Origin of the sequence: Thauera sp. 63 (assembly GCF_000310165.2) — a bacterium.
GTDB lineage: Bacteria > Pseudomonadota > Gammaproteobacteria > Burkholderiales > Rhodocyclaceae > Thauera > Thauera humireducens.
Genome location: NZ_AMXC01000023.1, coordinates 1 through 50071 on the forward strand (window position 1 = coordinate 1; position 50071 = coordinate 50071).

General features: G+C 67.8%; 44 protein-coding genes and 3 pseudogenes. 28 read left to right on the forward strand and 19 right to left on the reverse strand.

Features of this window, described 5'->3' with window-relative positions; translation table 11 throughout:
* The 3 genes and pseudogenes from C664_RS15500 to hypD form a co-directional block, all read left to right on the forward strand.
* On the forward strand, positions 1-711 hold a 711-nt coding region (locus C664_RS15500; protein WP_004263575.1), incomplete at its 5' end, for a Kae1-like domain-containing protein.
* 2 nt (positions 712-713) lie between these two features.
* A complete protein-coding gene (locus C664_RS15505) occupies positions 714-974 on the forward strand; it encodes a HypC/HybG/HupF family hydrogenase formation chaperone (protein WP_004263578.1) in 261 nt (86 codons plus the stop codon).
* An 8-nt stretch (positions 975-982) separates the two neighbouring features.
* Positions 983-1849: pseudogene (gene hypD / locus C664_RS15510) on the forward strand (hydrogenase formation protein HypD); the annotation flags it as partial.
* Between the two features lie 105 nt (positions 1850-1954).
* Here hypD and C664_RS15515 read toward each other — a convergent pair.
* Complete coding sequence (locus C664_RS15515; RefSeq protein ID WP_004251208.1) at positions 1955-3277, reverse strand: IS1182 family transposase; 1323 nt, start codon at positions 3275-3277, stop codon at positions 1955-1957.
* Positions 3278-3351: 74 nt separating this feature from the next.
* Here C664_RS15515 and C664_RS20395 point away from each other — a divergent pair.
* From C664_RS20395 to C664_RS15545, 6 genes and pseudogenes are all read left to right on the forward strand, one after another.
* Positions 3352-3714, forward strand: a pseudogene (locus C664_RS20395) (hydrogenase formation protein HypD); the annotation flags it as partial.
* Positions 3711-4772 carry a hydrogenase expression/formation protein HypE gene (gene hypE, locus C664_RS15525; RefSeq protein ID WP_004263586.1) on the forward strand — a complete coding sequence of 354 codons (1062 nt, stop codon included), beginning with the start codon at positions 3711-3713 and terminating at the stop codon, positions 4770-4772. The pseudogene C664_RS20395 and the gene hypE, both read left to right, overlap by 4 nt.
* Before the next feature lie 205 nt (positions 4773-4977).
* Positions 4978-5676, forward strand: a complete 699-nt coding sequence (locus tag C664_RS15530; RefSeq protein WP_004263590.1) for a YXWGXW repeat-containing protein — start codon at positions 4978-4980, stop codon at positions 5674-5676.
* A gap of 136 nt (positions 5677-5812) precedes the next feature.
* Positions 5813-6616, forward strand: coding sequence for an amino acid ABC transporter substrate-binding protein (locus C664_RS15535; RefSeq protein ID WP_004263594.1), 804 nt, complete (start codon positions 5813-5815; stop codon positions 6614-6616).
* Between the two features lie 179 nt (positions 6617-6795).
* Positions 6796-7446, forward strand: coding sequence for an amino acid ABC transporter permease (locus C664_RS15540; RefSeq protein WP_004263598.1), 651 nt, complete (start codon positions 6796-6798; stop codon positions 7444-7446).
* 34 nt (positions 7447-7480) lie between these two features.
* Positions 7481-8233: an amino acid ABC transporter ATP-binding protein gene (locus C664_RS15545; protein WP_004263600.1), complete on the forward strand. Its 753-nt coding sequence runs from the start codon at positions 7481-7483 to the stop codon at positions 8231-8233.
* A 31-nt stretch (positions 8234-8264) separates the two neighbouring features.
* Here the strand turns inward: C664_RS15545 and C664_RS15550 are convergent, their stop codons facing one another.
* Positions 8265-9140, reverse strand: coding sequence for a LysR family transcriptional regulator (locus tag C664_RS15550; RefSeq protein ID WP_004263603.1), 876 nt, complete (start codon positions 9138-9140; stop codon positions 8265-8267).
* Between the two features lie 113 nt (positions 9141-9253).
* Here C664_RS15550 and C664_RS15555 point away from each other — a divergent pair, with 113 nt between their 5' ends.
* The gene (locus tag C664_RS15555) at positions 9254-9856 is read left to right on the forward strand and encodes a cysteine hydrolase family protein (protein ID WP_004263607.1); all 603 of its coding nucleotides are present in this window, start codon (positions 9254-9256) and stop codon (positions 9854-9856) included.
* A 108-nt stretch (positions 9857-9964) separates the two neighbouring features.
* On the opposite strand, the gene C664_RS15560 is transcribed toward C664_RS15555, so the two are convergent.
* On the reverse strand, positions 9965-11272 hold the full coding sequence (locus C664_RS15560; protein WP_004263610.1) for a DEAD/DEAH box helicase: 1308 nt from the start codon (positions 11270-11272) through the stop codon (positions 9965-9967).
* A 503-nt stretch (positions 11273-11775) separates the two neighbouring features.
* Complete coding sequence (locus C664_RS15565; protein WP_269745301.1) at positions 11776-12096, reverse strand: HU family DNA-binding protein; 321 nt, start codon at positions 12094-12096, stop codon at positions 11776-11778.
* A gap of 187 nt (positions 12097-12283) precedes the next feature.
* On the opposite strand from C664_RS15565, the gene C664_RS15570 reads away from it, so the two are divergent.
* Positions 12284-13447: a hypothetical protein gene (locus tag C664_RS15570; protein WP_004263616.1), complete on the forward strand. Its 1164-nt coding sequence runs from the start codon at positions 12284-12286 to the stop codon at positions 13445-13447.
* Between the two features lie 15 nt (positions 13448-13462).
* Here the strand turns inward: C664_RS15570 and C664_RS15575 are convergent, their stop codons facing one another.
* Complete coding sequence (locus C664_RS15575) at positions 13463-13960, reverse strand: flavin reductase family protein (protein ID WP_004263636.1); 498 nt, start codon at positions 13958-13960, stop codon at positions 13463-13465.
* Between the two features lie 130 nt (positions 13961-14090).
* Here C664_RS15575 and mutY point away from each other — a divergent pair, with 130 nt between their 5' ends.
* On the forward strand, positions 14091-15158 hold the full coding sequence (mutY, locus tag C664_RS15580; protein WP_004263640.1) for an A/G-specific adenine glycosylase: 1068 nt from the start codon (positions 14091-14093) through the stop codon (positions 15156-15158).
* A gap of 7 nt (positions 15159-15165) precedes the next feature.
* Here mutY and C664_RS15585 read toward each other — a convergent pair whose 3' ends face one another.
* The 11 genes from C664_RS15585 to C664_RS15635 form a co-directional block, all read right to left on the reverse strand.
* On the reverse strand, positions 15166-15777 hold the full coding sequence (locus tag C664_RS15585) for an LON peptidase substrate-binding domain-containing protein (RefSeq protein ID WP_004263644.1): 612 nt from the start codon (positions 15775-15777) through the stop codon (positions 15166-15168).
* Entirely contained in the window at positions 15774-16412 is a 639-nt protein-coding gene (locus tag C664_RS15590; RefSeq protein ID WP_004263646.1) for a flavin prenyltransferase UbiX, read from the reverse strand. The genes C664_RS15585 and C664_RS15590 overlap by 4 nt, the downstream gene beginning before the upstream one ends.
* A gap of 35 nt (positions 16413-16447) precedes the next feature.
* Entirely contained in the window at positions 16448-17614 is a 1167-nt protein-coding gene (locus C664_RS15595; RefSeq protein ID WP_004263655.1) for an ABC transporter substrate-binding protein, read from the reverse strand.
* A 101-nt stretch (positions 17615-17715) separates the two neighbouring features.
* Positions 17716-18678: a branched-chain amino acid ABC transporter permease gene (locus tag C664_RS15600; protein WP_004263659.1), complete on the reverse strand. Its 963-nt coding sequence runs from the start codon at positions 18676-18678 to the stop codon at positions 17716-17718.
* Positions 18675-19550, reverse strand: a complete 876-nt coding sequence (locus C664_RS15605) for a branched-chain amino acid ABC transporter permease (RefSeq protein ID WP_038012084.1) — start codon at positions 19548-19550, stop codon at positions 18675-18677. Before C664_RS15605 ends, C664_RS15600 begins: the two co-directional genes overlap by 4 nt.
* A 101-nt stretch (positions 19551-19651) precedes the next feature.
* Positions 19652-20626 carry an NAD(P)H-dependent flavin oxidoreductase gene (locus C664_RS15610; protein ID WP_004263666.1) on the reverse strand — a complete coding sequence of 325 codons (975 nt, stop codon included), beginning with the start codon at positions 20624-20626 and terminating at the stop codon, positions 19652-19654.
* 141 nt (positions 20627-20767) lie between these two features.
* Positions 20768-22933, reverse strand: a complete 2166-nt coding sequence (locus tag C664_RS15615; RefSeq protein ID WP_004263670.1) for a phage holin family protein — start codon at positions 22931-22933, stop codon at positions 20768-20770.
* Positions 22934-23053: 120 nt separating this feature from the next.
* The gene (locus tag C664_RS15620; protein ID WP_004263675.1) at positions 23054-23695 is read right to left on the reverse strand and encodes an MBL fold metallo-hydrolase; all 642 of its coding nucleotides are present in this window, start codon (positions 23693-23695) and stop codon (positions 23054-23056) included.
* Between the two features lie 149 nt (positions 23696-23844).
* A complete protein-coding gene (gene gdhA, locus C664_RS15625) occupies positions 23845-25188 on the reverse strand; it encodes an NADP-specific glutamate dehydrogenase (RefSeq protein ID WP_004263677.1) in 1344 nt (447 codons plus the stop codon).
* Positions 25189-25391: 203 nt separating this feature from the next.
* On the reverse strand, positions 25392-26603 hold the full coding sequence (locus C664_RS15630) for an ISL3 family transposase (protein ID WP_443080555.1): 1212 nt from the start codon (positions 26601-26603) through the stop codon (positions 25392-25394).
* 149 nt (positions 26604-26752) lie between these two features.
* The gene (locus tag C664_RS15635) at positions 26753-27232 is read right to left on the reverse strand and encodes an OmpA family protein (protein WP_004263680.1); all 480 of its coding nucleotides are present in this window, start codon (positions 27230-27232) and stop codon (positions 26753-26755) included.
* Positions 27233-27423: 191 nt separating this feature from the next.
* Here C664_RS15635 and lysM point away from each other — a divergent pair, with 191 nt between their 5' ends.
* The 3 genes from lysM (at position 27424) to C664_RS15650 (ending at position 29819) form a co-directional block, all read left to right on the forward strand.
* On the forward strand, positions 27424-27906 hold the full coding sequence (gene lysM, locus C664_RS15640; RefSeq protein WP_004263681.1) for a peptidoglycan-binding protein LysM: 483 nt from the start codon (positions 27424-27426) through the stop codon (positions 27904-27906).
* A gap of 94 nt (positions 27907-28000) precedes the next feature.
* Positions 28001-28432 carry an acyl-CoA thioesterase gene (locus tag C664_RS15645; protein WP_004263682.1) on the forward strand — a complete coding sequence of 144 codons (432 nt, stop codon included), beginning with the start codon at positions 28001-28003 and terminating at the stop codon, positions 28430-28432.
* Positions 28433-28469: 37 nt separating this feature from the next.
* A complete protein-coding gene (locus tag C664_RS15650) occupies positions 28470-29819 on the forward strand; it encodes a TIGR03862 family flavoprotein (RefSeq protein ID WP_004263684.1) in 1350 nt (449 codons plus the stop codon).
* A 79-nt stretch (positions 29820-29898) separates the two neighbouring features.
* Here the strand turns inward: C664_RS15650 and C664_RS15655 are convergent, their stop codons facing one another.
* Positions 29899-30924, reverse strand: a complete 1026-nt coding sequence (locus tag C664_RS15655) for a TRAP transporter substrate-binding protein (RefSeq protein ID WP_004263687.1) — start codon at positions 30922-30924, stop codon at positions 29899-29901.
* A 33-nt stretch (positions 30925-30957) separates the two neighbouring features.
* Positions 30958-32262 carry a gallate dioxygenase gene (locus C664_RS15660; RefSeq protein WP_004263690.1) on the reverse strand — a complete coding sequence of 435 codons (1305 nt, stop codon included), beginning with the start codon at positions 32260-32262 and terminating at the stop codon, positions 30958-30960.
* 145 nt (positions 32263-32407) lie between these two features.
* On the opposite strand from C664_RS15660, the gene C664_RS15665 reads away from it, so the two are divergent.
* From C664_RS15665 to C664_RS15685, 5 genes are all read left to right on the forward strand, one after another.
* Positions 32408-33325, forward strand: coding sequence for a LysR family transcriptional regulator (locus C664_RS15665; RefSeq protein WP_004263692.1), 918 nt, complete (start codon positions 32408-32410; stop codon positions 33323-33325).
* Positions 33326-33403: 78 nt separating this feature from the next.
* Positions 33404-34816, forward strand: a complete 1413-nt coding sequence (gene trhP, locus C664_RS15670; RefSeq protein ID WP_004263694.1) for a prephenate-dependent tRNA uridine(34) hydroxylase TrhP — start codon at positions 33404-33406, stop codon at positions 34814-34816.
* Positions 34817-34874: 58 nt separating this feature from the next.
* Positions 34875-35543, forward strand: a complete 669-nt coding sequence (locus C664_RS15675; protein ID WP_004263695.1) for a DsbA family oxidoreductase — start codon at positions 34875-34877, stop codon at positions 35541-35543.
* Positions 35544-35618: 75 nt separating this feature from the next.
* Positions 35619-36416 carry an EcsC family protein gene (locus C664_RS15680; RefSeq protein ID WP_004263696.1) on the forward strand — a complete coding sequence of 266 codons (798 nt, stop codon included), beginning with the start codon at positions 35619-35621 and terminating at the stop codon, positions 36414-36416.
* A gap of 74 nt (positions 36417-36490) precedes the next feature.
* Positions 36491-37813 carry an IS1182 family transposase gene (locus tag C664_RS15685; protein WP_004251208.1) on the forward strand — a complete coding sequence of 441 codons (1323 nt, stop codon included), beginning with the start codon at positions 36491-36493 and terminating at the stop codon, positions 37811-37813.
* Positions 37814-37968: 155 nt separating this feature from the next.
* Here C664_RS15685 and C664_RS15690 read toward each other — a convergent pair whose 3' ends face one another.
* Positions 37969-40500: an EAL domain-containing protein gene (locus C664_RS15690; protein ID WP_004263697.1), complete on the reverse strand. Its 2532-nt coding sequence runs from the start codon at positions 40498-40500 to the stop codon at positions 37969-37971.
* A gap of 240 nt (positions 40501-40740) precedes the next feature.
* Here C664_RS15690 and C664_RS15695 point away from each other — a divergent pair, with 240 nt between their 5' ends.
* From C664_RS15695 to C664_RS15735, 8 genes and pseudogenes are all read left to right on the forward strand, one after another.
* On the forward strand, positions 40741-40944 hold the full coding sequence (locus tag C664_RS15695) for a heavy-metal-associated domain-containing protein (RefSeq protein ID WP_004263698.1): 204 nt from the start codon (positions 40741-40743) through the stop codon (positions 40942-40944).
* A 54-nt stretch (positions 40945-40998) separates the two neighbouring features.
* Positions 40999-42450, forward strand: coding sequence for a 3'-5' exonuclease family protein (locus C664_RS15700; RefSeq protein WP_004263699.1), 1452 nt, complete (start codon positions 40999-41001; stop codon positions 42448-42450).
* Between the two features lie 129 nt (positions 42451-42579).
* Positions 42580-45237 carry a bifunctional diguanylate cyclase/phosphodiesterase gene (locus C664_RS15705; RefSeq protein WP_004263701.1) on the forward strand — a complete coding sequence of 886 codons (2658 nt, stop codon included), beginning with the start codon at positions 42580-42582 and terminating at the stop codon, positions 45235-45237.
* 402 nt (positions 45238-45639) lie between these two features.
* Positions 45640-45969 carry an IS66 family insertion sequence element accessory protein TnpB gene (gene tnpB / locus C664_RS15715; protein ID WP_004263705.1) on the forward strand — a complete coding sequence of 110 codons (330 nt, stop codon included), beginning with the start codon at positions 45640-45642 and terminating at the stop codon, positions 45967-45969.
* Positions 45970-46030: 61 nt separating this feature from the next.
* Positions 46031-47050: pseudogene (gene tnpC, locus C664_RS15720) on the forward strand (IS66 family transposase); the annotation flags it as partial.
* A gap of 249 nt (positions 47051-47299) precedes the next feature.
* Positions 47300-48826, forward strand: a complete 1527-nt coding sequence (gene istA / locus C664_RS15725; protein WP_004257771.1) for an IS21 family transposase — start codon at positions 47300-47302, stop codon at positions 48824-48826.
* A gap of 42 nt (positions 48827-48868) precedes the next feature.
* Positions 48869-49657, forward strand: a complete 789-nt coding sequence (gene istB, locus C664_RS15730; protein WP_004257767.1) for an IS21-like element helper ATPase IstB — start codon at positions 48869-48871, stop codon at positions 49655-49657.
* 44 nt (positions 49658-49701) lie between these two features.
* Positions 49702-49944, forward strand: a complete 243-nt coding sequence (locus C664_RS15735; RefSeq protein ID WP_004263710.1) for an IS66 family transposase — start codon at positions 49702-49704, stop codon at positions 49942-49944.
* Positions 49945-50071 lie beyond the last annotated feature (127 nt).

Below are 50071 nucleotides of genomic sequence, written 5' to 3' on the forward strand. Positions count from 1 at the left end.
CCGGGCGGCGACCGTGCGGCACGCGAACCCTGGCGCATGGCCGCCGCGCTGCTGCACGCCTGCGGCCGCGGCGACGAGATCGCACGCCGCTTCTCCCGGCACCCAGCGGCCGCGCTGCTCGGCCAGGTCCTCGCGCGCCCGGCCCTGTGTCCGGCCACGTCCAGCCTCGGCCGCCATTTCGATGCCGCCGCCGCCCTGCTCGGGCTGTGCGAAGTGATGCAGACGGAAGCCGAAGCCGCCGTCGCGCTCGAACGGCTCGCTGCCGGCAGCACCGCGCCCCCCGTCTCGCCGGCCGACTGGCAGATCACACAGGCGACGGCAACGCACGGCCCCGCCGGCCCGTCATCCGAAGCCTCACCACCGGTCGGCGAATTGCCGCCCGACCTCACGCTGCAGCTCGATCTGCACCCCCTGCTGCTGTGCCTCGCCGACGCGCCCGATGCCGGGCGGGGCGCGGCCCGCTTCCACGCCACGCTGGCCGCCGCCCTCACCGACTGGGTCGCCACGGCACGCCGCCTGACGGGCTGCGACACGGTGGTGCTGTCCGGCGGTTGCCTGCACAATCGCCTGCTGTCGGCCGCGCTGCACGCCAGCCTGCCGGCCGTGGGCTGCGAGGTGCTCGGCGCGCAACGCCTGTCGCCCGGCGACGCCGGCCTCGCGCTGGGCCAGGCGTGGGTCGCCTTGCACCAACTCGCCGCCAAGGAAACCTGAACATGTGCCTCGCCCTTCCCGCCCGCATCGTCGAATTGCTCGACGGCGACCAGTGCCGCGTCGAGCTGGGTGGCGTGCGCAAGGAAATCTCGCTCGCGCTGATCGACGGCGCCGCTGTCGGCGACTACGTCATCGTGCACGTGGGCTACGCACTGACGAAGCTCGATCCCGAGGAGGCCGCGCAGACGCTGGCGCTGTTTGCCGAGGCCGGGCTCGATCCGGCCACATCCTGCGCGCAGGGTGACAGGGCCACGCCGCGATGAAGTACGCGATGAAGTACATCGACGAGTTCCGCGACCAGGCGCTCGCCGCCGGCCTGGCGCGCGCGATCGCGCACGAGGCCGACACCGGCCGTGACTACGCCTTCATGGAGTTCTGCGGCGGCCACACGCACACGCTGTCGCGCTACGGCATCGCCGACCTGCTGCCGCCCACGCTGCGGATGATCCACGGCCCCGGCTGCCCGGTCTGCGTGCTGCCGATCGGCCGCGTTGACATGGCGATCCGGCTCGCGCTGTCGCGCCCCGAGGTCATCCTGTGCACCTACGGCGACTGCCTGCGCGTGCCCGCATCCGACGGCCTGTCGCTGCTGAAGGCGAAGGCCCATGGGGCCGACGTGCGCATGGTGTATTCCACCGCCGACGCGCTCGCACTGGCCCGGCGCGAACCCGGGCGCGAGGTGGTGTTCTTCGCCATCGGCTTCGAGACCACCACGCCGCCCACCGCGCTGGTGCTGCGCGAGGCAGCGCGACAGGGACTCGCCAACTTCAGCGTGATCTGCAACCACGTGCTGACGCCTGCAGCAATCGCCGCCATCCTCGAGCCGCCCGACGGCATCGCCCCGCAGGCGGTGCAGATCGACGGCTTCGTCGGCCCGGCCCACGTGTCGACAGTCATCGGCAGCCGCCCCTACGAGGCCTTCGCCGCGACCTACCGCAAGCCGGTGGTCATCGCCGGCTTCGAGCCGCTCGACGTCATGCAGGCCATCCTGATGCTGCTGCGCCAGGTGAACACCGGCCGCGCCGTCGTGGAGAACGAATTCACCCGCGCCGTCACCCGCGACGGCAACCTCAAGGCCCAGGCCCTAGGAGTCTGCGCGGCAGAACTCCAGAGCGTGTTTTTTAGCAGAACGATTGGCGAACCGAGAGGTGCGGCAAGAGACTGAGGCCGTGGTTAAGTTGCTTTGCGACGTCGCGGCGCGCATGCCGGACGGCAACGGGGACAGGTTTGCCCCCTTTTCCCGTCATGCCGTCCTCAATGTGCTCATCCTGCGCAGGTTCAGCGCCATACAGACGAGCTTCCACTCCGCTTTGACGCGCTCCAGGCCCCGCAGGCTGAACTGCCGGAATCCCAACACGTTCTTGATCCAGCCGTTGGGCGGTTCGGCGATCCATTTCCGTTTTCGGTAGGCGCTCTTGCCCGCCTCGCTCTCGAGCTTGTCGGCCATCTGTGCGGTGTGCGGATTGCGTTCGCGGTCGAAACCGAGTCGGCGCTTGCCTTCCCGGCCCAGCGCCACCACCAGTTCGGTCCCGCACCCGTCGAGTTCCCGGAACGTTTGCTCCGAGCGGTAGCCGGTGTCGGCCAGCGCCTGGCGCGGTCGTTGTTCGACGTTGTCGCGCACGGCCTGCAGTACCCCCGCCAGTTGCCCGGCGTCGCTGGCGTTGTTGGTCAGTTCGGCCGCCACGATGATGTGGGCGGTCTCGTCGACCGCCGTCTGGGCGTTGTAGCTCGGATCGAACCCGCCGCCGGCGCGCTTCATGATGCGGCTGTCCGGATCCGTGAAGTTCTCCTGCGCCTTGTCCTCGGGCACTCCAAAGTCGCGCTTGTAGCGCCCGCCCTTCGGTTTGCCGTCACCGCCGCGCGGGCGACGGTCGTCATCGTCGCTGCGCCCGCGCGCCTGATCGGCCTCGCGCTGGCGCTGCTCGAGCCGCGCCCGGGCTTCAGCAATCGCCGTCAGCCGCGCCTCGCGCCGCGCGATCTCGGCCGGCACATCCAGCTCGGGCTCGTTCCGCTCGGCGTCGTCGGCGGCCTTGGCCCGATTGAGCAGCGCCTCGATCTGCCGTTTCAACTCGGCCTCCGCCTTCACCATATGGCCGTAACTCATCGCCTTGTGGCGGCTGGCGTTTGCCTTGACCTTGGTGCCGTCGATGGCCACCGTCCCGAGCTTGACCAGCCCCATCTCGCGGGCCAGTCGTACCACCTGCACGAACAACTCGCTCAGCTCCTTCAAATGGACAGCGCGAAAGTCGCTCAGCGTGCGGTGGGCCGGGAAGTTGTCTGCCGCCAGGACCCGGAACGCCACATCCTCGTGCAGCTTGCGCGCGATCTTGCGCGAACTGAACACGCCCGTGGCGTACGCATACAGCAGCACCTTGACCATCATGGCCGGATGAAACGGCTGGTTGCGCGGTCCGCCACCGGCATACCGGGCGTGGAACGCGCTCAGGTCCAACCCGTCGACCGCGTCGCTGATGAAGTACGCCAAGTGGCCTTCGGGTAGCCACTCCTGCAGCGCCTGGGGCAGCAGCATCTGCTGCTGCGGGCAATAGGGCAGATAGCTCGTCATCTCGACAGTCTACCGGCCCCGAAACGCCCGGGAGGACTTAACTCACCGACGCTTGGCTTCTGCCGCGCAGACTCCTAGTCGCGGAGGTCTTCGAGCCGCGTCCCGGCTTCGAGTGGCGCGGCCTCGGCACGCTGCCGGATTCAGCGCTGCGCATCCGTGCCGCCTTCGCGGCCTGGGATGCCGAAGCGAAGTTCGACCTCGGCTACACGCCCGTGCCGGACAACAAGGCCTGCGAATGCGGCGCCATCCTGCGCGGGGTGAAGTCGCCCATCGACTGCAAGCTCTTCGGCACGGTGTGCACGCCGGAAACACCGATGGGCTCGTGCATGGTGTCCTCCGAAGGCGCTTGCGCCGCGCATTACACCTACGGGCGCTTCCGCGACCTGGCGCCGCGCGTCAGCGACACCCTCACGCCCGCGAACCAGGACACCGCATGAGCGCCGTCAAACCCGGCTACGCCCGCCCGCTGGACCTGCGCACGGGCCGCGTCGACCTCGCCTTCGGCGCTGGCGGGCGCGCGATGGCGCATCTCATCGCCGAACTGTTCGCGCGCGCCTTTGCCAACGACTATCTGGGACGCGGCGATGACGGCGCGGTGCTGCCCGCCCCGGGTCCGGGCGAACGCCTGGTGATGTCGACCGACGCGCACGTGGTGAGCCCGCTGTTCTTCCCCGGCGGCGACATCGGCAGCCTGTCGGTGCATGGCACGGTAAACGATCTCGCGGTGATGGGCGCCCGTCCGCTGTATCTGGCCGCCAGTTTCATTCTCGAGGAAGGCTTTCCGCTGGCCGATCTCGCCCGCATCGTCGAATCCATGGCCGCTGCCGCGCGCACGGCCGGCGTCCTGGTCGTGACCGGCGACACCAAGGTCGTCGAGCAGGGCAAGGGCGACGGCGTGTTCATCACCACGACCGGGGTCGGCGCACTGCCCGCCGGACGCGATCCAGGCGGCGCACGGGCACGGCCGGGTGATGTGGTGCTGGTGTCCGGACGCCTCGGCGAGCACGGCATGGCCATCATGGCGCAGCGCGAATCGCTCGCCTTCGAGTCCGAAATCGTCTCCGACAGCGCGGCGCTCAACGGCTTGGTCGAGGCGCTCTACGCGGCCGTGCCCGCCGACGCGATCCGCGTGCTGCGCGACCCCACGCGCGGCGGCCTGGCAAGCACGCTGAACGAGATCGCCGCGCAATCGGGCGTGGGCATGGAACTCGACGAGGAGGCGATCCCGGTATCGCCGCCGGTGCGGGCAGCCTGCGAGCTGCTCGGGCTCGATCCGCTCTGCGTCGCCAACGAGGGCAAGCTGGTTGCACTGTGTGCGCCCGAGCACGCCGACGCCCTGCTCGCGGCCATGCGCGCGCATCCGCTCGGCGCCGAGGCGGCGCGCATCGGCACGGCCACCTCCGACCCACAGCATTTCGTGCAGATCCGCACCAGCGTCGGCGGATGGCGGATGGTGGACTGGCTGTCCGGCGAGCAGCTGCCGCGGATATGCTGAAACCGGCTGCCGACGGGCAACCCGGCCACCTTCCCGTTCCCAGGCGGGGCCGCGTCATGCCGCCTTACAACTCATTACCGCGCGACACACACAAGGGCAACGAGTCGGCCTATTGTTCAATCCGAGACAGCAGGGAAGCTTGGACCGGGTGACCGGGGCAATCGCCCCGGCGCCCGCCTCCAGCCGACATGCAAAGGACGATGCGATGCGATTCCCTCACCGACTGTGGCCCCTCGGCCTTGCCGCCAGCCTGCTGCTTGGCGGCTGCGCGGTCGTGCCCGCCGAGCGCTACGAGGTTCGTGAGCACCGGGACTACTACGGCTACGGCGACGAAACGGTGATCATCACCTCGACGCCACGCGTGGAGTATCGCGGCTATCCGCCCGGTGCCGGCTACATCTGGATGGACGGCTACTGGAACCGGGTCGGTGCACGTCAGGTATGGGTACCCGGCTACTGGCGGCCGCCGCATGCGCATCCGCGACCGATCGTGCGCGATCGCGACCGGGACCGCGACGACGATCGCCGGTCTCACTGGCGCGAGGAACGTCGCGACCATGATCGAGATCGTGATCGCGTACGCGACCGCGATCACGACGGCGACCGCGACCGTGACCGTCCGCAACCCAGCCCCCGCGAGCGCTTTGTGAATGACCGGCACCGCGATCGTCTGGAGGACACCCGGCCAGAGCGCATCGAAGGACGTCTGCCGGTGGTGCCGCGCAGCCTCCGCAACCGCAGCGACGAGCCAGTCACCGCGGGCGAACGCCGCGAGACGCGGCGGGACGAGCGGGACGACCGGCGGGACGCCGTGCGTGCGATACGCGATCGCGAGCGGGACAATGACGGGCGGGACGCGAGGCCCGACTGGCGCACGCGCATGCAGTCGATCCGCGGCGAGTAGACGCCTGCACCGGGCGCCAGCAAGGTTGCTCAGTTGCCGCATCGCGGCGAGAATCACGCCTTTGGCACCGCCACCCGCGGTGCCGCAGTCCGGCGTGCCCATCCTGCGCGCCTTCTTCACCCGCCCAGGCAAAACCATGAAGAAACTTTCCTCGCTGCTCGTGCTCTCCCTCACCGCCGGCGCCCTGCTCACCGGCTGCGGCAAGAACGAATCCGCGCCGTCCCCCCAAGCCGCCGCACCGGCGCCCGCCGCCCCGACGAAGATCGTCATCGGCCTGGACGACAACTTCCCGCCGATGGGCTTCCGCAACGAGAAGAATGAACTCGTGGGCTTCGACATCGATCTGGCGAAGGAAGCGGCCAAGCGCCTCGGCGCCGAAGTCGAGTTCAAGCCGATCGACTGGAGCGCAAAGGAAGCCGAGCTCAACGGCAAGCGCGTCGATGCGCTGTGGAACGGCCTCACCATCACCGAAGAGCGCAAGAAGAACATCGGCTTCACCACCGCCTACATGGAAAACCACCAGATCATCGTGGTCCCGGCCAACTCGGCGGTGAAGACCAAGGCCGACCTCGCCGGCAAGGTCATCGGCATCCAGGACGGCAGCAGCGCGATCGACGCGGTGCAGAAGGACCCGGTCGCCACCTCGTTCAAGGAGCTGAAGAAGTTCGGCGACAACGTCACCGCGCTGATGGACCTGACCACCGGCCGCCTCGACGCCGTGGTGCTGGACGAAGTCGTGGGCCGCTACTACACCGCGAAGAAGCCCGGCGAGTACCTCGTGCTGGACGACCACTTCGGCACCGAAGAGTACGGCGTCGGTACCCGCAAGGACGACACCGAGCTGCTGGCCAGGCTGCAGAAGGCGATGGACGACATGAAGGCCGACGGCAGCGCCGGACGCATCTCGACCGAGTGGTTCGGCAAGGACATCATCAAGTAAGCCGGCCCGGGACCGTGCAGGCGGGGCCACCCCGGCACGCCTGCCCCCCTCCGACGCTGTACGGCGCCTGACACGGCGCCGCATTTTTTGCCGGCGCCGCGATCGCCCCTGCGGCCCTCGCGACCGGGCTCTCCGCCCCGCCGGCTTCGCGCCCCGCGCGCCCTGCCCGGAGTCCGCTCATGGACTACATCCTCAGCATCCTCGGCCCGCTCGCCGAGGGCTCGCTGGTCACGCTCAAGCTCTTCTTCATCACGCTCGCGCTGGCGGTGCCGCTCGGCCTCGCGCTGGCGCTGATCCGCATCTCGCGCTTCACTGTCGCCAGTCAGGCGGTCAATGGCTACATCTGGCTGATGCGCGGCACGCCGCTGATGCTGCAGCTGCTGTTCATCTACTTCGCGCTGCCCTTCGTGCCGGTGATCGGCATCCGCCTGCCGGACTTCCCGGCGGCGATCGTGGCCTTCGCGCTGAACTACGCCGCCTATTTCGCCGAGATCTTCCGCGCCGGCATCCAGTCGATCGACCGGGGCCAGTACGAAGGCGCCAAGGTGCTCGGTTTTTCCTACGGCCAGACCATGCGCCGCATCGTGCTGCCGCAGGTGGTCAAGCGCATCCTGCCGCCGATGAGCAACGAGACCATCACCCTGGTCAAGGACACCTCGCTGATCTACGTGCTCGCGCTCAACGACCTGCTGCGCGCAGCGCGCGGCATCGTGCAGCGCGACTTCACGATCACGCCCTTCATCGTTGCCGCCGGCTTCTACCTGCTGATGACGCTGGTGCTGACCTGGCTGTTCCAGCGCCTGGAGAAACGCCATGCCGTCTATGACTGAGGCCGCAGCGATGAGCACACCGATGCCCGAACCGATGATTCTCGCCGAAGGCATCCGCAAGCGCTTCGGCACGCACGAGGTCCTCAAGGGCGTGTCGCTGACGCTCGCCAAGGGCGAGGTGGTGGCGGTGATCGGCCCGTCGGGCTCGGGCAAGAGCACCTTCCTGCGCTGCCTGAACCATCTGGAAACCATCGACAGCGGCCGGCTGGTGATCGAGGGCGACGTGCTCGCCGACAACGACGCCAGCGGCCACGCACACTACGTCGCCGAGGCCGAGGTGCGTCGCATCTGCCGCCGCATGGGCATGGTGTTCCAGCACTTCAACCTGTTCCCGCACATGACGGTGCTGCAGAACGTCATCGAGGCACCGGTCACGGTCAAGGGCCTCAAGCGCGAGGCGATCCTGCCGACGGCCGAGGAACTGCTGCGCAAGGTCGGCCTGTTCGACAAGCGCGACGCCTACCCGTCGCGACTGTCCGGAGGCCAGAAACAGCGCGTGGCGATCGCGCGCGCGCTGGCCATGGAGCCGGACATCATGCTGTTCGACGAGCCCACTTCGGCGCTCGACCCGGAGCTGACCGGAGAGGTCCTGCGCACCATGCGCCAGCTCGCCGACGAGCACATGACCATGCTGGTGGTGACGCACGAGATGGGTTTTGCGCGCGAGGTGGCGAGCCGGGTGGTATTCATGGACGGCGGCGAGCTGATCGAGTCCCAGCCGGCGGCGGCGTTCTTCGCCAGCCCGCAGCATCCGCGCACGCGCGCCTTCCTCGACAGCATGCTCTGAGGCCCGGGCGCGGCGCCGGTTTCGTCCCCGGCTATGGACGCACCAGGACTCCCGACAGCCGCCCGGCCTCCTCGCCAAAGCACGCCACCAGCCAGTCCGCCGTTGCAGCCACTCGGGGCAGGGGGCGCGCATCCGGATGGATCAGCATCCAGAGTTCCCGGCTCAGAACCGGGTGCGGTCCGGACAGGCGGGCCAGGCGCGGGTCCGGGTCGGCCAGGAAACAGGGCAGCAGGCCCTGCCCGACGCCGTCCGCCACGGCCCTGGCCAGCCCGCGCACGCTGTTGGCACGCAGCCGGATACGGCCACTGCCGAGCATGGCCTGCAGGCGCCGCATCTCCGGCGTATATGCCAGATCCTCGTTGTATGCCACCCAGTCGCCGGCACTGACCTGCAGGTCTCCGCGCGCCGCCCCATAGAGCGCGAAGCCCACGTCCGCCAGCTTGCGGATCAGGAGGTCACCACTCGCAGGGCGCGCCAGGCGGATGGCGATGTCGGCCTCGCGGCGGGCGACATTGAGGTTGTCGTTGCTGGCGACGAGATCCACGCAGAGTTCCGGGTGGCGGGTGTAGAGGCCGGGCAGGCGCGGCACCAGCCAGTCGCCAATGAAGGCGCCGACCGCGGTGATCCGCACCACGCCGCCGACCGCAGCGGCGCCGGCCTCGGCCAGGCGGCTGATCCCGGCCACGTCTTCCTCGATGCGCCCCGCCCGCTCCAGCACCCGGCCACCGACCGCCGTGGGCCGCCACAGGCCGTCGTTGCGCTCGAACAGCGGCGTGCCCAGATCCTGCTCGAGTGTGCGCAGGCGGCGGGCGACGGTGGTCTGGTCCACGCCAAGCTGACGCGCAGCCGCGGCCAGCGTGCCCTCCCTGCCAAGCGTGACGAGAAAACGCAGATCGTCCCAGTTCATGTGCGCAGAACCTGCAAATTTACAGCAGCATAGCGCATCGCCGCACATTTACGCTGGCACACGGCGGGATGTAGTCTCATGGCACGTTCCATGACCTCGCGAGGATCCTGCCCATGAGCACCGCATCGCCCACCCTGCGCCACTTGTCCGGCCTGCCTGTCGCACCAGCCCGCCTGTCCGAGTCCGCCCTGATCATCGTCGACGCCCAGAACACCTACCGCAGCGGCGTCATGCAACTCACCGGTGTGGAGCCGGCACTCGATGAATGCGCACGGCTGCTCGCCCGCGCCCGCGCGCTGAGGGTGCCGGTGGTGCACATCCAGCACGATGCCGGCCCCGGGTCGCCCTACGACCCAAAGGCCGAATGCGGCGCGATCGCCGACAAGGTGGCACCGGTTGTCGGCGAGCCGGTGGTGGTCAAGCATTATCCGAACTCCTTCGTCGGCACCGAACTCGACGGACATCTCAAGGCAGCGGGGGTGAAGAACCTCGTCATCGTGGGCTTCATGACCCACATGTGCATCAACTCCACCGCGCGCGGCGCCTTCAACCTCGGCTACGCGGTGACCGTCCCTGCCGCCGCTACGGCCACACGCGCGCTGCCCGCGCCCGACGGCAGCGTCATCGAAGCGGCGACCCTGCAGTCCGCCGCACTGGCTGCACTCGCCGACCTGTTCGCGGTCGTGGTGGCCAACGGCGCAGCCATTCCGGACTGAGCCGCGGCGGGTGAGACCGTAGACGGCCCACGGCCCCCGACAGCGGATGCGCTGAAGGGGGCCGTGACGGTTCACGAGGCCGGCGAACCGGCCGGCGTCAAGACTCGGTCAGCCGCGCGAGCGACGGTCGCCGTGGCTGCGTTCGCTACGCGACGGATGACCGTCACGGCTGAAACCGCCGGCGCGACGACTGTCACCGCCCGGACGGCCGAAGCCGCCGCCGCTGCCGAAGCGACGACCGCCGTTGCCAGCAGGACGCGGGCCCGCCGGCTTGCGCGGCGAGGGCTCCATGCCGGGGATGGTGTGAACTTCCAGACGGCCGCCGGTGAAGCGTTCGATGGCACGGATCAGTCCGGTTTCGCGCGGGCCCGACAAGGTGATCGCGACGCCGTCGCGACCGGCACGACCGGTACGGCCGATGCGGTGCACGTAATCCTCGGCCTGGCGCGGCGGATCGAAGTTGATGACATGGCTGATGCCGGCGACGTCGATGCCGCGCGCGGCGACGTCGGTTGCCACCAGCACGCCGATGCGGCCCTGGCGCAGGCGATCGAGGGTGCGGTTACGCTGGGTCTGGTGCATGTCACCATGCAGCGCGGCCGCGGCGATGCCTTTTTCCTGCAGCGACAGCGACAGTTCGTCGGCGCTGCGCTTGGTGGCGGTGAAGACCACGGCCTGGTTCATCCCCTCCTCGCCGAGCAGGGCGTGGAGCAGGCGGCTCTTGTGGCCAAGGTCATCGGCGAACATCAGACGCTGCTCGATCTGGCCGCGGTCTTCCTGAGCCACTTCGATCTCGATGCGCTGCGGGTCGCGGGTCATGCGGGTGGCCATGCTGCCCACCACGCCGTCCAGCGTGGCCGAGAACAGCAGGGTCTGGCGCTTGGCCGGGGTGGCGGCGACGATGGCATCGATGTCTTCGGCGAAACCCATGTCGAGCATGCGGTCGGCCTCGTCGAGGATCAGCACCTCGACATCGGACAACTTGATCTTGCGACGGGTCAGGTGGTCAAGCAGACGGCCCGGCGTGGCGACGACGACGTCGCACTGGCGCTGCAGCTGCTTGATCTGGGCGAACATCGGCGCACCGCCGACGAGGCAGGCGGTGTTGAGCCAGCGCAAGGCCTTGCCATAGGTCTGAACGGCCTTCTCGACCTGCTGAGCCAGTTCGCGGGTCGGGGTCAGCACCAGCACGCGCGGGCCGCTGCCCTGGGCAGGACGGCGATCGATGATCTTGTGCAGCGCGGGGAGCGTGAAGGCAGCGGTCTTGCCGCTACCGGTGTGGCTCGACACCAGCAGGTCGCGACCGGCGATGGCGGCGGGAATGGCCTGCATCTGCACCGGGGTCGGCGTGGTGTAGCCGGTCTGTTCAACGGCCTTGAGGAGTTCTGCGGCGAGGCCGAGGCTCTGGAAAGTCATGTGATTCTTCCTGTGTCTTGCACGCCGGCCTCGATCGAAGCGAGGGCCGGACGGGTTCGGGCCCTGGAGTGGGCCTCAATGGCATCGCGCCGCGCCGTACCGGATCGTCCGGAACGGAAGCGGGATCGCAAGGGCGACAAACGCGCGATGGGCGTGGCTGGTCTCGTCGGCCTTCGGAAAAGCCTGGTAGACCGCGCATCGGCACCAACCGGTTGTCACGATGCCAGACGCTCGGAAGAACGTATGGGGTTCGGCGGGAGGTCGGGGGCGATGGGGCTGTGGTTACAGTCCCTCGGACCGGGCTGGCGGGCATCCTTGTCCGCGCCAAAAACCGCTATGGCCCTGCTGCTGCATTGCACAACGAGGCGGAGTATATCGACTTTCGCCGCCGCTGTCGCTGAAATCTTGAGAAAAGTGCTTGACCAAAAATAAAAAGCGGGTTGGCGCCCCAGGCACCGACCCGCTCTGGAAGGGGCGACGCCCCGCCCGACTTACGTGCTTGCTTACTTGTTGACCGCAGCCTTGAGCGTGGCGCCAGCGGTGAACTTGGGCACGCTCGACGCAGCGATCTCGATGGTCGCGCCGGTCTGCGGATTACGGCCGGTACGGGCAGCGCGCTTCGAGACTTCGAACGAGCCGAAGCCGGTGAACGCAACCTTCTCGCCCTTGCCGAGCTGCTCGGCGATGATGTCGAGCACGGCGGACAGCGCGCGATCAGCCTGTGCGCGGGAAACGTCCATACGGTCAGCCAGTGCTTCGACGAATTCACCTTTGTTCATGCTTTTCCTCGATTGGTGTGAGTGGAGTGTTCTGGAGAGTCCGATCTACGCGGCGGATTCTAGCACCGTCGCGGCTTGTGGGGCATTTCGTAACACGCTGGCGTGACGTGTGGCATAAGGCGTCTCCGGTACTGCGGCGCCGACCCCAGAATCAAAGGCCGCACGGGCTGCATGTGCCGCCAACTTCCGCGCTATCCTTGCAGCACGAAGGAACCCGTGCCCGAGGGCCGTAATGCAGCAGCAACCATCCGCCGACGACGAAGGCGTTGTCCGCATCACCGCACACCGCCGCGCCAACCGCATCGTCAGGACGACGGTGGCCATGCCCGGCGCGGCTGCCCGCAGTCGTCTTCTCATCGGACTCGATCCGGCCGCTGCGATCGACACCCTCGCCGCCCACGCGACGCACAGCCCGCGCGCCCATGCGCTGGCGCTTGGCCAGGCCTGTGCCGCCGCCATGGGCGACGCCCCGCCGGACCACGCCACGCTCGTCGCCATCGAGCGCGAACTGGCGGCCGAGGCGGCCGGCACGCATCTGCACCGGCTCCTGATCGAATGGCCCCAAGCGCTCGGACATGATGCGCGCCATAGCCGCTACAACGAATTCCATCGCCGCCTGAGGACGAAAACGGACGCCGCCTCGTTCTTCGAACTCGGCGGCGACGTGCTTGATCTGGTGGCGCGCGAGATGCTGGCCGGCTTCTTCAACCGCATCCGCATGCCGCACAACCTCGCCGAGTTCATCGAGCGGGCGGACACCGGCAGCATCCTCGGCGCCGTGTTGCGCGACATGATCGAGCTCGGCCCCTCGCAGCCCAGCGCGGGACGCGGCGTTGCCATCCTCGGCACGCAGACCGCCGCCGCCTGGGTGGCGACGATCGGGCCGTGGCCGTCGGACGAATTTGTCGCCCATCCGACCTTCGCCGGCGAACCGGCAGAGACGGGCCCGCTGGCACGGCATGCCGCCTCGCCGCTGGTGCGCCTGCTGCTGGACCGCGGCCACCGGCTGTCGGCGCGTCTGTTCTCGAAGATCATCGACCTGGCCGACTGCGCCAGTCGCATGCGTTATCCGCTGACTGACGAAGTTCCCCCGCTGCTCGATGCGGCAGCGGCGGGTCCGGGCGTCGGCATGGCCCGCGCCAGCACGGCGCGCGGCGTGCTGTTGTGCTGGGTCAGGATGGAGGCGGGACGCATCGCCGACTGTCGCATCGTGCCCGCGGCGGCATGGAACCTCCATCCGGAAGGCGCCTTCTGCCGCGAAGCCTGCAGCAGCATCGACGAAAGCCCGGAGGCCGCGATGCGCCGCCTGTCATTGCTGGCGCTGGCGCTGGACCCGTCGCTGCCCTATCGCATCGAGCTGGTCGAGGACACGGGCAAGGGCCGCAAGCGCGCCTGAACGCGGCGCGCCCGGTCAGTCGGCGACGCGGCGATAGGCGCCACCGAAGTACAGCAGGGGCAGGCGCTCCTCGCGATCGAAATCGACCACTTCGCTGATGAACACGATGTGGTCGCCGCCGTCGTGACGCACGGTGTTGCGGCACACGAAGCGCGCGCAGCAGCCCTTGAGCAAGGGCACCCCGCCCTGCCCGACCTCGACCTCCAGCCCGGCGAAGCGCTCGCCGTTGCGGCTGGCGAAGCGTTGCGACAGTTCCATCTGGTCTTCGGCCAGCACGTTGATCGCGTAGTATTCGCAGCCCTCGAACAGCGGCCGGCTCGGCAGATCGTTGGCGAGGCTCCACACGATCAGCGGCGGATCGAGCGACACGGAGTTGAACGAATTCACCGTCAGGCCGATCGGTTCGCCGGCCGGCGTGCGCGTGGTCACCACCGTGATGCCGGTCGCGAACATGCCGAGGGCGTTGCGGAAACGGCGGGAGAAGTCCTCGCCGGAGAGCGTCTGCTGGGTCATGGGGGCGTCGTCGCGGTGGGATCCGCGCCTGTAGTAATACGAACGAAGGCGCGGATTATGGCCGCACGAGGAACCTACGTCGAGGGTGGGCGCCCTGATTCATCACAAAAAACGCAGGAAAAACCGTGACATGAGTGATTTCGCCGACCGCCTGATCGCCTGGCAGCGCCACCACGGGCGCCATGACCTGCCCTGGCAGGGCGGACACGACCCGTACCGCATCTGGCTGTCAGAGATCATGCTGCAGCAGACCCAGGTCGACACCGTCATCCCCTACTACCAGCGCTTCCTCGCGCGCTTCCCGGATGTTGCCAGCCTCGCGGCGGCGCCAGTGGAAGACGTGATGGCCCTGTGGAGCGGCCTCGGCTACTACGCGCGCGCCCGCAACCTGCATCGCGCGGCATGCACGATCGTCGAGGCACACGGCGGGGCCTTTCCGCGCAGCGCGGCGGAGATCGCCGGCCTGCCGGGCATCGGGCGCTCGACTGCCGCCGCCATCGCCGCCTTCGCCTATGGCGAGCGCGCCGCCATCCTCGACGGCAACGTCAAGCGCGTGCTGTGCCGCATTTTCGGCGTGGAGGGGTTCCCTGGCGAGAAGGCGGTCGAGAACCGCCTGTGGACGCTGGCGGAATCGCTGCTGCCCGAGCATGAGGTCGGACGCTACATCCAGGCCCAGATGGACCTCGGCGCCACCCTCTGCACGCGCGGCAAGCCGGCCTGCAGCCGCTGCCCCTTCGCCGACGACTGTGTCGCGCGCCGCGAGAACCGCGTCGCCGAGCTACCGACGCCGCGGCCGAAGAAAGTCGTGCCGCGCCGCCAGGCACGCTTTGCGGTCATCACGCACGAGGACCGGGTGCTGCTGGAGCGTCGGCCGCCGACCGGGATCTGGGGCGGACTGCTGGCCCTGCCCGAGATCCCTGACGAAGCGGCCGACGTGGGCGCCTGGGCTGCAGCGCGCTTCGGGCTCGCCTGCGCGGCGCCGCAGCCGTTGGCCCCGCTGACGCATGCGTTCACCCATTTCGTGCTCGACATCGAGCCGATCCGACTGCAGGCCACCGCGAATGCAGCGCCGCAGACCCTGGCGGATGAGCCCGCCCTGCTGTGGCAGCCGCTTGCCGGCGCAGACGAGGCCGCACTGCCGACCCCGGTGCGCCGGATTCTCGGCGCCTTGCAGGCACCGGACCTGTTCTCGGGCTGAAGCGGGCTCAGGCGAGCTTCGGCAACAATCCGTGCTCGCGCAGGAACTGCTGCAGGATCTCCAGCCGGCTGATCACGTCATCGAGTTCGAGCAGACGCTGCTTGGCCTCCAGCGGCACCGGCAACAATTCTGCGTAGCGCGCACCGACCCAGCCCGCATCGTCGAAGCGGTGCGGCGGCGGCAGGCGGTCGCCGAGTTCGGCGACGATGGTCTGCAGCAACGGCAACAGGTCGAGCTGGGCAGTGGGCATCGGCTGCGGCGCGGGCTCGTCCAGCCAGCGCACCTCGCCCACCAGCAGGCCGTCACGTTCGACCTCGTGATCGACGACGCGAAAACGTCGGCCGCCGCGCGTCACCAAGGTCAGCAACCCCGCTTGCTCCATGTCCCACTGCTCGATGTGCGCAGCCGTACCCACCGGATGTGGCACCGCCGTCTCGCCGACCTCCTCGCCAGCGGCGATCAGGCATACGCCGAACGGCGAGCCCTCCCGCATGCAGCGCGTGACCATGTCCATGTAGCGCGGCTCGAACACGCGCAGCGGCAGCACGCCTTCGGGGAACAGCACAGTCTTGAGCGGAAACAGCGGCAGGCGCGTCAACGTGCTGGATGTCTCGCTCATCGGTCACGGCCCTCGGCTTGCGCGGCGTCCTCGCCCCAGCGCGCCATCAACGCATGCGCGACGCCGAGCTGGTCGAGGATGCGTGCGACGACGAAGTCGACGAGGTCTCCGACCGACTGCGGGTGGTGATAGAAGCCCGGGTTGGGCGGCAGGATGCACACGCCCAGGCGCGCGAGCCTGAGCATGTTCTCGAGATGGATCGCCGAATACGGCGTCTCCCGCGGCACCAGCACCAGCTTGCGTCCTTCCTTGATCACGACGTCGGCCGCGCGCTCGATCAGGTTCTGGCTCAGCCCGCCGGCAATGGCGGCCAGCGTCGCCATCGTGCACGGGCACACCACCATCGCGTAGGGCGGATTCGATCCCGAGGCCGGCGGCGCGAACCACTCCTCGCGGCCGAACACGCGTAACTGGCCCGGCGCCGCGCCAAAGCGCGCCGACAGCTCGGCCTCGACCTCCGCCGGACGCGCCGGCAGGTTCCAGTCCATCTCCTGCCGGGCGACAATCTGCGCCACCTGCGAATACAACAGCCACACACGGTGGCCGGCGTGCAGCAGGCATTCGACCAGTCGCACCCCGTAGGGCAGGCCGGACGCGCCGGTGAATGCGACGGTAATGGTACGTGGGGGGCTCATCGGCCTCCTTCAGCCAGAAATGACGGCGCGCAAAGTCAGCGCAGATAGTCCGTGATCAACTCCCAGCGCCCGTTGCGGATCTGCGCCAGACGGCCATGGCGATTGCCGAGGTGGTCGTCGGCGCTGAAGCGGTACGCCGGGCTGCCGAAGTAATCGCGGGTGAATTCGAGGCGTTCGAGGGTGCGCGCGAACGCCTCGGGCGTCAAGTCGCGACCGGTCGCCTCGGCGGTGCGCACGAACATGTCGGCCAGCGAGTAGCCCATGACGCTCCAGACGTTGGGCGCCGCACCGAAACGCGCGCGGTAGCGCTCGATCCAGCCGGCGAGTTGGCTGTTCGCGCCCTCGGCATAGGGGTGCGGCAGCACGCTGACGCCGTACAGGCCCTCGACCGCCTCGCCGCCGAGTTCGTGCGTCTGGGCCGAGTAGCCCGAGGCCGTCACCAGCATGTCGACCTTCCAGCCAATGCGCCTCGCCTCGGCCATCGCCGCCACGGTTTCGCGCACGACGGTGGCGAGCACGACCAGGTCGCACTCGGCCGCGCGCAGGCGGGCGATCTGGCTCGACAGGTCGGTGGCGCCGCGCTTGTAGCCGGTGCGCTCGAACAGCGTCTGACCGAGCTTCTCCAGGCCGGTCTCCACCCCCTTCATGACCTCGAGACCGTAATCGTCGTCCTGGTACAGCAGGCAGGTGCGGCGATAGCCGCCGGCCTGCACCATGTGCCGCGTCGCGGCTTCCATATAGTCCTGGTAAGGCGCGAAGTTCTGGAACTTGAGCGGATGCAGCGGTTCGTAGGTCGCCTTGTGCGGCGAAAACGGAAACAGGTGCAGGCGCCCTGCCTCGAGCACCACCGGCATCGTCGCCATCACCACCGGCGTCCCCATCGTGGCGATGAAGGCAAAGGCCTTGTCGCGCTGCACCAGCTTGCGCGCCGCCAGCACCCCACGCTTGGGATCGTAGCCCGCATCCTCGACCGCCAGCCGCAGCTTGCGACCGTGCACGCCACCGGCAGCATTGGCCTCGTCGAAGCGCATCAGCATGCCATCGCGCACCGGCGTGCCCAGCATCGCGATCGGCCCCGACAGATCCGAGATGTGGCCGACGACGATCTCTTGCGTGCTGACCCCGGCGACATCGGCCGCATGAACGGACGTGCCCGCCAGGGCGGCAAGCAGGGCAAGGGCTAGTCGGCGCAGGCTTTTCATCGCAGAAGATCTCCTGGAAGGGTTCGAGACGGCAGGCACGCTGCCATCGAGGGCGTCAGATTGTCGACGGATCCAAATTTATCGACAAGCGGGTATCGCCCTCATCCGCCGCGCGGACCACTGGCCAGCCCCTGTGGTCGCAGCAGGACGACCGCCACGATGATCGCACCGAACAGCACCAGCTCCAGTCCTGCGGCGCGCGCCCAGTCGCCGGGCAGCGCATCGCGCAGCACGGCGATCGCCTGCGGGATCGCCACCACCACCAGCGCGCCCCACACTGCACCGGACAGGCGCCGCGCGCCGCCGATGAAGGCCAGCATCAGCAGCTCGAACGAGAACACGAGGCCGAACTGCTCCGGGCTGATGAAACCGATCCAGTGCGCGTACAGGCCACCGCCCAGTGCAGACAGGCTGCCGCCGACGATGAAGGCGCGCAGCTTGGCCGCGCCAGGCGCGATGCCGCAGGCGTCGGCAGCGGCCTCGTCCTCGCGCACCGCACGCCACGCGCGTCCGAGGCGCGAGCGCAGCAGGCGGGCGGCGAGCGCGAGCGCGACCAGCAGCACGACGCCGCTGACTGCCGCCTGCGCCAGCGGCGTGTGGGCCTGCCACCCGCCCGCGCCGAATGCCGGCACGACCAGGCCCGCCGGGCCATGCGTCAAGGACTCCCAGCGCACCAGCGCTTCCTCGACGATCAGCGCGAACGCGAGCGTGCTCATGCCGAAATACAGTCCGCCAAGGCGTCCCGCCGGGAGGCTCGCCAGCACCCCGCCCAGCGCACCGACGCCGGCCGCCATCGGCAAGGCCAGCAGCGGCGCCACGCCTGCCTGCACCAGCAGAGTCTGGGCATAGGCGCCCAGCGCGACGAGTGCGCCCTGCCCAAGCACGATCTGCCCCGCCTGACCGACGATGATCACCACGCCGAGACCGGCGATCGCATAGGTCGCGACCAGCGTCGCCTGGCCGAAGGCGAAATCGGCACCGAGCCAGCCCACCGCCAGGGCCACCATCAACCCCACGACGAGGACCGTCCGCAGCAGGCGCAGCCCGCCCGGCGCCGCGCTCATCGCCCGGCCCTGCCCGCACGCCCGGCGGCCAGCCCCTGCGGAAACAGCAGCAGCGCGGCCATCAGCAGCACGTAGGGCACGACATCCTTCGCCCCCTCCGGCAACACCAGCCCTGCGAGCGCCTCGACCACGCCGAGGAACAGGCCGCCAGCCAGGGCGCCCGGCAGGCTCGTGAGCCCGCCCAGCACCGCCGCCGGAAAGGCCTTCAGCGCGATGAAGCCCATGTTGAGATGCACGAAAGTGATCGGGGCCAGCAGCAGGCCGGCCACCGCCGCCAGACCGGCGCCGAGCGCCCAGGCCAGGGTGTGCATGCGCGCCACGGGCACGCCCATCAACGCTGCGACGCGCGCATCCTCGGAGCAGGCGCGCAGCGCGAGGCCGACGCGGGTGTGACGGAAGAACAGCGCGAGCAAGAGCACCAGCACGACGGTGGCGAGCACCACCCACACGTGGCTTGCCGCCAGCACCAGCGGCCCGGCGCTGAGGGTGTCGGCGGCGAAGGGCAGGCGGTACATGTCCTGCGCAGCGGCCGGCACCGAAGCCACGCCGCCGCGCATCATCATGCCGAGGCCGAAGGTCAGCAGCACCGCCACCAGATGCGGCTGGCCGATCGCACGCCGCAGCGCGACCCGCTCCAGCCCCGCGCCGAGCAAGGCCACCGCCAGCACCGCGCCAAGGGCCGCCAGCGCCAGCGGCCAGCCCGCCGCAAGATGCAGCGCCAGCCCGGCAAAGCCGCCCAGCATCAGCAGGTCGCCCTGCATGAAGCTGACCGTCTCGGTGGCCTTGAACACCAGCACGAAGGAGAGCGCCACCAGGCCATACACGCAGCCGATGGCGATTCCGCTGGACAGGACCTGGAGAAAGGAAAGCATGGGGGCGAAGCATAGCAGCCGTTCCATCCCCTGCACCGCTGCCCGGCAGGCGCCGGGCGGCAGGCTGCCGTGGTCAGTCGGACCTGATCACGCCGACCTGATCACGCCAAAGTCAGCGCCGCGCTCGGCGGCAGGGTGCAGGCGGCACGGTACTCGCGCGCGAGGCGGGCGACCAGTTCGGCCGTGGTCGGGACGTCGTGGATCGTTGCCACGCCGTGGCCGGCACTCCACACGTCGCGCCAGGCCTTGGCCTCCTCGGCGAGGTCGTGCAGCTTGCCCTTGCCGAAGCCGGCGGCCAGTTCCTCGCGCCGGTAACCGGCACGTTCGAGGCTGGGCCACATGAAATTGGCGTTGGTGCCGGAAATGGCGTCGGTATAGACGATGTCGGCGGGCGCGCAATCGACCACCATCTGCTTGTACTCCGGCTGGGCCATCGCCTCGCGGGTGGCGATGAAGCGCGTGCCCATGTAGGCAAGGTCCGCGCCCAGCACTTCGACCGCGCGGATCGCCGCGCCGTCCGAAATCGCACCGGCCGCGACCAGCAGGCCGTCCCAGAACTCGCGGATCTCGCGCACCAGGCTGATGACGTTCTGCCCGCCGGCATGCCCGCCCGCGCCGCCGGCCACCGCGATGATGCCGTCGACACCGGCCGCGATCGCCTTGCGGGCGTGGTAGGCATGGACCACGTCGGACAGCACCAGGCCGCCGTAGCCGTGCACCACCTTCACCACCTCGGCCGGATTCCCAAGGCTGGTGATCACGATCGGCACCCGGTGACGGACGAGGATCTCCAGGTCTTCCTGCAGCCGCACATTGGACGCATGCAGGATCAGGTTGACCCCGTGCGGCGCGCACGGCGCATCGGGGCTGGCCGCGCGATGAGCCGCGAGTTCGGCATCGATGCGTGTGAGCCACTCGTCGAGCTGCGCGGCGGGCCTGGCGTTCATGGCCGGAAAGGTGCCGGCGACACCGGCCTTGCAGGTCTCGATGACGAGCTCCGGCCCGGACACGAGGAACATCGGGGCGGCGATCGCCGGTACGCTGAAACGTCCGCGCAGGCTGGCGGGAAGGCTCATGGGCTTGTCTCCTTGAAAGATCGGCACGCCTTCGCGAGGAGGCGTCTGCCGGACAGCGACTCTAACATCGCCCCGGCAGGATTCAAACGCTCGTTTAAATCGACGCGCTACGCCCCGGCGTCCCGACCGTCGGCAGGGACCTCAGCCCAGGAAGCGGTCATAGACGCCCTGGCGCCACAGCACGATCGCGATGACCACGACGATCAGCAGGAACATCCACGTGCCCCACGGCGTTTCCTTCTCGGCGTAGGGGTCGGCCATGGAGCGCGAGGCGCCGGCCGGCAGACTGGCGACGCCGGTGAGCGCACTGCCGAACGGGATGTTGATGCGGGCGCGGGTGTTCACCGCCCAGCCGTTGGCGTCGAGCAGCGGCCCGAGGTTGCGCTGGCGCAGCTTGAGCCAGGCCAGCAGCATCGAGGGCCCGGAGATCAGCAACAGGATGCCGGCGATCACCAGCGGCATCTGCCAGCCCGGCAGCGACAGGAAACCCGTTACCACCGCCGCCAGCGCGGTGCCGAGGGCACCCAGCGCGAGGCCGATGGCGGCGAAGATGCCGGCGAACTTGGCAATGTCGAAGGCCTGGGGCGCGGGGGCCGGAGCGGGGGCGGGCGCTTCGACCTTGGCGCCGGCGCCGGCGACGCCGGCCGCGGCCTTGTCCTCGACCGCCTTGTCGCGGGACGCGGCGAACTTCTGGATCTGGTCGCCGATCATGCGGCCGACGCGCTTGTACGGCGACCAGAAGGCCTGGCGCACGCTGATCGGCGCTTCCACGACCTTGACCACGGCAGCGTTCCAGTCGCGCCCCTGGCGATCGTAGAACACGCCGTTGCGGCCCGGCACCATCATCTCGTCGGCATCGCCGCCGGTCATCGCCGCGACGATGGTGATCGGCGCCTCGCCCTCGCGCCGGCACTCGCAATACACGAGGTAGGCGCCGGAAAGCGGCGCCAGTGCGGCGTGGCGCCCCATGTCGGCGACGCGCAGGCACAGCTCGCAGCTGCGCTGGTCGAGGTAAAGCGTGCCGGCCTGGAAGATGGCCTTGTTGCCGGCGTTGTAGAAGTCGCTGAGGGTGACGAAGTTGCGCAGCAAGGTGACCAGGTCGCGGTTGTAGCGCACCAGACGCTCGAGCGCATCGACCTGGGCGGCGGCAGTCTCGGCCGCGAGGTCCTGCTGGATCAGCGCCGTCAGCTCGGCCTGCACGGAACCGGCAAGCAGCGCACGCAGGGTGTCGGCGGGCACGGCTGCAAGCGGCGTCGCCGGCGTCGCGGCGAGCCAGGCGCGATAGGCGTCGAAACGGGCGGCGATATCCTGCCACTCGGCGTGAGACAGCGTGGTCCGCGCGCCGAGGATGGGCTTGATCACGTCATCGCGCAACGCGGCGATGCGCGCCTCCCAGGCCGGGTTCAGCCCGTCCTGCAGCGGCAGGGCACGGCCGGCACCGACCTGGGCCAGCGGCAGCGCGGCCACGCCTTCGGTGTCGGTGGCCAGCGTCTGCACGGCAAGGTCGACGTAGGTGGTATCGGCGGGGTTCAGCGCAGTGGCGGCGCGTTCGTCGAAGGCGGCGAGGCGGCAGCGGGTGAAGTAGTCCTCCACCTTGGCACGTACCGCATCGAACACCGCAGCCGCGGCCGCCGTGCCCTCGCCCAGCGGCAGCACGCTGTCAGGGCTGGCCACGGCCTGGTCGTGCCAGTCGACCACTGACTGCGCCGCGGTGAAGAAGGCGTTCACCTTGTCCTGATCGATGCCCGCCTTGCCACTGCGATCCTCGAGGGCGCCGAAATGCTCGATGACGAGGCCGATCGTCTTCGCCAGCTCGGCATCCGGGGTGAGTTCGGCGGGCACGATGCCATCGCCGTTGTAGTGATCGGGCGCGAACAGGCGCGAAGGGTCGGCCAGGTCGGCAACCCCGACCGAATCGGCTTCGGGCCGGCCCATGTAGGCGAGCACCTTCTTCGCCGTGGCCAGCAACTTCGCGCCCTCGGGGTGATCGTCCGCGATCGCCGCGATTGGCAGACCGTCCACGCCGCGGAACAGCACGTCCGGTGTCTTCAGCACGGTGCACACCCAGTTGGCCGCGGCGATCACCTCGGGTGCGCGGATGCGACCATCGCCATCGGAGTCGAGCAACTGCAGCGTACGGGTATCGAACTCGAGCCCGGAGGTGGGGCAGGCGAGCACGGACCACAGCTTCTGGTCGAGCTCGCCGAGGTGACGCAGGTCGTCCGCGTTCTCGATCAGGACCTGGTCGAAGCCACCGGAGCGGAAGAAGCGCCACCGATAGCCCTTGCTGTTCTCTTGCGTGCTCATCTTTCACACTCCCTGTTGAGATGCGGGCACTGACCGAATTGACTACACCGCCGGAATACTGCGCTGGAATCGGATCGCGGACAACCGCTGGGCATCCGAAGCGGATTTGCGGAAACGGCGTCAGCCGTAGGCGCCGACGAAGGGGTTGGTCTCGCGCTCCTCGCCGAAGGTCGAGGTCGGACCATGGCCCGGGATGAAGGTGATGTCGTCACCGAGCGGAAACAGCTTCTCGCGGATCGAGCGGATCAGGGTCTGGTGGTCGCCGCGCGGAAAATCGGTGCGGCCGATCGAGCCGGCGAACAGCACGTCGCCGACGATGGCCAGGCGCGCGCCCTCGTGCACGAAGACGACGTGACCGGGCGTGTGGCCCGGCGTGTGGACAACCTTGAAGACCTCCTCGCCGACGGTAACGGTGTCGCCGTCATGCAGCCAGCGGTCGGGCTCGAAGGTCTCGACGTCGGGGAAGCCGAACATCTTGCTCTGCTGCGGCATGCCCTCGATCCAGAAACGGTCCTCTTCCTGCGGCCCTTCGACCGGCACGCCGAGTTCGCGTGCCAGCCTGGCCGTGCCGCCGGCATGATCGATGTGGCCGTGCGTGATCAGGATCTTCTCCACCGTCACGCCCAGCTTGGCCACCGCCGCGAGGATGCGATCGATGTCGCCCCCCGGGTCGACAACCGCCGCCTTCTTCATCTTCTCGCACCACAGGATGCTGCAGTTCTGCTGGAAGGGCGTGACCGGGACAATGCTGGCCTGGATCATGGATCGTGCTCCTGAACGCTGGAAATCGAGCGGCAGTTTAACTGATCAGGCCGAACGACTCGGTGAACGAAAAACCCGCCTGTCGGCGCGCGGCGCGACAGGCGGGCTTGGACTGCTGCCGGGCGCGGCAGCGCCACGGACTCAGGCGATCAGATGACGCCCTGCGCGAGCATCGCCTCCGCCACCTTGACGAAGCCGGCGACGTTGGCGCCGTCGGCGTAGCTCACGCTACCGTCCTCGCGCTTACCGTACTTCAGGCAGGCCGCGTGGATACCGAGCATGATCTCCTTCAGGCGGGCGTCGACTTCCTCGCGGGTCCAGGACATGCGCATCGCGTTCTGGCTCATCTCCAGACCCGAGGTGGCCACGCCGCCGGCGTTGGAAGCCTTGCCCGGCGCGTACAGCACGCCGTTGTGCTCGAAGATCTTCACGGCTTCGGCGGTGCTCGGCATGTTGGCGCCCTCGGCAACCGCGATCACACCGTTCTTGACCAGGTTGGCGGCATCGTTGGCGTCGAGCTCATTCTGGGTCGCGCACGGCAGGGCGACATCGACCGGCACGTGCCACGGACGCACGTTGGGCTCGAAGCGGGCGCCGACACGCTCGGCATAGTCGGACACACGGCCATAAAGGTGATTCTTCACCTCCATCAGCACCGCCAGCTTCTCGGGCGTGAAGCCTTCCTCGTCGATCACGGTGCCGCTCGAATCCGAGCAGGTGATGGGCTTGGCGCCCAGTTCGAGCAGTTTCTCGATGGCGTACTGGGCAACATTGCCCGAACCCGACACCGACACGCGCATGCCACGGATGTCACGACCCGCATGCTCGAGCATCGCATTGGCGAAGTAAACGGTGCCGTAGCCGGTCGACTCCGGACGGATCAGCGACCCGCCGAAGGTCAGGCCCTTGCCGGTGAATACGCAGGCCGCGTTGTTCGACAGCTTCTTCATCATGCCGGCCATGAAGCCGACTTCACGACCGCCCACGCCGATGTCGCCGGCCGGCACGTCGGTGTCGGGGCCGACGTGGCGATACAGCTCGCTCATGAACGCCTGGCAGAATCGCATCACTTCGCCCGGGCTGCGGCCCTTCGGGTCGAAGTCGGAGCCGCCCTTGCCACCGCCCATCGGCAGGGTCGTCAGCGCATTCTTGAAGGTCTGCTCGAATGCCAGGAACTTCAGGATCGACAGGTTCACCGAGGGATGGAAGCGCAGGCCGCCCTTGTAGGGACCAATGGCCGAGCTATGCTGGATGCGGTAGCCGCGATTGACCTGCGTCTCACCTCTGTCGTCCACCCAGGACACGCGGAACATGATCACGCGCTCGGGTTCGATCAGTCGGTCGAGGAGCGAATGCTCGGCATAACGTTTGTTGGCGGAAATGAAGGGCCACAGGCTCTCCATCACCTCGGTCACCGCCTGCAAAAATTCGGGCTGACCGGGGTTGCGTTGCTCAACGTATGCCAGGAACTCCTCGAGAGACTGATATTTCATGATGCTTGGCCTGTTAGATGGATGGACACGCGCGCGCGACCGCCTCGGTGTTACCCGAGGCGGTCGCGCGGATTCCCCGATATTGTGCATCAAATTCCCACAATTGGTGCATGCCTTTGCGCAGCAAGCCCTCAAATGCCCTCATGGCATGGCACACGCACCTTTGCGGTGCGTGCACACGGTTTGAGGGCAACAAAAAGGGTTCATCGCGCCTTTCCGGGGAAGGCGGCCTTGATCTTCAGGAAGAAATAGGCTGAATCCCGGAACCCGTAGGCCATACGCTTGATGACCTTAATGCGGTTGTTGACGCCCTCGAGAATGCTGGTGTTCAAGGGAAAGATGGCTGAGGCGAGGATGCCACGCAGGTACTTTCGGAGTCGCTTTGCAAAGGCGATCGCCGGCGCGATGCCGCTTTCGATCGCCAGGCGGTACCAGTCTTTCCATCTTCGGGCGCCGTCTCTGATCGATGGCGCAAACCAGATTTCCTTGATGGCGGTCTTCAGCAGATAGACGGTAGCCAGCGGTGCGTTGGCCGCCAGCAGTTCCTCGAGCTTGACCGCCTGCTCGTTGCCCAGGTTGTCGCGGTTGCGCAGCAGCAACCAGCGCGAGCGCTTGATGACCTGACGTTGTGCGGGCGCACTGCGCAAGGCATTGGCCTGATCGACGCGCACCCGGTCGACGACCTCCCGACCAAAGCGGGCGACGACATGGAACAAGTCATAGACGACTTCGGCGTTCGGGCAATGGGCGCGCACCTCCAGATCGAAGGCGGTGTTCATGTCCATTGCGACCGCCTCGATGTGCTGACAGCCCTCTTTGCCCAGCAATTCGAAGAAGGGCCGGATCGCCTCACGGCTGTTGCCTTCGCCGACCCACAACACGCGCATACGTTCGGCATCCATGATCACCGTCGCGTAGCGGTGCCCCTTGTGCAGCGCGAACTCGTCCATCACCAACCGACGCACGCCCTGCGCATCGAAAGTGCCATACCGGGTCTGCAGACGCCGATGGTCGATGCGCTTGATGGTGTGCCAGTGCAAGCCCGTGAGTTGGGCGACGTGGGCGATCGGCAGGATCTGCACCAGCGCCTCGATCCAGGCGCGTAATCGGTGTGTGATGCGCTCACCCGTGTCGAGCCAGCTCAGGCGCTCGGCCGCCCGTGCGCCACACTGGTAACAGTCGAGGCGGCGAATCGGCACATCCAGCCAGACGCGTCGATCGAACCAGTCTCGATCGCGCACCCGGCGTCGCCGGCGCTCGTGGAGCAGAACACAGTCGCTACCGCAGCGCCCACATCGCGGGCGGTGTGAGGGGTCTTCAGCGAGGGTGAGAAGGAGCGAACCGTCGGCTCGCTCCTGGCATGAATCGACGAGGCGGCCTTCCCAGAAGACCACGCCCAACATAGCATCGCGCATGACGGGGAAGAGGAAGGGGATCGGTTTGTTTGGCGACTGCCAATCTACCAACCTCAGAACCGTCAACCACTACTTCCCCCAGATCGCGCGAAGAACCACAAAAAGGCCGGACATTCCCGGCCTTTTTGTGTGAACGCCGCGGGCGACGCTTACTGCACGCGCACCTCGACCCGGCGCGCCTCGGCTGCGTCGCCCTCGCCCAGGGTCACCGCCGGACGGCGCATCAGCACACGCTTGGCGGACACGCCTGCGGCCAGCAGGGCTTCGCGCACCGACAGGGCGCGATTCTTCGCCACCTCGGCATTGATCGCGGCACCGCCCGTTTCGTCGTGATAACCGGACAACAGCGCATGAGCCTCGGGCGCCGCCGCCAGCGCGGCGATCACGGTTTCGATCTGCGCCGCGGCCGTCGGGGGCAGCGCCGTCTCACCGAGGTCGAAGTGGATCTTCACCAGCGGCTCGCCGACTTCGGCCACCTCCACGAACATGTCCTCGACCTGCGCGACGGGCGTCTGCGCCCCGCGCAGCTGATACACACCCAAGCCGATGACGAAGGCAATGACCAGCGCAATGATGCCGAACACCACGCCCATGACGACGTTGAGCTCGCTGTCTTCCTGATCGAACATGTGCTGCACTCCCTTGAAAAGATGAACCCAACGATCGGGTCGCTGCGATTCTAGCCGAATGCCATGGCCGCCTCGATGGACGCCCATGCGTCCTGGCGGGAACTGAATCAATTGTTTGCTTCAAATACACTTGCCCGCCACGAATCGTCTATTCTGAGCGTCCTGTCATACGGCCCAACACGGAGGCACATATGGGATTCTTCGATTTCGTCAAGGAAGCGGGCGAGAAGCTCTTCGGTAGCAACGAAGCCAAGGCGGCCGAGACGGCGCCCGATCCTGCAGCGGCCAACGCCAAGGCCGCATTGGCCATCCACAACTACGTTGCCGCCCTCCAGCTCGCGCCGGCGGACCTAGCGATCAGCTTCGACGGCGCCGCATCGGTCGTCACCGTGACGGGCACGGCGCCCGACCAGGCGACACGCGAGAAGATCCTGCTTGCAGCCGGCAACGTCGCCGGCGTCGCCAAGGTCGAGGACCGCATGACCGTGGCCCGCAGCGAACCCGAGGCGCAGTTCCACACCGTCGTGCGCGGCGATACCCTGTCGGCGATCGCCAAGCAGTTCTACGGTAACGCCAACAAGTACATGGCCATCTTTGAAGCCAACAAGCCGATGCTGACCCACCCGGACAAGATCTATCCGGGCCAGGTCCTGCGCATACCGCCGCAGGCCTGATCCGCACCGGCGGCCGACAGGCCGCGCTTGCAACGCCGAGGCCCGGGCCGTTACGCTCGGGCCTCCTCACGTCAACGTCCCGAGCTGCCCCCTCATGGCCCGCGTCCGCATCGAGCTGCCCGACCACTTCGCCTTCCGCACCGCGATCCCGCTGCTGATCTCTCACATCAATTACGGGCGCCACCTCGACAACGCCCAACTGCTTGGCCTCGTGTCCGAGGCGCGCGCACGCTTCCTGAAGTCCGAGGGCTACACCGAACTCGACATCGACGGCGTCGGCATCATCGTCGCCGATGCGGCCGTGCAGTACCGCTCCGAAGCCTTCCACGGCGAGACGATGGTGGTCGAGATGGCGGCCGAGGACTTCAGCGAGTTCGGCTGCGACCTGGTCTGGCGCCTCACCGACGAGGCCAGCGGACGGGAAGTCGCACGCGGCAAGACCGGCATCGTGTTCTTCGACTACGGCGAACGGCGCAAGGCGGCGGTGCCCGAAGGCTTCCGCCGCCGATTCGCACCGGCATCATGAGCCTGATCTTCCCGGCAGACGCGGCGGAACCCAGGTCATGAACGCCGGCGCCCGCCCTCCCGTTGCGCCGCCGACGACACCACACGTCGCCATCGTCGGCGGCGGTCCGGCAGGACTGGTCGCCGCAGAGACGCTCGCTGCTGCAGGCCTGCGCGTGACCGTGTTCGACGCCATGCCCTCGGTCGGGCGCAAGTTCCTGCTCGCCGGGCGTGGCGGCCTTAACCTGACCCACAGCGAGGCGCTGGACGCCTTCCTGTCGCGCTACGGTGCGCGGCGCGAGGTGCTCGCGCCCATGGTCCAGGCCTTTGGTCCGCAGGCGCTGCAGGACTGGGCACACGGACTGGGGGTGGACACCTTTGTCGGGACCTCGGGCCGCATCTTCCCGCGCGAGATGAAGGCCGCCCCGCTGCTGCGCGCCTGGCTGACACGCCTGCGCGCCGCGGGCGTGCAGTTCGCCGTGCGCCACCGCTGGCTCGGCTGGGCCGACAGCGATGGCGATGACGGTCCCAACCCAAGGAACGACGCACCGGCCAGCGACACACCGCTGCGCCAGCACCTGCGCTTCGCCACGCCCGAGGGCGAGCGCCGGGTCGAGGCCGACGCCCTGCTCCTCGCCCTTGGCGGCGGCAGCTGGGCCAAGTTCGGCTCGGACGGGGCCTGGGTGCCGCTGCTGCGCGCGACCGGCGCCGACGTTGCCGAGCTGCGGCCGGCAAATTGCGGCTTCGACGTCGCCGCGGGCGGCGAAGGCGGCACGGGCTGGAGCGCGCATTTTCTGGAACGCTTCCGCGGCCAGCCGCTGAAATCGGTCGTGGCCCGCTTCACCGATGCCGCCGGCCAAGCACAGGAGCGGGCCGGCGAATGCCTCGTCTCCGCCACCGGCATCGAAGGCGGTCTGATCTACGCCCTTTCCGCGCCGCTGCGCGACGCGATCGCCGCGCAGGGCGAGGTCACGCTGCGACTCGATCTCGCCCCCGGCCGCAGCCTCGAACGCCTTGGGGCGGACCTCGCACGCCCGCGCGGCAGCCGCTCGATGGCCAGCCACCTGCAGGGACAGGCCGGCATCAAGGGCATCAAGGCCGCCTTGCTGCGTGAATGCCTCTCCAGGGACGATTTCGACGACCCCCTGCGCCTGGCGGCCGGCATCAAGGCCCTGCCGCTGCGGCTGACGGCGCCGCGTCCGCTCGACGAAGCCATCAGCAGCGCAGGCGGCGTGCGTTTCGAGGCCCTCGATGCCCACCTGATGCTGCGAGCCCGGCCCGGCGTCTTCATCGCCGGCGAGATGCTCGACTGGGAAGCGCCGACCGGCGGCTACCTGCTGACCGCCTGCTTCGCCAGCGGAGCGGCGGCCGCGCACGGTGTGCTGGACTGGCTGCGCCCCAAGACCTGAACGCATTGCGCCACAAACAAGACGGGCCACCCGCGCACGAGACCGTGCGTGGATGGCCCGGACGCATCGCGCGGCGCGCTCAGTTCTTGCTGTAGCGCGCTACCAGCGCCGCCGCGGCGTCATGCATGGCCTTGCCGTCGACACCGGTGGCGCTGAGCTCCTCGATCCAGCCCTGGACGACCGGGCGGGTCGCGGCTTCCCAACGCGCCAGCTCCGCACCCTCGATGGCGTAGATGGTGTTGTTGTTGGCCACGGTGGCTTCCCGGCCAATGACGTCGGCCTTGATGAACTGAGTCGCGACCCAGGCGGAGGTTTCGGCACCGCTGTTGTCGTCGATCACCTTCTTGAGATCGTCGGGCAGGCTCTCATACTTCTTCGCGTTCATCAGGAAGACCATCGTGGCGACAGTCATCGCCTTGTGCCCCTTGAACTCGGCGTGGTAGCGGGTCAACTCCTGCGTCTTCGTCGCTGGCACCACCTCCCAGGGCACCAGCGCCCCCTCGATGACCCCCTTGGACAGGCTTTCGGCCATCTGCGGAACCGGCATGCCCACTGGCGTTGCGCCCAGTGCAGCCAGCATCTTGTTGCCCAGGCGCGACGGCGCACGAACCTTGAGGCCGTTCAGCTCATCCAGCGTCTTCACCTGCTTGCTGCGCAGATGCAGTACGTTGGGACCATTCACCCAGATCGCGATCGGTTTGGTGCCCGCGAACTCCTTGGCGGCATGCGCCTGGGAAAAATCCCACAAAGCGCGCGAGGACGCTTCGGCCGTGGTCGTGAAGAACGGCAGTTCGAACACTTCGGACACTGGGAAGCGGCCCGGCGTGTAGCCCGGCAGCGTCCACACGATGTCCGCCACGCCGTCGCGCACCTGGTTGAGCAATTGCGGTGGTGTTCCACCGAGCTGCATCGACGGATAGATCTGGCACTTCATCCGGCCCCTGCTCTCCGCCTCGATCCTGTCGCACCAGGGTTGCATGAACTGGGTCTGGGCCAGCGAGCTGGGCGGCAGGAAGTGCGAAACCTTCAGCACGACCTCCTGTGCGGCGGCGGGCAAAGGCAGCAGCGCGGCAGCCAGCAGGCCAATCAGGGTACGGGATTTCATCGATGTCTCCTCCTCGGGGCTTGAATTGTCGGGTCATGCAGTTTCGGGACGCTTGCCGGCGTCCCAATCGAGGGCAGGCGCTTCCCTGCCGGCGACCGAGTACAGCGCCCCGGGCGCATTCCGGGTGCGCTGGAACTGTTCGAGCGATTCTCCACGCATGGCAGCATAGATGTGCAGGTTGGAAACGCCCAGCACAGCCCCGAGCTTTTCCAGCATGAAGAAGATCACGCCATAGTGGATCAGCCCACGCCAGTCCCGCCTGCGAACCAGGTCACGCTCCTGCTCGATCAGCCCGGCGGCCTCGAAGCTCGCTTCCTCGTCGGCCAGGAAGCGCTGGCGATGCGCCGGCACGATCATTTCGTGCAGGAAGCGGTTGAGGCGGTAGGCGCGCTGGCTGGTGGCCAGGCTGAAGGGATAGGTGCCGGCCAGCGCCTGCGCGCCCGCCAGTTGCGTGGCAACATGGGCGCGGTGGCGCTCGACCTCGCCCGCGACCGCCGGGGCAGCCCGGTTCTCGTAGATCGCGGTGGCGATGCCGGTCATCGACGGCAGGTAATAGGTCTGGTGGATCTTGTTCACCGAGGCGGACAGGGCACCGCGCATGACCAGCCACATGATCACCTCGGCCCCTTCCAGCCCGCCGAGCGTGGCGTATTCGGCCTGAGTCAGCTCCGTCAGCCGTACCGGATCATGCTCGAACAGCGCCAGGAACTGCTCGTCCCACGGCGTGTTGTTGAACCCGGCCCGCTCACCGTGCACCTGGTGCGACAGGCCACCGGTGGCGACGATCGCGACCGCGAGGTCTTCCGGATAGCTCTCGATCGCACGACGCAAGGCCTGCCCAAGCCGGAAGCAGCGCCGCGCTGCGGGGATCGGGAACTGCAGCACGCCGACCTGCAGCGGCACGATCGAAACCGGCCACGCCGGTTCATGCGGGCACAGCATCGACAAGGGCGAGAAGCAACCGTGGTCCAAGGGCTTGTCCTGGAAGAAGGACATGTCGAACTCGTCCGCCATCAGCGAATGGCCGATGTGCTGCGCCAGTCCGGGATGACCCGCCACCGGCGGCAGGTCGCGCGCGCCGCCGCCCTCGTCGGCCACGGCGTAGTGGTCGCCGATCCCCAACGCGAACGCCGAGTAGTGGTCGAAGAAGAACGACGTGACGTGGTCGTTGTAGATGAAGAGCAGCACATCGGGCTGCGTGTCCTTCACCCACTGACGAACCGGCGCGAAGCCGTCGAAGATCGGTTTCCAGACCGGATCGTCCTGCTTGTTCTTGTCGAACGCGAAGCCGATGGTCGGTGTGTGCGAGCAGGCGATGCCGCCGATGATGCGTGCCATGCAGGTGTCTCCCTCCTGGTCGATCGAGTGCCGCGGGCGAGACCGGCCGCCCGAGCCCGAAGTGCGTGCAGAGTCTAGACAGGCATCCCGCTGTGGATAAGATGTCTGGATCAGTAGCGCGATAACCGGCGGTTATCACAACACCATGAAACTCTCCGCACTCCAGGCCTTCGTGGCCGCAATCAACGACGGCAGCCTGCGCAAGGCGGCCGTCCGGCTCGGCCTGTCGCAGCCGGCGCTGAGCAAGATGCTGCGCGAACTGGAGGTCGAGCTTGGCGCCTCCCTCGTCGTGCGTTCGACGCGCGGCGTCATCCCGACCGCTCAGGGCAAAGTGTTGTATGAGCGCGCCAGCGCGGCCGACCGCGAGCTGACCCGGGCGGTCGAGGAGATCGGCCAGCTCGGCGGACGCATGGTGGGCGAGTTGAGCATCGCCGCCGTTCCCCTGGCGGTGATGCTCGTGCTGCCCGAAGCCGTGCGTACCTTCAGTCAGCAGTTCCCCGAAATGCGCCTGCGCATCAGCGAGGAGCTCTACATCGCCCAGCTCGCCTACCTGCGCAAGGGCGAGGCCGACGTCGCCATCGGCCCGATCCCGGAAGGCCTGGCGCAGGGCGAATACCTGGTCGAGCCCCTGCTGCCGATCGACATGGTGGTGGCGGTGCGCAAGGGCCATCCGCAGGCCCGCTGCACCCGGCTGGCCGAACTGAGCGAGGCGCGCTGGGTGTACACGGGCTTGTCTGGCGCCACCGGCTACGCCCGCGAACTGTTCAGCCGCAACGGCCTGCCCCCGCCGCCGGTGGCCGCCACGGTCAATTCGACCCTGGCGCTGCTCGCCCTGCTCGGCTCGGGCGACTTCATCGGGCTGATGCCGGCCCCCCTCGCCCGACACCCGGTGACCTCGAGCTACTTCGACGTCGTCCCGCTGCAGGAAGGTCCGCTGCGGCTCACGCTGGGCGTGATGGTGCGCGAGGAAATGGCCATGTCCGTCATGGTCCGCCACTTCCTGTCGCATCTCCACCGCGCCGCCCACCATCTGGGCGGCATGGCCGGCACCGCAACCAGCTGAAAAGGCCTGCGCCCTGCGGACGGCGCAACCGGCACACTCGGCTAGAATGCCCGCCTTCAAGACCAAGAGTCCGGTTCGATGCCCACACCCCTTCACCGCCGCCCCGAACTGCTCGCGCCCGCCGGCACCCTCGACATGATGCGCACCGCCTTCGCCTACGGCGCCGACGCGGTGTATGCCGGGCAGCCGCGCTATTCGCTGCGCGTGCGCAACAACAGCTTCGGCCAGCTCGACACGCTCGCCGCCGGCATCGACGAGGCCCACGCCGCCGGCAAGCTGTTCTACCTGGTCGCCAACATCTACCCGCACAACGCCAAGATCCGCAGCTTCGAGGACGACATGGCGCCGGTGATGGCCATGAAGCCCGATGCGCTGATCATGGCCGACCCCGGCCTGATGATGATGGTGCGCGAGCGCTGGCCCGAGACTGACATCCACTTGTCGGTGCAGGCCAACACCACCAACTACGCCTCGGTGCGCTTCTGGCAGTCCGTGGGGGTGAAGCGCATCATCCTGTCGCGCGAGCTGTCGCTGGACGAGGTCGCCGAGATCCGCGACGCCTGTCCGGACATGGAGCTCGAGGTGTTCGTCCATGGCGCCCTGTGCATCGCCTACTCCGGCCGCTGCCTGCTGTCGGGCTACTTCAACCACCGCGACCCCAACCAGGGCACGTGCACCAATAGCTGTCGCTGGGACTACAAGCTGCACGAGGCGGGCGAAGACGGCGCCGGCGACCTGCAGGCCTGCGGCAACACACCGATCGGCAATCCCAGGGACGCCGGCGCGGTCGGCACCGCCACCCGCAGCAAGCTCGACACCGTGCAGGGCCTCGCGCTGGGCGGCGGGCCGCGCCACATCGGCGGCAGCAAGGTCTGGCTGCTGGAAGAAGGCACCCGGCCCGGCGAGCTGATGCCGATCGAGGAAGACGAGCACGGCACCTACATCCTCAACTCCAAGGACTTGCGCGCCATCGAGCACGTACAGCGCCTGGTGGAGATCGGCGTCGATTCCCTGAAGATCGAGGGCCGCACCAAGAGCCCCTACTACGTCGCCCGCGCGGCCCAGGGCTACCGGCGCGCGATCGAGGACGCGGTCGCCGGGCGCCCCTTCGACCCGCGCCTGCTCGGCGAGCTCGAAGGCCTGGCCAGCCGCGGCTACACCGACGGCTTCTACCAGCGTCATTCCACGCCCGAGCACCAGAACTACCTGCGCGGCCACTCCGAATCGGGCCGCAGCCTGCTGGTGGGCGAGGTGGTTGGCTGGGACGCCGCACACGGCCTGGCCGAAGTCGAGGTCAAGAACGGCTTCGGCGTTGGCGACCGGCTGGAGTTCGTGCAACCGGATGGCAACCGCGAACTGCTGCTCGACCGCATCGTCGACGCCAACGGCGACGCCGTCACGCGCATCCCGGGCAGCGGCCGGCGCGTGTGGCTGCCCTTGCCGCCGGGCGCCGATCCCGCACAGCCGTGCTTCATCGCGCGCTTTCTCTGACCCCGCGCGGCAGAGCGGCTACCCTGTCGCCTTCTGCCCGCCCGCACGGCCCAACGCCATGATCCTGAACATCGACCTCGTTTCCGACTTCGTCTGCCCCTGGTGCTTCCTCGGCAAGGTGCGGCTCGATCGTGCCCTCGAGGAGCTGAAGGCTTCGCGCCCCGACCTCGACGTGCGCGTCAACTGGCTGCCCTTCTTCCTCAACCCGGACACACCCGCAGCCGGCGAGCCCTACCGCGCGTTCCTCGAAGCCAAGTTCGGCAGTCCGATCAAGGCCGAGGCGGTGCTCGACAAGGTGCGCGACGCGGCCTCCGACGACGGCCTGCAGTACGCCTTCGAGCGCATCCAGACCCGTCCCAACACCTTGCAGGCGCACCGCCTGATGTACCGCGCCCAGTCCATCGGCCAGACGCCGGCACGCATCCGCATGCTGGCGAGCGCACTGTTTGCCGCCCACTTCCAGGAGGGTCGCGACATCGGAGACAAGGACACGCTGGCCGACATTGCCGCCGCGTGCGGCGAGCGTCGCGATGCGGTGCGTGCCTACCTCGATGGCCGTGAAGACCTCGACAAGGTCAAACGCATGGCCGAGGGCGTGCGCAAGCAAGGCATCGAGGGCGTGCCCTTCTTCATCCTTAATCGCAAGCTGGCGGTGTCGGGTGCGCAGTCGGCAGCGGTGCTGGGCGCGGCGATCCTGCAATCGCTCGAGACCGGCAAGCCGTCCTGAAGCGAGGGCGTGGCGTCACGGAACGCATGACGCCGGCGCGCGTCTGACCGAGCGACGACGTTCACCGCTGCCCGCATGACCACGCCACTGCTCTCCCCCGCCGACCTCGACGCCCTCGCCCGCGCCCGTGCGCTGCTCGAGCGCCCGAGCCTGACCGCGCGGCTCAGCAACCTCGTCGGCAGTCCGCTCGAGAAAGGCATGGCGCATCTGCCCGCGAGCTGGCGCGGCAAGGTCGGCGCAATCGCGCACGACGCGCTGCTGAAGGCGATGGACACGGCGGCGAAGACACTCAAGCCCGAAGCGCGCGACGCCTCGCCACGCCTGCACAAGCTGCTCGGTTCGGTCAGCGGCGGCGCAGGTGGCGCCTTCGGCCTGGCCGGACTGGCGGTGGAGATCCCGGTGTCGACGGTGCTGATCATGCGCGCCATCCTCGACATCGCCCGCGCCGAGGGGGAGGACATCGGCAGCGCACGGACGCGGCTGGCCGCGCTGGAAGTGTTCGCGCTCGGAGGCAGCAGCCGCAGCGACGACGCGGCAGAGTCCGGCTACTACGCGGTCCGTGCGGCGCTGGCGACGACGGTAGGCGAGGCGGCCCGCCATCTGGCGGAAAAGGGCCTGACGAGCGAAGGCGCGCCGGCGCTGGTGCGGCTGATCACGCTGGTGGCCGCACGCTACAAGGTCCAACTGACACAGAAAGCCGCCGGCATGCTGGTACCCGGCATCGGCGCAGCCGCCGGCGCCGGCATCAACCTGATGTTCATGAACCACTTCCAGGACGTCAGCCGCGGGCACTTCACCGTGCGCCGGCTGGAGCGGCGCTACGGCGCCGAGGCCGTGCAGGCCGCCTGGCAGGCGCTCGAGGCCGCGCGCTAGGAGTCTGCGCGGCAGAAGCCAAGCGTCGGTGAGTTAAGTCCTCCCGGGCGTTTCGGGGCCGGTAGACTGTCGAGATGACGAGCTATCTGCCCTATTGCCCGCAGCAGCAGATGCTGCTGCCCCAGGCGCTGCAGGAGTGGCTACCCGAAGGCCACTTGGCGTACTTCATCAGCGACGCGGTCGACGGGTTGGACCTGAGCGCGTTCCACGCCCGGTATGCCGGTGGCGGACCGCGCAACCAGCCGTTTCATCCGGCCATGATGGTCAAGGTGCTGCTGTATGCGTACGCCACGGGCGTGTTCAGTTCGCGCAAGATCGCGCGCAAGCTGCACGAGGATGTGGCGTTCCGGGTCCTGGCGGCAGACAACTTCCCGGCCCACCGCACGCTGAGCGACTTTCGCGCTGTCCATTTGAAGGAGCTGAGCGAGTTGTTCGTGCAGGTGGTACGACTGGCCCGCGAGATGGGGCTGGTCAAGCTCGGGACGGTGGCCATCGACGGCACCAAGGTCAAGGCAAACGCCAGCCGCCACAAGGCGATGAGTTACGGCCATATGGTGAAGGCGGAGGCCGAGTTGAAACGGCAGATCGAGGCGCTGCTCAATCGGGCCAAGGCCGCCGACGACGCCGAGCGGAACGAGCCCGAGCTGGATGTGCCGGCCGAGATCGCGCGGCGCGAGGCGCGGCTGACGGCGATTGCTGAAGCCCGGGCGCGGCTCGAGCAGCGCCAGCGCGAGGCCGATCAGGCGCGCGGGCGCAGCGACGATGACGACCGTCGCCCGCGCGGCGGTGACGGCAAACCGAAGGGCGGGCGCTACAAGCGCGACTTTGGAGTGCCCGAGGACAAGGCGCAGGAGAACTTCACGGATCCGGACAGCCGCATCATGAAGCGCGCCGGCGGCGGGTTCGATCCGAGCTACAACGCCCAGACGGCGGTCGACGAGACCGCCCACATCATCGTGGCGGCCGAACTGACCAACAACGCCAGCGACGCCGGGCAACTGGCGGGGGTACTGCAGGCCGTGCGCGACAACGTCGAACAACGACCGCGCCAGGCGCTGGCCGACACCGGCTACCGCTCGGAGCAAACGTTCCGGGAACTCGACGGGTGCGGGACCGAACTGGTGGTGGCGCTGGGCCGGGAAGGCAAGCGCCGACTCGGTTTCGACCGCGAACGCAATCCGCACACCGCACAGATGGCCGACAAGCTCGAGAGCGAGGCGGGCAAGAGCGCCTACCGAAAACGGAAATGGATCGCCGAACCGCCCAACGGCTGGATCAAGAACGTGTTGGGATTCCGGCAGTTCAGCCTGCGGGGCCTGGAGCGCGTCAAAGCGGAGTGGAAGCTCGTCTGTATGGCGCTGAACCTGCGCAGGATGAGCACATTGAGGACGGCATGACGGGAAAAGGGGGCAAACCTGTCCCCGTTGCCGTCCGGCATGCGCGCCGCGACGTCGCAAAGCAACTTAACCACGGCCTCAGTCTCTTGCCGCACCTCTCGGTTCGCCAATCGTTCTGCTAAAAAACACGCTCTGGAGTTCTGCCGCGCAGACTCCTAGCCGTCCAGGGCCATAAACGCCGGCCAGGCCAGGGGCACGCTGAAGTGGAAGCCTTGCGCCACGTCGCAGCCCTGCTCGCGCAACACCTTGAGGTGGTCCTTGTTCTCGACGCCTTCGGCGACGACGCGCAGGCCGAGGCTCTGCCCAAGCGAGATGATGGCAGCCACCAGCGCGGCATCGCGCGTGTTGCGGTCAATGCCACGCACGAACAGGCGATCGATCTTGAGCTCCTCGATCGGGAAGCGCTTCAGGTAGGCCAGCGATGAATACCCCGTACCGAAGTCGTCGAGCGCCAGCCGGACGCCTAGCGCGCGCAGCCTGTGCATGCGCACGATCGACGAATCGACGTCGTCCATCAGCATGGTTTCGGTGACTTCGAGCGTCAGCAGGTCCGGCGGCATGCCCGTCTCCTTCAGCACGCGGTCGACGACCTCGACGAAGGCGTCGTCACGGAACTGGCGGGCCGAGATGTTCACCATCATGCGAAGGTCGCCGCGCCCGGCCTTGCGCCACGCGCGATGATGCTCACAGGCATTGCGCAACACCCATTCACCGATCGGCACGATGAGCCCGGTTTCCTCGGCGAGCGGAATGAAGTCCGCCGGCGACACCAGATCGAGTTCGGGATGGCACCAGCGCAGCAGGGCCTCGGCGGCGACGATCGCCCCGCTCTGCAGGTCGATCAGCGGCTGGAAGTGCAGCAGCAGTTCGTCGCGCTTGAGCGCGCCGTGCAGCGCGGTCTCCAGCGCAAGGTGCTCGAGCGAGCGGGCGTTCATCGCCGGCTGGTAGAGCTGGTAGCTGTTGCGCCCGTCGTCCTTGGCGCGATACATCGCGACGTCCGCGTTCTTGATCAGCGTCGTCGCGCTCTTCGAGTCATCGGGGCAGATGCTGATGCCGATGCTGGTGGTCACCACCAGCTCGCGGCCGTCGATGACCACCGGCCGGCGCAGCGCCTCGACGATACGGCGCGCGGTGACGACCGCATCCTCGGGCCCGTCCAGGTTGCACAGCACGATCAGGAACTCGTCGCCGCCCATGCGCGCGACGGTGTCGTCCTCGCGCAGACAGGCGCGCAGGCGCTTGGACACCTCGACCAGCACGCGGTCGCCGATCTCGTGGCCGAGGCTGTCGTTGATGCGCTTGAAACGGTCGAGGTCGACGAACATCACCGCCAGGCGCTTGCCCGATCGCGACGCATGCGCGAGTTCGACGGCAAGCCGGTCTTCCAGCAGGCGGCGATTAGGCAGGCCGGTCAGCGGGTCGTAGTAGGCGAGGTCGCGGATGCGCGCCTCGGTTTCCTTGAGCGGGCTGATGTCGGTGAACAGCGCCGCGTAGTGGGTCAGCGTGCCGTCGTCGTCGGTGATCGCCGCGATGTGCAGCAGGGCGGGGTAGATCTCGCCCGACTTGCGGCGGTTCCAGACCTCGCTCTGCCACTGGCCCTCGGCCTTGAGCCGCTCCCACATGCGGGCGTAGAAGGCGCCGTCATGCCGCCCCGAGGACAGCATCGACGGACGCTGGCCGACGACCTCTTCGGCGCTGTAACCGGTGAGGCGGCAGAACGCGGGGTTCACCGACACGATCCGTGATTCGGCATCGGTCACCATGACGCCTTCGAGCGAGTTCTCGATCACCTTCTCGGCAAGGCGCAGGCTGCGCTGCGACGAATGCAGCGCCTGGTCGCGCGCCTGCAGCGCATGCTGCAGCTCGTGCAGGTAAGCGAGTTCCATGCCGCCGATGATGTCGCCGAAGCTGATCAGATCGGCCAGGGTGCCATCCTGCCGCAGCACGCCGATGTGACGGAAGCGACGCTCGGCGAGCAAGGTGCGCACCCGGTACAGGCTGTCGTGTTCCTGCACCGTCAGCAAGGGGCGGTTGGCGACCGCGTACAGCGGCTGCTCGGCCTCGCACTGCGCCACCATGCGCGTGACGTCGCGCTCGGTGATGATGCCGTAGCGCCCCAGCGGATCCTCGGCGGCCTCTGGCCCGAAATCGACCACGATCGCATCGGTCGCCTGTTCCCGCATGCAGCGCGTGGCCTGTCCGAGCAGGGCGTCCGCGGGCAGGGTGCGCAGCCCGCCCTTGACCAGGGACTCCACCTTGCGCAGACGCAGGTAGTGCTCCACCCCCTGGTTGAGCACGACATCCGACTGCGAGACGATGCCGCAGGGCCGCCCCTGGTCGTTCTCGACCAGGTAGTGGCGCACATGCTCCTCACGGAAGCGTAGCGCGAGTTCATGCAGCCCGATCGTCGCCGGCACGGTGCGCACCGGCGCACTCATCACACTGCGAATCGGCTGCGAGAATGTGCGCACATCGCGGAAATCGATCGCAAGCGCGTCGCGTTCGGTCCATATGCCCACCACGTCGTCGTCATCGACGACGACGATGGAGCTGACACGATGCTCGCTCATGAGGCGCGCGGCTTCGAAAACCGGCAGTTCGGGCGAGCATTCGAGCAGGTCGGGACGCGCAATCGCGCCCACGCACACAGCATCGTTCGCCGTGAGATGCAGGGAATCGTCAAGCATGCGGCGCAGGCAATCTTGTTGGGACATCGGCAAAGGACCCGACTCGCGCCGAGACGGTACGAGGCAGGCCATGGAAACGGCGACCCGCGATTGTCGCACCCAAAACGGGGAATGAACGCCCACTATTCAACACTTGGTCGTAATTCGTCGATGTCATGACGGCATGTCGCACTGACCGCCCGCTTGCGCCAGGGCCATCCTGCGAACACCATGCAGGTTGTTCCACCCGGAGTTCAAGCGATGCAGACCACCACCCTGACGATCAGCGGCATGCGCGACGAGCAATGCCTGCGCCTGGTCACCAACGCCATCCAGGACCTGCCGGGCATCGGCTATCTCGAGATCTCGCTCGAGACCGGACAGGCGACGATCGAGCACGGCGTTTTCGTGTCCCCGGCCGACATCTACCAGGCCGTCGAGGACGCCGGTTTCAGCGCGCGCTGAGGCTTGCGGCAAACCGCGGGGCGCAGGAAACCTTCGGCGGCGTCGCCCGGTCCATTGCGGGTGTCTTCAGCAACCCTGCTCTCCATCCCACGCTTCGCCTCCGGCGGCCTTGCCTTCGTCGATATCGAAACCAATGGCGGCCCCGCACAGCGCGCGTCGATCACCGAGATCGGCATCGTCCAGGTCGACGAGGACGGCGTGCGCGAGTGGTCGACGCTGATTCGTCCTGCCTCGCGCATCCCGGATTACATCCAGCGCCTGACCGGCATCGACAATGACATGGTGGCCGATGCGCCCACCTTCGCCGAAGTGGCCGACGAAGTCTTCGACCGCCTGGATGGACGGCTCTTCATCGCGCACAACGCACGCTTCGACCATGGCCACCTGCGCGCGGCCTTTCGTCGCGCCGGGCTCGACATCCGGCCGCAGGTGCTGTGCACGGTCAAGCTGTCGCGGCGACTGTTCCCGGAACACCGCCACCATGGGCTTGACCACCTCATTGCGCGCCACGGCCTGGACGCGAGCGCCCGCCACCGTGCACTCGCCGACGCAGCGCTGCTGTGGCAGTTCTGGCAGAAGATCCACTCGCATTTCGCGCCCGGCCACATCGAGCAGCAGGTCCGCGAGCTCATTGGTCATCCGAGCCTTCCGCCACATCTGGACGCCGAACAACTCGCCGACCTGCCCGACGCCCCGGGCGTCTATCTGTTCTACGGCGAGCGCAACGGCCACGCCAGCCTGCCGCTCTACGTCGGCAAGAGCACGCGCCTGCGCAGCCGCGTGCTGTCGCACTTTGCCGCCGACCACCAGAGCGACCGCGAACTGAGCCTGAGCCAGCAGGTGCGGCGCATCGACTGGATCGAAACCGCCGGGGAGATCGGTGCGCTGCTGAAGGAAGCCGAACTGATCAAGCAGCTCCAACCCACCCACAACCGCCTGCTGCGACGCAACCGTGACCTGTGCACCTGGCGGCTCTCGGCCGACATGGTCGGTGACTGGCAGCTCGAACTCATGCATGCCGCAGACCTCGACTTCGGCCGGCACGATGACCTTTTCGGCCTGTTCCGCAGCCGGCGCGAGGCGACCAACCGTCTGCGCGCGCTCGCCCGCGACCACGCACTGTGTCCGCCATTGCTGGGGCTCGAGAAGCACACCCCCGGGGCACGCTGCTTCGACCTCCAGCTCAAGCGCTGCCGCGGCGCCTGCAACGGCGGAGAGTCACCCGCCGCGCACGGCCTGCGACTGATCGAAGCACTGCACGGCCTGAAGCTCGAAAGCTGGTCCTGGACCGGACCAATCGGCCTGCGCGAGGGAACGACACTTCACGTTGTCGACGGCTGGCGCTTCCTCGGCAGCGCGCGCAGCGAAGACGAACTGGCCGACGTGCTCGAACGCGGCCGGCCGGCGTTCGACATGGATATCTACAAGATCCTGGTGAGGGCGGTCGGGCGCCTGCCTGTCGTGCCGCTGCATGCCGTCCCACCCCCTTCAGGCGCGGCTCGCTGACGGGATACGTGCACAAATTCCTTTGGCACGCATGTCTCCCGCCCTCAGGCATCCATCCGGGATGGGCAGTCGATGACATCCGTGGCAGCATAGCCGCTCGACTCAAGAACGAATCCGCATCGGTCGCGCATGAATCTGGATCAAAGCGTTCACCTGCAGCGCCGAATTCACCGCTTTGCCGTGATGGGCATTCTCATCACAGGGCTGCTCGTGGCGCTCGCAACAGCGATCCCGATGTATCGCCATGCGTACACCCTGGTCTCGAACTCGCACATGGAAGGCGTGCGTGCGCAGGCGCAGGCGGTCGGCCAGTACCTCGAGAAGGCTACCGAGCTCGCACGGCAGATCGCGAGCCGCAGTGCCGTGCGCGACAAGCTTGCGCAGTACAACCGCTGGGAGATCAGTCTCGCGGAGATGGTCCAGTTCTCGGCACCACGTATCCGCGAAGCGCTCGACCAAGCAGGCAACATCGCGGGCATGGTCCGTTACGATGCAGAAGGAAACCCGGTACTCGAACTCGGTATCGCCCTGCCTGACGCTGCGCAGGCCTTGGCCAGCCCGAATGCCATCGCCACCCGGCGCACCGGGCCGGTCACGACCGCCGACGGTCACTATCTGCTGGTAAGCGCGCCGATCCTGTCGCGAGAAGGCGAACTTGTGGGTACCGACGTGCTCGCTTTCGGGCTGTCGCAGTTGCAGGCACCTTTGACGCTCGCGCATGGCTCCATGCCACGCACCCGGCTGCTGGTGTTCAACGGCGAAAGCGGTACCACCGTTGAACTGGCGGCGACAGGCGCCGTCCTCCGCATCTTCGACGCGACGGAGTCAGCGCCCGTCTATCTGCGCCGTGCCGTCGATGGACCGGCAGGCCAGCAGCACGTGGCACGCAACGGGCCGGATGACATGGTGTTCTACACGGCAATTCGCGAGATGCCGGGCTGGAGCTTCGCCTACTCGATCCAGGCCAGCGACTTCTACCGCCCCGTGCTGTTGCAGATCCTGCTGCCACTGTCGATGATCGCGCTGCTGGTCAGTGCAGGCGCCGTACTCACGGCACGGACCCTCCGGCCCATGGCCGAACGCGCACTGCAGCAGGCCCGCGAGCTCGCTGAACTCGGCGAAAGTCGGCAACTTGCCGCCAGCGTTTTCGACGCCAGTCCCCAGGCAGTCCTCATCATGGACGCTTCGCACCGCATCATCGAGGCCAATCGCGCAAGCATCAGCATCACCGGCTATCGCCAGTCCGAACTGCATGGCAAGCCGCTGTGCGAGACCCTGTTTCGTCCCGAAAGGCGCGCCTCATGCGACGAACTGCTGTGGCAGCGCGTCGATGCGCACAACGGTTGGCAGGGCGAAACCGAGCTCGTGCGTCGTTCCGGAGAGGTCTTTCCCGCCTGGCAGAGCGTCACCCCGGTTCATGACGCCAGTGGCGTCATACGCCACTATGTCTGCATGTTCACCGACATCGGCGACGAGAAGCGGGCCGAGGAGAGGATTCGCCATCTTGCTCATCACGACCCCCTTACCGAGCTTCCGAACCGCGCCCTGCTCACCGACCGCCTCGCACACGGGCTCGATCGCGCGCGCAGGCACGGAACCAGGCTGGCCGTCCTTTTCATCGACCTCGATCGCTTCAAGTACATCAACGACAGCCTGGGCCACCCTGTTGGTGACAAGCTGCTGAAGGTCGTCGCCGACCGTTTCACCACGGCCTTGCGCGAAGAAGACACCCTTTCGCGCATCGGCGGTGACGAATTCGTAGTGATTCTGGAGGATCTCGGTGCCACCGATGATGCCGCCCGCGTCGCCGGAAAGCTGCTCGAGGTGCTGGAGACGCCCCTGCAGGTGGAAGGTCATGAGCTCTTCATCGGGGCGAGCATCGGCATCAGCCTATTCCCGACTGATGGTGACTCGATTGACGCGCTCGTCCGCTGCGCCGACTCGGCGATGTATCGGGCAAAGGAAGCCGGGCGCAACACCTTCCAGTTCTTCACGCCCGAGCAAGCCCGTGAGAGTCGCGAACGCTTCGAGCTCGAACGCGATCTGCGCCAGGCCGTGGAACGGGGCGAGTTGCGTCTGCTCTATCAGCCACAGGCGGACTGCGTCACTGGCCGCATTGTCGGTGTCGAGGCACTGGTGCGCTGGCAACACCCGACGCGTGGACTCGTTTCCCCAGACCTCTTCATACCCGTCGCCGAAGAAGTCGGCTTCATCGGCAAGATCGGCGCTTGGGTGCTCCACACTGCGTGTGCGCAAGCGCGTCGCTGGGAAGAGGAGGGTCACGACCTGCGCATCGCAGTCAACTTGTCGGGCCAGCAGATCTCGCGTGATGGCCTCGTTGAGCTCGTACATGATGTGCTTGCCAAGACCGGACTTTCACCCGAGCTACTGGAACTCGAGATTACCGAAGGCCACCTCCTGCAACGTGTTGAGCATTGCATCTCGACCTTGCGGGATCTGAAGTCGCTGGGCGTAACCCTCGCAATCGATGATTTCGGCACGGGATACTCCTCGCTCAGCTACTTGAAGAAGCTGCCTGTCGACCGCCTGAAGATCGACCGTAATTTCGTCGAAGGAATCCCTGACGACCGCGACGACGTCGCCATCGTCGCCACCATCCTGTCCATGGCCCGCAACCTCGGCCTCGAGGTGATCGCCGAGGGCGTGGAAAACGATACTCAACTCACTCACCTCCGCAACGCCCACTGCACCGAGTATCAGGGCTACCTCCTCAGTCGCCCTGTGCCGCCAGCCGAAGTCGAAGCCTTGCTGGACGCTGTAGCGTGAACCTCGTGGCACAAGCTGACCCGTCTCGGGATTTCCGGACCACGTGAAGCTTGAGAGCATGGCTTCCTTGCAATGAGGAAGTCATGAAAAAGTGTTGTCTTACCGAAGCCCAGACGGTTGCGATCCTGCGTGAAACCGATAGAAATTCGGTCGCGGAGGTCGCCAAGAAGCACCGCATCAGTGATCAGACGACCCAAGGCATGCACCGGCTCGGCGGCGCAAGCCGCTCGGCGCTGAGCTCACGACGCTGTCTGAGCCAGGCTTTGTGCCGGTGCAGGTCGCTCCCGCAGTCGAGGCGCCGATGATCCGCCTTGAGGTGCAGCGGGGTAACGCCCGCGTCAAGCTTGAATGGCCCGTCCAGGCCGCCGATGCCTGTGGTGCATGGCTGCGCGAGTGGCTCGCATGATCCGTATCGAGGCCCTGTGGCTGTCGGCCGCGCCCCTGGACATGCGTGCAGGCATGGACCCGTTGCTCGCGCAGGTGGTGCGCGTGTTCGGCGAGGCCCAGCCGCATCACGCCTACCTCTTCAGCAACCGGCGCGGCACGCGCTTGAAGGTGCTGGTCCATGACGGTTTCGGGGTGTGGCTGGCGTGCCGGCGCCTGAACCAGGGCCGCTTTCACTGGACCGAGGGCCAGGGCGGTGTCGCACTCACCCGGACGCAGTTCGATGCGCTGGTGCTCGGGCTGCCGTGGCAACGGCTGGGGGACGGCGGTGTGATCCGGACACTCTGAGTCCGCGCTATCGGCGGATGCCCCGATGGCGGCGGAGGCGTGCATCGGACATGATCTGGCCATGCCGCTGCCCGCCGACCTCGATCAACTGGATGCCGACACCTTGCGCCGCCTGCTCATCGAGCAGGAACGCGAACTCGTGTGGCGCCAGACCAAGATCGAGCGGCTCACGCATGAGCTGGCGCTGCACAAGCGTCATCGCTTCGGCGTGAGGACCGAGCGCCTGTCCACCGAGCAGGTGCAGCTCTTCGAGGAGACCGCCGAGGCCGATCTGGCGGCGATGAGCGAAGAGCTCGAGCAACTCCAGCCCAGTGTCGGCACGTCGACGCCCAAGGGCCAGGCCCGGCGCAAGCCGCTGCCGCCCGAGCTGCCGCGCACCGAGATCCGGCACGAACCCGACTCGACCACCTGCGCCTGCGGCTGCCCGATGCGCCGCATCGGCGAGGACGTGGCCGAGAAGCTCGACTACACCCCGGGCCGCTTCACCGTCGAGCGCCACATCCGGGGCAAGTGGGCGTGCGCGGCGTGCGAGACCCTCGTGCAGGCGCCGGTGCCGGCGCACATCATCGACAAGGGCATCCCGACCGCCGGCTTGCTCGCCCAGGTGCTGGTGGCCAAGTATCAGGACCATCTGCCGCTCTACCGGCAGGAAGGCATCTTCGGCCGAGCGGGGCTGGCGATCCCGCAATCGACGCTGGCCCAGTGGGTGGGCCAGAGCGGCGTGCATCTGCAGCCGCTGGTCGATGCGCTCAAGGCCGACCTGCTGGCGCACCCCGTGCTGCACGCGGACGAGACCCCGGTAGCGATGCTCGACCCCGGAGCGGGCAAGACGCACCGCGCCTATCTGTGGTCCTACAGCGTCGGCGCGTTCGATCCGATCAAGGCGGTGGTCTACGACTTCGCCAACAGCCGCGCGGGCCGTCATGCCCAGGCGTTTCTGGGCGAGTGGCGCGGCACGCTGATCTGCGATGACTACGCCGGCTACAAGGCGCTGACCGCCCTGGGGGTGACCGAAGCCGGCTGCATGGCGCACGCGCGGCGCAAGTTCTTCGATCTCGCTGCCCAGGGCCAGAGCCAGATTGTCACCGACCGGCACATTAGAGCCAGTTGATGATCGGCACAATGGAGCCACCGCGTGATCGGCACATTGAGGCCAGTCCGTGATCGGCATATAGGAGCCAGTCGCGGATCGGCACATAGAGGCCAGCGCCGGATCGGCGTAATGGAGCCACTTCCACTCTGACGGACGTCTCGACCTTGAACGGTCCCTCGCTACCCTGCTGCCTTTTTGTTTGGCAGGAGGTAGGCGGTGGCCCGCAGGAGCATCGAGATGTACGAGTACCGCCAGGCCCTGATGCGCATGCGCCAGGGCGACTCCGAGCGCGAGATCGCGCGCTCGAAACTGATGGGGCGCAGCAAGGCGGCCCGGTTCCGCGAGCTGGCTCGCGCCCAGGGTTGGCTCGATCCTGAGCGGCCTTTGCCCGAGGACGCCGAGATCGCCGCCGCGCTCGGGCGGCCGAAGTTGCCGGTGACGGCCCAGTCCTCGATTGCCGCGTACCGGCCGCTGGTCGAGCAGTGGCTTGCACAGGGCGTCTCCGGCGTGGTGATCCACACCACGCTCAAGCGCGAGCACGGTTTTACCGGGCACTACTCGAGCGTGCGCCGGCTGATCGCGCAGATCGGCCGCGAGCAGCTGCCCGAAACGACGGTGCGCCTCACCTTCGCACCGGGCGAGGCCGCGCAGGTGGACTTCGGCGCCGGCCCCCACCTGATCGATCCGGCGACGGGCGAGACCCGCCGCACGTGGGCGTTCGTGATGACGCTGTGTTTCTCGCGTCACCAGTACGTGGAGTTCGTCTGGGACCAGAGCGTGCGCACCTGGCTGGGCTGCCACCGTCGCGCCTTCGAGTGGTTCGGTGCCGTGCCCGCGCGGCTCATCATCGATAACGCCAAGTGCGCGATCACCCGCGCGTGCATGCACGACCCGCAGGTGCAGCGTGCCTACGCCGAGTGCGCCGAGGGATACGGCTTCCGGATCGACGCCTGCCCGCCGCACGACCCGCAGAAGAAGGGCATCGTCGAGGCCGGCGTCAAATACGTGAAGGGCAACTTCCTGCCCACGCGCAGCTTCCGTGATCTGGCCGATCTGAACGCGCAGGCGCGCGAGTGGGTGCTGAAGGAGGCCGGGCTGCGCATCCACGGCACCACCCGCGCGCGCCCGCTCGACACCTTCGCCCTCGAGCGCAGCACCTTGCTACCGCTGCCCGAAGTGCCGCCGGACCTGGGCACCTGGCATGCGGTGACGGTGCATCGCGACTGCCACGTCAGCTTCGAGCGCGCGCTGTACTCGGTGCCGTTCGCGCTGGTGGGCAAGGCGTTGTGGCTGCGGGCGACCGACGCCGTGGTCACCGTCTATCACGACTTCAAGCCCGTCGCCACGCATGCCCGCGCGCGGCGTCCCGGCGAGCGTCGCACCGTCTCCGATCATCTGCCACCGGCCGCCCAGCGCTTCTTCGCGCACGACCGCAGCTGGTGTCTGCAGCAGGCCCGCGAGATCGGCGACGCCTGCGCGCAGCTGATCGGGCAACTGCTCTCAGACCGCATCAGCGAGCGCCTGCGGGCTGCCCAGGGCGTTCTCGCGCTCAAGGGCCAGTACGGCGCCGCGCGCCTCGAGGCGGCGTGCGAGCGGGCCATCGCCCACGACAGCCCGCACTACCGCACCGTCAAGACCATCCTCGCCGGCGGTCACGACCTCGCCCCGGTGAGCACGATCACCCCCGAGCCCTACGCCGGCCGTGCCCGCTTCGCGCGCGCCACCGCGTCGCTGTTCGAAGACGACGGCCCCACGTTCCACTGACCCGGGCGCAGCGCGCGCCCACTTCACCCAAGGAGCCTCACCATGAACCCCGCCACCGAACTGGCGCCGCAGCTCAAGCAGTTGCGCCTCTCCGGCATCCTCGACTCGCTCGACGCCCGCAACCGCCAGGCCATCGATGCCAAGCTCGCCTACACGGAATTCCTCGCCCTGCTGATCCAGGACGAGATCGCGCGGCGCGAGCAGAAAAAGTTCGGCACCCGGCTGCGCCGTGCGGCCTTCCGCGCCACCAAGACCCTCGAAGGCTTCGAGTTCGACCGGCTGCCCTCGACCAACCGCGCCCTGGTCCATGACCTCGCGACCGGGCGCTACATCGACGAGCGCGCCCCGGTGCTGATCGTCGGCCCCTGCGGCACGGGCAAGAGCCATCTGGCGCAAGCGCTCGGGCACTGCGCCGTGCGTCAGGGGCACGACGTCATCTTCGCCTCTTGCGCGCAGTTGCTCGCCAGCCTGAACGCCGCGCGTGCGGTCGGCACCTATGAGCGCAAGCTGCAGCAACTGGCCCGCGTGCCGGTGCTCATCATCGACGACTTCGGCCTCAAGCCGCTTCGCGCGCCCGCCGACGAGGATCTGCACGACCTCATCGCCGAGCGCTACGAGCGCGCTGCCACCCTCGTCACCAGCAACCTCGACTTCACCGAGTGGGATCAGGCCTTCCCCGGCAACCGGCTGCTCGCCTCGGCCACCGTCGACCGGCTGCGCCACAACGCCTATTGCCTCACGCTCGACGGGGCCTCTTACCGCGCCCCGCGACAGGGGCCGAATCGGGCGAAAAACGCCCTTGCCAGCACCCCGAAAAACATCGATTCTTGACCCCCCAACGACGTCCGTCAGAGCCCGGTTCGAGTGGCTTCTATATGCCGATCATCGGTGGCTCTATTGTGGCGGTCAGTGACAGCCAGATCGCCAGCGAGGCACTCGAGGCCATCGGCCAGCTCTACGGCGTCGAACGCGAAGCGGCGGAACTCGACATCGATGCCCGGCAGCGCTTACGGGAAGCGAAGGCCCGCCCCATCCTTGAGCGTCTGCATGCGTGGCTACTGCAGCGGCGCACCCAGGTTCCCAACGGCTCGGGCATTGCCCGCGCTATCGATTACTGAATCGCCCCGGGTTTCGAGGAGGCCGGTTGGTTTAAGTTAAGACAGCAGTCTCTGTCTTCTCGGCGAGTTGCCGGAAGTAGTTTGCCTCAGCTTCGGCCGGTGGAATATAACCAATCGGCTCGAGCAG

Coding starts and splice junctions, on each gene's coding strand:
- C664_RS15505 (WP_004263578.1), top strand. CDS start 714: ATGTGCCTCGCCCTTCCCGCCCGCATCGTCGAATTGCTCGACGGCGAC.
- C664_RS15515 (WP_004251208.1), bottom strand. CDS start 3,277: ATGACGAGCTATCTGCCCTATTGCCCGCAGCAGCAGATGCTGCTGCCC.
- hypE (WP_004263586.1), top strand. CDS start 3,711: ATGAGCGCCGTCAAACCCGGCTACGCCCGCCCGCTGGACCTGCGCACG.
- C664_RS15530 (WP_004263590.1), top strand. CDS start 4,978: ATGCGATTCCCTCACCGACTGTGGCCCCTCGGCCTTGCCGCCAGCCTG.
- C664_RS15535 (WP_004263594.1), top strand. CDS start 5,813: ATGAAGAAACTTTCCTCGCTGCTCGTGCTCTCCCTCACCGCCGGCGCC.
- C664_RS15540 (WP_004263598.1), top strand. CDS start 6,796: ATGGACTACATCCTCAGCATCCTCGGCCCGCTCGCCGAGGGCTCGCTG.
- C664_RS15545 (WP_004263600.1), top strand. CDS start 7,481: ATGATTCTCGCCGAAGGCATCCGCAAGCGCTTCGGCACGCACGAGGTC.
- C664_RS15550 (WP_004263603.1), bottom strand. CDS start 9,140: ATGAACTGGGACGATCTGCGTTTTCTCGTCACGCTTGGCAGGGAGGGC.
- C664_RS15555 (WP_004263607.1), top strand. CDS start 9,254: ATGAGCACCGCATCGCCCACCCTGCGCCACTTGTCCGGCCTGCCTGTC.
- C664_RS15560 (WP_004263610.1), bottom strand. CDS start 11,272: ATGACTTTCCAGAGCCTCGGCCTCGCCGCAGAACTCCTCAAGGCCGTT.
- C664_RS15570 (WP_004263616.1), top strand. CDS start 12,284: ATGCAGCAGCAACCATCCGCCGACGACGAAGGCGTTGTCCGCATCACC.
- C664_RS15575 (WP_004263636.1), bottom strand. CDS start 13,960: ATGACCCAGCAGACGCTCTCCGGCGAGGACTTCTCCCGCCGTTTCCGC.
- mutY (WP_004263640.1), top strand. CDS start 14,091: ATGAGTGATTTCGCCGACCGCCTGATCGCCTGGCAGCGCCACCACGGG.
- C664_RS15585 (WP_004263644.1), bottom strand. CDS start 15,777: ATGAGCGAGACATCCAGCACGTTGACGCGCCTGCCGCTGTTTCCGCTC.
- C664_RS15590 (WP_004263646.1), bottom strand. CDS start 16,412: ATGAGCCCCCCACGTACCATTACCGTCGCATTCACCGGCGCGTCCGGC.
- C664_RS15595 (WP_004263655.1), bottom strand. CDS start 17,614: ATGAAAAGCCTGCGCCGACTAGCCCTTGCCCTGCTTGCCGCCCTGGCG.
- C664_RS15600 (WP_004263659.1), bottom strand. CDS start 18,678: ATGAGCGCGGCGCCGGGCGGGCTGCGCCTGCTGCGGACGGTCCTCGTC.
- C664_RS15605 (WP_038012084.1), bottom strand. CDS start 19,550: ATGCTTTCCTTTCTCCAGGTCCTGTCCAGCGGAATCGCCATCGGCTGC.
- C664_RS15610 (WP_004263666.1), bottom strand. CDS start 20,626: ATGAGCCTTCCCGCCAGCCTGCGCGGACGTTTCAGCGTACCGGCGATC.
- C664_RS15615 (WP_004263670.1), bottom strand. CDS start 22,933: ATGAGCACGCAAGAGAACAGCAAGGGCTATCGGTGGCGCTTCTTCCGC.
- C664_RS15620 (WP_004263675.1), bottom strand. CDS start 23,695: ATGATCCAGGCCAGCATTGTCCCGGTCACGCCCTTCCAGCAGAACTGC.
- gdhA (WP_004263677.1), bottom strand. CDS start 25,188: ATGAAATATCAGTCTCTCGAGGAGTTCCTGGCATACGTTGAGCAACGC.
- C664_RS15630 (WP_443080555.1), bottom strand. CDS start 26,603: ATGCGCGATGCTATGTTGGGCGTGGTCTTCTGGGAAGGCCGCCTCGTC.
- C664_RS15635 (WP_004263680.1), bottom strand. CDS start 27,232: ATGTTCGATCAGGAAGACAGCGAGCTCAACGTCGTCATGGGCGTGGTG.
- lysM (WP_004263681.1), top strand. CDS start 27,424: ATGGGATTCTTCGATTTCGTCAAGGAAGCGGGCGAGAAGCTCTTCGGT.
- C664_RS15645 (WP_004263682.1), top strand. CDS start 28,001: ATGGCCCGCGTCCGCATCGAGCTGCCCGACCACTTCGCCTTCCGCACC.
- C664_RS15650 (WP_004263684.1), top strand. CDS start 28,470: ATGAACGCCGGCGCCCGCCCTCCCGTTGCGCCGCCGACGACACCACAC.
- C664_RS15655 (WP_004263687.1), bottom strand. CDS start 30,924: ATGAAATCCCGTACCCTGATTGGCCTGCTGGCTGCCGCGCTGCTGCCT.
- C664_RS15660 (WP_004263690.1), bottom strand. CDS start 32,262: ATGGCACGCATCATCGGCGGCATCGCCTGCTCGCACACACCGACCATC.
- C664_RS15665 (WP_004263692.1), top strand. CDS start 32,408: ATGAAACTCTCCGCACTCCAGGCCTTCGTGGCCGCAATCAACGACGGC.
- trhP (WP_004263694.1), top strand. CDS start 33,404: ATGCCCACACCCCTTCACCGCCGCCCCGAACTGCTCGCGCCCGCCGGC.
- C664_RS15675 (WP_004263695.1), top strand. CDS start 34,875: ATGATCCTGAACATCGACCTCGTTTCCGACTTCGTCTGCCCCTGGTGC.
- C664_RS15680 (WP_004263696.1), top strand. CDS start 35,619: ATGACCACGCCACTGCTCTCCCCCGCCGACCTCGACGCCCTCGCCCGC.
- C664_RS15685 (WP_004251208.1), top strand. CDS start 36,491: ATGACGAGCTATCTGCCCTATTGCCCGCAGCAGCAGATGCTGCTGCCC.
- C664_RS15690 (WP_004263697.1), bottom strand. CDS start 40,500: ATGCTTGACGATTCCCTGCATCTCACGGCGAACGATGCTGTGTGCGTG.
- C664_RS15695 (WP_004263698.1), top strand. CDS start 40,741: ATGCAGACCACCACCCTGACGATCAGCGGCATGCGCGACGAGCAATGC.
- C664_RS15705 (WP_004263701.1), top strand. CDS start 42,580: ATGAATCTGGATCAAAGCGTTCACCTGCAGCGCCGAATTCACCGCTTT.
- tnpB (WP_004263705.1), top strand. CDS start 45,640: ATGATCCGTATCGAGGCCCTGTGGCTGTCGGCCGCGCCCCTGGACATG.
- istA (WP_004257771.1), top strand. CDS start 47,300: ATGTACGAGTACCGCCAGGCCCTGATGCGCATGCGCCAGGGCGACTCC.
- istB (WP_004257767.1), top strand. CDS start 48,869: ATGAACCCCGCCACCGAACTGGCGCCGCAGCTCAAGCAGTTGCGCCTC.
- C664_RS15735 (WP_004263710.1), top strand. CDS start 49,702: ATGCCGATCATCGGTGGCTCTATTGTGGCGGTCAGTGACAGCCAGATC.